Genomic DNA, 57,046 nt, shown 5'->3' on the forward strand with positions numbered 1-57,046 from the left:
ACATCTGGTGGCCTATCACGACTGGTGGCTGCGCAACCGCGACCACAACAGAAATGGCGTGCCTGAATATGGCGCAACCCGTGATAAAGCACATAACACACCTGACGGGAAAATGATCTTCACCGTGAAACGTGGAAACAAAGAGCAAAAGATGGTGGGTCTGGATAACTACAACCGTATATTGCGCAGCGGGAAGTATGACAGCATTGATATTCCAGCTCAGGTCGCAGCGTCGTGGGAGTCCGGGCGTGATGATGCAGCCGTATTTGGCTTTATCGACCCAGACCAGTTGCAACGTTATCTGGATAAAGGCGGCAAACGCGAGGACTGGCAGGTATTGTTTGCCGAAAACCGCGCGCCTGACGGCACACTACTGGGTTATTCGCTATTACAAGAGTCGGTGGATCAGGCCAGTTATATGTACAGCGACAGCACCTGGCTGGCAGAAATGGCGCAGATCCTCGGTAAACCGGAAGATGCGCAGCGGTTTAACCAACACGCTAAAAAACTGGCCGACTACATCAACACTTGTATGTTTGATGATGCTACCGGCTTCTATTACGACATCCGTATCGAAGATAAACCGTTGGCAAATGGCTGTGCAGGCAAACCGATTGTTGCGCGAGGCAAAGGACCTGAGGGTTGGTCGCCACTGTTCAATGGCGCGGCGACCCAGGCACATGCTGATGCCGTGGTGAAAGTCATGAAAGACCCGAAAGAGTTTAATACTTACGTGCCGCTAGGCACCGCAGCGCTGACCAATCCGGCATTTGGAGCGGATATTTATTGGCGCGGGCGCGTGTGGGTAGATCAGTTCTACTTTGGGCTGAAAGGAATGGAGCGTTATGGTTACCGTACTGACGCCGTGGAAATGGCCAACCGGTTCTTGGCCCATGCAAATGGCCTGATGACCGATGGCCCAATCCGTGAAAACTACAATCCACTTAATGGTGAGCAACAAGGTGCACCGAATTTCTCCTGGAGTGCTGCGCATCTTTATATGTTGTACAACGATTTTTTTACTCAGAAGCAGTAAAGCAAAACGGCCTCCAAATTGAGGCCGTTTTATACGTCATCTAATAATTAACGTCGAACCATGCGGTAAATAATCAGGACAATAATGGCACCTGCTACTGCGACAAGGAAGCTTGGCAGGTTAAAGCCTGTCACGCTGCCTCCAATATGAAGAAATGTTGCAACCCAACCACCCACAACAGCACCGATGATCCCTAAAATACAGGTCACGATAAAACCGCCGCCATCTTTACCAGGCATAATTAGTTTTGCGATAACACCTGCTATCAAACCGAAAATAATCCAGGCCAGAATACCCATGTTGAACGTCCTCTTCATTATTGTGTGTGGTAACAAGTCAGAATCCACATCAATTTGGCAGTGGGTTCTGTCTGTCGGTACGCTAAGTATAATCAAGTGTTAGAAAAATGTGACCAACATCACCAGGCTATTGAATTATCGAGCTTAAAACCTTGAGATTTATCTTAAGTTTTTTATTTTTCTGCCGATAAACCTGCTTAACGCCTTCTAAAACACAACATGGACCTGGCCTTGAGTAACTATAACGAGCAGTTTCTGAAACAAAGTCCACTGGCAGTATTAGGTGTGTTACGTGATCTGCATAAAAACCAGGTGCCTATTCGTCTTAGTTGGCCATCAGGGCAATTTATCAGCAAGATCCTTGAGGTCACTGCTACGGGTTTGATTATGGATTTTGGAAGCCAGGCCCAGGAAAATCTGGCCGCGCAAAAGGCACCAAATATTCAATTCACAGCAGAAACCGAAGGAGCGAAGGTTGAATTTATTTTGCCAAAAATACAGGCCATAAATTACCTGAACTTACCCGCTTTTCACGCCCCACTCCCCCCGTCGTTGTGGTTTGTGCAGCGTCGTGAATATTTCCGAATCACAGCCCCGCTTCAGCCTTACTATCACTGCAATACGGCGCTACCGGACGGCTCCCCATTCGAGTTCAGACTTTGTGATTTGTCGTTAGGTGGCATGGGTGCGTTGCTTGACGGACCACTGCCGGAAGGATTGAAAATCGGAATGCGCTTTTCACAAGTTGAGATGGATTTGGTGCAATGGGGTAAGTTTCACTTTGATATGCAGTTGATAACGCTCTCGGAACGAAAAGTTATCGACAGCAAAAATCAGACGATAAGTACCCCTCGCCTGAGTTTCCGCTTCCTGAATGTTAACCCAGCAGTTGAGCGTGAATTGCAGCGAATTATTTTCTCACTGGAACGCTCAGCGCGTGAGAAGGCTGGCAAGGTTAAATAATTTTGGGGTGAATTAACCCCAGTCACTTACTTGAGTAAATGACTGGGGTTTGTGAGTGTAACCAACACACCTGCCGCTTGAAACATGGTGAGTTACATGGCGTTCAGCGCGCGCGACACCTTATACAAATAGCGCGGTGCCTGAGGTGCCGGGTGGTTCTTAGCGATATAGTCGTAAAACTCATCTGGGCTTAGGTCATTGATCTCATCAATAGCCTTTTTGCGATCGGACGAAAACGTCCTTAACAACGCACCAGCACCGTTGGCGTAAGCCGCCAGTAATGCATATTGCATGGTTTGCGGATCTTCAATACCGGCCAGTGTGCCGTGCTCCAGGATGCTCAAATATGCCGTACCAATCGAGATATTACGCGCCGGGTCTTTTAACTCGCTGGTTGACGGCTCGCCGCCCCAACCCAGATGGCGATACACATCTCTGCCCGCTGTTGAGGCTTTAATCTGCATCAAGCCTACAGCGTTGGATTTACTGACAAGCGTGGGGTTACCACCTGATTCCACAGCAATGATAGCCGTAACGACTCGCGGGCTAACGCCCCACTCTTTTCCTGCCTGTTCGGTTATCGGCATCCATGTTAATGCGCGTTGTACCGGTTTTGTTGGATCCCACTCAGGTTGTTTTGTGGTGTGACTTGAACATCCAGCTAAAAACAGAACCAATACAATCAGCCATCTTATATTCACGCATCTATCCTTTTATGACTTACCAATATTCATCACCGCCAGACGGGTGACAACCACCGTTGATAGCGGCATGATAACCAATTCACTTTCTGCAAGGAAATGCCATGTCCACGATTCGTTTGATTGCCCCTTCAGGTTTTTGTGTAAATCAGGCTGCGGCTGCACGCGGGATTGAACGCCTGAAAGCCTCTGGTCATCGGGTAGAAAATCAATCTGTGGTGACACGCCGCTTCCAGCGTTTTGCTGGAACTGACGAGCAACGCTTGGCTGATATTCAGGATTTATCCGTACTGCCAGCAGAGTGCGATATCGTTCTGGCGGTACGTGGTGGCTACGGGGCGACGCGTCTGCTTGAAAATATTGACTATTCACGCCTGGGCCATGCGTTTCGTGAACATACGCCGATTATTTGCGGACACAGCGATTTTACAGCTATCCAGTTAGCCCTGCTTTCTCAAACGGGTGCGATTACTTTTAGCGGGCCTATGCTTGCCGGTAATTTTGGCGCAGAAGAGTTAAACAGCTTTACCTGGCAGCATTTCTGGCAAGCCATTACCGAACCGAAATTCACCCTTAATTGGCAAAGCCCAACGCCTGCCTGTTCAGCAAAAGGCACACTGTGGGGGGGTAATCTCGCCATGCTGGTATCGATGATGGGTTCACCGTGGTTAACGGCAATTGATGGTGGCATTTTGGTGGTTGAAGATATTAATGAGCACCCTTTCCGCGTCGAGCGCTTATTGCTACAACTTCACCACGCCGGGATTTTAGCGCGCCAAAAAGCGCTAATTCTTGGTAGCTTCAACGGTGCAACGTTAAGCGATTATGACGAAGGCTATGATTTCAATGAAATGTGCCAGATGTTGCAGCAAAGACTGTCTATTCCCGTGTTGTGCGGCTTGCCATTCGGTCATGAACCGGAAACCGTCACACTGCCATTGGGAGCTTACGGAGAACTGCATCACGATGGGCAAACTGCCAACCTGACAATCAGTGGTCATCCAGTATTGAAGTAAAAAAGTAAAATAACGCGCTCAGATAGCACGATGAATCAATGATTTCCGTGTTAAAATTTGTCACACGAATAGATACAAGCGCAAAGGAGAAAGATAATTTTGGACGCAGGGGCGATAGTCAGTCTGTTTATTTTAGGTTCCGTACTGGTAACTTGTAGCATCTTATTGAGTTCCTTTTCCTCGCGTCTTGGTATCCCCATCCTGGTTATATTCCTCGCTATTGGCATGTTAGCGGGGATTGATGGTGTTGGTGGTATTCCTTTTGATAATTATCCTTTCGCTTATCTGGTCAGTAACCTTGCGCTGGCGGTGATTCTGCTTGATGGCGGGATGCGTACCCAGGCCAGCTCGTTTCGAGTCGCACTCGGCCCCGCGCTTTCACTCGCCACCGTTGGCGTTCTTATCACGTCAGGCTTAACTGGCATGGCCGCCGCCTGGCTGTTTAACCTCAATTTGATTGAAGGTTTGCTGATTGGCGCTATCGTCGGCTCAACCGATGCCGCAGCAGTGTTCTCATTACTGGGCGGTAAAGGGCTGAACGAACGTGTTGGCGCAACGCTTGAAATTGAGTCTGGCAGTAACGACCCGATGGCTGTGTTTCTGACCATCACGCTCATTGAGATGATTCAACAGGGGCAAAGCGGCCTGAGCTGGATGTTCCTGGTGGACATCATCCAGCAGTTTGGCCTGGGGATTTTGCTTGGCCTAGGCGGCGGTTATCTGCTGCTGCAAATGATCAATCGTATTACGCTGCCACAAGGCTTATACCCATTGCTGGCGTTAAGCGGCGGGATTATGGTGTTTGGTATCACTACCGCGTTAAACGGTAGCGGTATTCTGGCGGTTTATCTTTGTGGTTTCTTGCTGGGCAATCGCCCTATTCGCAGCCGCTTTGGTATTCTACAAAACTTTGACGGGCTGGCGTGGTTTGCACAAATCGGCATGTTCCTGGTACTAGGATTGCTGGTTAATCCATCCGACTTGCTGCCGATTGCTATTCCTGCACTGCTTCTGTCTATCTGGATGATTTTCTTTGCTCGTCCACTGTCTGTCTTTTTGGGACTGCTGCCGTTCCGTGGCTTTAATCTACGCGAGCGTGTGTTTATCAGTTGGGTCGGATTACGCGGTGCAGTACCGATTATCCTCGCCGTTTTCCCGATGATGGCCGGGCTTGAGCACGCCCGCCTGTTCTTCAATGTTGCGTTCTTCGTGGTACTGGTATCGCTGTTATTACAAGGCACATCTCTGAGCTGGGCGGCAAAAAAAGCCAAGGTTGTGGTGCCGCCAGTAGGCTGGCCAGTTTCTCGCGTGGGGTTGGATATTCATCCGGAAAACCCGTGGGAGCAGTTTGTTTATCAGCTTAGCGAAGATAAATGGTGTATCGGTGCCGCCCTGCGCGACCTGAAAATGCCGAAAGACACGCGGATTGCCGCTCTGTTCCGCGACAATGTTTTGCTTAACCCCAGCGACCGAACGCGTTTGCAAGTCGGTGACGTGCTGTGTGTGATTGGACGTGAACGTGATTTACCCGCGCTCGGTAAAATGTTCAGCCAATCGCCGCCTGTGTCGCTCGATCAGCGTTTCTTTGGTGATTTTATTCTCGAAGCCAATGCACAGTTTGCAGATGTCGCCACTATTTACGGACTTGAGCTGGATGACAGCGTGAATACGCATCAAACACTAGGTGAATTTGTGGTTAGCATGTTAGGCGGTGCGCCGGTTGTCGGAGACCAGATAGAATTCGCTGGTATGATCTGGACCGTCGCCGAGAAAGAAGATAACCAGGTGCTTAAAATCGGTGTACGCGTCGAGAGCGAAGAAGCTGAGTAATTTTAAATAAAGACCGGCGGGAAACCATCCGGTCTTTATTATTACGTCTAGCGCGTCACAACCGGCACTCTGGACGCCAGTGCACACATCAATTCGTAACCCACCGTACCAGCTGCATGGGCCACATCATCAATTTTCACCTCGTTCCCCCACAGCTCAACTGGGCTCCCGATCCCCGCTTGCGGGCATGGCGAGAGATCAACGGCGAGCATATCCATGGAGATAGCCCCCACAGTGTGCGTCAGTACGCCATCCACACGAACTGGCGTGCCGTCCGGAGCATGACGCGGGTAACCATCAGCATAGCCACAGGCGACAATCCCAATGCGTTGTTCGGCATTGGCGCGATAACGGCTACCGTAGCCCACCGTATCACCCGGTTTAAGGTTCTGTACGCCAATAATTTCGCTTTGCAGGCTCATTACCGGCTGTAAACCACTAGTAGCAACATCGCACCACTGGCCAGTCGGAGAGGCACCGTACAGCACAATTCCCGGGCGAACCCAGTCGAAATGTGCTTCCGGATGCCATAACGTTGCCGCCGAGTTAGCAAGTGAACGCGGACAATCCAGCCCTTCCGCCGCTTGCTCCACTCGTTTCATCGGCTCAACAATGCCATCCGTTTGTTCGGCATCAGCAAAGTGCGCCATCAGCGTTAACTGCCCAACGTTAGTGATAACCCGCAGTTGCTGCCAGATGGAATGCACACGCTCGGAGCTGAAACCCAGGCGGTTCATTCCACTGTTCATCTTCAAATAAACGTCCAGTGGCGCCTTGAGTTTGGCATTCGCTAAGGCCTTCACCTGCCAGTTGCTGTGCAGACTGGTGGTTAGACGATATTGGTCAAACAACGGTAATTCATCAGCGTGGAAGAAACCTTCGAGCATCAAAATCGGCCCCTTCCAACCGCGTTCACGCAGCAAGATGGCCTCTTCAATATTCAACATGGCAAAACCATCGGTTTCACGTAGTGACGACCAGATACGCTCCAGGCCATGGCCGTATGCATTCGCTTTAACAACTGACCAGACACGCGAATGGGGTGCAGCCTGACGAACGACGTTTAAATTATTACGCAGCGCGCTGAGATTAAGCGTTGCAACAACAGGACGGGACATTGTCCTCTCCTTGTTTGAAATTAGTTATGAGCGTTATGAAGACGCTGTGAACCTGTCGGCCTGAAATCGGGGGAGTAACGTGCAACCGAGAGATCGTCAAAGGGAATCGCTGGCGTTCTTCCTGAAATTAAATCGCTCAACATCTGGCCTGAACCACAGGCCATCGTCCAGCCAAGCGTGCCATGCCCCGTATTAAGCCACAGGTTTTTGAACGCCGTGCGGCCTACAATTGGTGTGCCGTCCGGCGTCATTGGACGTAAGCCAGTCCAGAATGTTGCCTGTTCAACATGCCCACCGCGTGGATAAAGGTCGCGAACCACCATTTCCAGCGTTTCACGACGCGGCCGCAGTAATTCTGTATTAAAGCCGACAATTTCTGCCATCCCGCCGACACGAATGCGTTGATCAAAGCGCGTGATAGCAATTTTGTATGTCTCATCGAGAATAGTCGAAACAGGTGCGCCTTGCTCGTCGGCGATAGGGATGGTCAGCGAATAGCCTTTGAGAGGATAGACAGGAATATCAACGATATTTTTCAGTAACCCGGTCGAATATGAACCGAAGGCAACCACATAAGCATCGGCCTTCACCACTTCTTTACCGCACTGAACGCCATAAATATTTTGGCCTTCATAGAGCAAACGGTCGACAGATGTATTGAAACGGAACTGAACGCCCGCCTCGGCAGCCATTCGCGCCAGATTTTGCGTAAACAGCTGGCAATCACCAGTTTCATCATTGGGTAAACGTAAGCCGCCCGTCAGTTTATGAGCGACTTCAGCCAGTGCAGGTTCGACTTCCGCTAAACGGCTGGCTTCGAGTAATTGGTATGGCACGCCAGCATCTTCGAGTACCGCGATATCTTTGGCGGCATTTTCATATTGCTGCGCGGTACGGAACAATTGCAGTGTCCCGCCCTGGCGACCTTCATATTGGATGTTGGTGGTGTGACGCAGTTCTTTCAGGCAATCACGGCTGTATTCTGCCAATCGCACCATGCGACCTTTATTTTCCATATAATGACGCATGTCGCAGTTACGCAGCATTTGCAACATCCACTTCAACTGGAATTGTGTCCCATCAAGGCTAATGGCCAGCGGTGCGTGGCGCTGGAACATCCATTTTATGGCTTTGAGCGGAACACCGGGCGCCGCCCAGGGTGCCGCATAACCCGGTGAGATTTGCCCGGCATTTGCCGCACTGGTTTCCATTGCCGGCCCAGCTTCCCTGTCGATAACCGTGACATCATGCCCTGCCTGGCGTAAATACCATGCACTGCTGACACCTACAACGCCACTTCCCAGCACCACAACACGCATAACCATCCCACCATTTAGCTAAAAGAATAATCTTCTGATTACAAATTGATAACTCAGATGAAAATGTTATTCAACATATGGCTTTGTTATAGTGACTTTCCTCACATCCTGACCTGATATAGCGGGACTGTGATAATTAGGATCTCCTACGCGTGAAGATATTATCGCCAGCATATTATGCTGCTTACATTGAAAAAACCGGGGCATTGAAATCAGTAAATCGCGTGGAAAATATTTTGCTGGCAGCAGCTAACTTTCAGGAGTTGTCTATTCTTGAAAGTGAGGCTTTCCATTCAGAGAGAGCCGCGAACAAGTAAGGGGCGCGCTGATGGCTATTAATACTGATTCCGCCATAAAGAATTCGAAACGTCTGAGTGATGGACCTGACTGGACATTCGAGCTGCTTGATGTCTATCTCGCAGAGATAGACCGTGTTGCCAAACTCTATCGACTGGACACTTATCCTCATCAAATTGAAGTGATTACTTCCGAGCAGATGATGGACGCCTACTCAAGCGTCGGGATGCCGATTAACTATCCTCACTGGTCATTTGGTAAAAAGTTTATTGAGACGGAGCGACTTTATAAGCATGGGCAACAAGGACTGGCCTACGAAATAGTAATTAATTCCAACCCGTGTATTGCGTATCTGATGGAAGAAAACACTATCACGATGCAGGCTCTGGTTATCGCCCATGCCTGTTATGGGCATAATTCCTTCTTTAAAAATAACTATTTGTTCCGCAGTTGGACTGATGCCAGCTCGATTATTGATTACCTGATTTTCGCCCGGAAATACATTACCGAGTGCGAAGAGCGTTATGGTGTAGACGAAGTGGAACGTCTGCTCGACTCGTGCCACGCCCTGATGAACTATGGCGTTGACCGCTATAAGCGTCCGCAAAAAATTTCGTTGCAAGAAGAGAAAGCCCGGCAAAAAAGTCGTGAGGAGTATCTGCAAAGCCAGGTGAATACGCTATGGCGTACATTGCCACGCCGTGAAGAAGAGAAAACGGTTGCTGAGGCGCGTCGTTACCCTTCTGAACCGCAAGAAAATTTGCTCTATTTTATGGAGAAAAATGCGCCGTTGTTAGAACCCTGGCAGCGTGAGATTTTGCGCATTGTACGTAAAGTCAGCCAATATTTTTATCCGCAAAAACAGACCCAAGTGATGAACGAAGGTTGGGCGACATTCTGGCACTACACCATCCTTAATCATCTGTACGATGAAGGAAAAGTGACAGACCGCTTTATGCTGGAGTTCTTGCATAGCCACACCAATGTGGTGTTCCAGCCACCGTACAACAGCCCGTGGTACAACGGAATCAACCCGTATGCACTCGGGTTTGCGATGTTCCAGGATATCAAACGTATTTGCCAGTCGCCAACCGAAGAAGACCGCTACTGGTTCCCGGATATCGCAGGGAAAGACTGGCTGGAGACACTGCATTTTGCGATGCGTGACTTCAAAGATGAGAGTTTTATCAGCCAGTTCCTGTCGCCGAAGCTGATGCGTGACTTCCGCTTATTTACCGTGCTGGATGACGACCGCAATAACTATCTGGAAATTGCCGCGATTCACAATGAAGAGGGCTATCGGAAGATACGTGCAGAGCTTTCTGCGCAATACAATCTGAGTAATCTGGAGCCAAACATTCAAGTCTGGAATGTCGATTTACGTGGCGATCGCTCGCTAACATTGCGTTATATCCCGCATAATCGCGCGCCCCTGGATAAAGGCCGTCGTGAAGTCCTTAAACATGTGCATCGTCTGTGGGGCTTTGACGTAGCACTTGAGCAGCAAAATGATGATGGTAGCGTTGAATTACTGGAACGTTGCCCGCCAAGGCTGAACAGTCTGTAGGCATAAAAAAACGCTTCCTTCGGGAAGCGTTTTTCGTTTTGCAACGGGTAATAAAAATGCCAGATTAACGGCTATGCATCGCCAAATCGCCCGGTAAATTTTTCTGCATCCGATGCCAGATTTCACCACTCTCGCGCCCGTAGGTACGAACGGTATCAAACACCTGATCATGCAACCCTTGTTGGCAAATTTCTGCCAGTCGGTGATAAAAACCTAACGCCAGGCTGCGCGCTTCCGGACTAGAGAAATAATGACGTCCGATGCGGGTATACAATCCTTTCATTCCATTGAGGATTAACCCGTAAATCGGATTGCCAGAAGCAAAAGCCAGACCGCGGAAAATGCTGTAATCCAGCTTAGCAAATGCATCAGCGTGGTCTTCAACACTGTTCGCTGTAGCCAGAACTTCTTGCGCCTGGTCCGGGTGCTGACGAACAGCCGTACGAATAAAGATCGTAGCGATGTTAGTTCGCACCGACAGCAAGTTGTCAATCAATTGCGGCACGCTATCGTGATCGAGGCGCGCTAGTGTTTCCAGAATGTTTAAACCGGAGGTTTCCCAGAAGTTATTTACTTTGGTCGGTTTGCCATGCTGAATCGTTAACCAACCATCACGCGCCAGACGCTGAAGCACCTCGCGCAAAGTGGTTCGGGTCACGCCAATGAGCTCGGATAATTCGCGTTCAGCCGGAAGAATTGTTCCAGGTGCGAAGCGGTTATTCCAGATACTCTCGATAATGTATTCTTCCGCGAAACCCGCTGGGCTCTGCGCCTTAATGACCATAGTATGCTTTCCATTACACAGGTTTTGCTAAAGAGACTCATCATACCAGATGCCATGCGGCGCAGGTAGCGGCGACAAGTATCAAATATGGAATCGTGGTTTAATTTTGCATGAAATCACACAACCAAAGATTTTCCGATGCTTTGATTGATATAATATGCACGAGTCACCTGAAAACCACTTAATGGAGAATGAAAATTCAACGATGGAAATGTCTACCGGACGTGCGCTTTTTCGCAACTTTTTAGGTCAATCACCGAGTTGGTATAAACTGACTTTGCTGACTTTTTTAGTGATAAACCCATTAGTTTTTTGGTTTGTAAGCCCGTTTATCGCAGGCTGGATGTTGGTGGCAGAGTTTATTTTTACTCTCGCCATGGCTTTGAAGTGTTATCCGTTACTGCCAGGCGGCCTACTGGCCATTGAGGCGGTGTTCGTCGGTATGACGACCCCCGATCATGTGCGTGAAGAAATTGCCGGAAATCTAGAAGTACTGCTGTTACTGATCTTTATGGTGGCGGGTATCTACTTCATGAAACAACTTCTGCTGCTAGTCTTTACCAAGCTCCTGCTGGGTATTCGCTCGAAGATTTTACTGTCACTCTCTTTCTGTCTCGCAGCCGCATTTTTGTCAGCGTTTCTGGATGCCCTTACTGTCGTCGCGGTAGTGATTAGCGTAGCAGTAGGCTTTTACGATATCTATCACCGCGTCGCGTCTACAGGCGAACTTGAAGATGATATTCAGGATGACACGAATTTTGATTCAGACAATCGCGGTACGCTTGAACAATTTCGCGCTTTTTTACGTAGCCTAATGATGCATGCGGGTGTCGGTACTGCACTTGGCGGCGTGATGACGATGGTCGGTGAACCACAAAACCTGATCATTGCGAAAAATGCCGGTTGGCATTTTGGCGATTTCTTCCTGCGTATGGCTCCCGTTACTATTCCGGTGCTGATTTGTGGATTACTCACCTGCATGTTGCTGGAATCCACTAAGATCCTTGGTTACGGTGAAAAACTGCCTGAGAAAGTACGTGGCATTTTGCAAGACTACGATACCAAAAGTGCCCAAAAGCGAACCCGACAGGATCGCGTTAAGCTGGTAGTTCAGGCGTTAATCGGTGCCTGGCTAGTGGTAGCACTAGCGCTGCATTTGGCCGAGGTTGGGTTAATCGGTCTGTCGGTTATTATCTTCGCTACCGCTCTGTGCGGGGTGACTGATGAGCATCAGATTGGTAAAGCATTTACCGAAGCTCTGCCATTCACCGCCCTGCTGACTGTATTTTTTGCAGTTGTTGCTGTAATTATCGACCAGCATCTGTTTACACCAGTCATTCAGTTTGTACTGCAAGCCGAACCCCATTCACAGTTGGCATTGTTCTATTTGTTCAACGGTATTTTATCGTCAATTTCCGATAACGTGTTTGTCGGCACCGTTTACATTAACGAAGCGAAAACTGCGCTCACCAATGGGATTATCGATCTCAAACAATTTGAGTTGCTGGCAGTGGCGATTAACACCGGAACCAACCTGCCGTCTGTTGCTACACCTAATGGCCAGGCTGCGTTCTTATTCTTACTCACCTCAGCACTCGCGCCTCTGATTCGTTTGTCTTATGGCCGTATGGTTCTGATGGCATTGCCGTATACATTTGTACTGACTCTCGTCGGCTTGTTGGGCGTTGAATATACTCTCGTCCCAGCGACTGAATGGATGGTGCATTCAGGGTGGATTTCTTCACCCGTGATGAGTGTAATACCGCATTAAGTTAAATTAACGGGCAGCTTGCTGCTCGTTTGCTTTTTTGTCTGATAAACATCCGATTAGCGCGTTATTTTGATGTGCCTACTAGCGCAGAAATCGAATTCGTTTACACTGCCGACTATACGCATGTTGCAGGGAAACTGATTATGTTGCGATATTTAAACCAATGCTCTCGCGGGCGCGGTGCCTGGCTTCTTCTGGCAATCACTGCCTTTGCTCTGGAAATGGTAGCATTGTGGTTCCAGCACGTGATGATGCTGAAACCTTGTGTGATGTGTATTTATGAACGTTGTGCACTGTTTGGCGTTATGGGTGCAGGAATTGTCGGTGCAATTGCACCAAAAACACCGTTGCGTTACGCAGGAATTGCGTTGTGGCTTTATAGCGCCGGGAAAGGCCTGCAGTTGGCATGGGAACATACTATGCTTCAACTCCACCCATCACCTTTTGTGACCTGTGATTTTGCCGCACGTTTCCCAAGCTGGTTGCCGCTGGATAAGTGGCTTCCGCAAGTGTTTGTGGCAACCGGTGACTGTTCCGTACGCCAGTGGGAATTCCTGTCGTTGGACATGGTGCAATGGTTAGTTGGGGTATTTGCCGTGTTCCTGCTTATTGCCGTATTGGTGTTGATTGCTCAGCCTTTCAAACCCAAACGCCGTGATCTGTTCGGTCGTTTCTAACAGCACTTCGAGACAAAAGTAAAAGGCCGCTAACTTTCGTTAGCGGCCTTTTTGTTATTTGTGGTCACGACGATAAAGTTTCCACTCATCGATTCGTTCACCACCAGGCAGTATGCAGTCAGCACTTTCGCCTTGCGTTGTAGTGACTTTTACTGAATGCCCACCTTTTTCTTTGCAGTAAACTGCTGCAGGATTCGGCATGCCGATAACCTTCGGGGGTTCAGGTGCAGTAAGTTCACTACTTGCGCAACCACTTAGCATCAACACTCCGAGCAGTAACATTGTTTTTTTCATTATTCCTCCGGTCAGGAGGTGAATGTTAAAGCGTGAGAGCGGTGAAAGCAAAGATATGAGGCGTTAGCGGGCTGCTACGTTTACGTGATTTTGATGAATCGCATTCATCGAACGATGTAGGGCATGCATCCCTGATTTACAGAAGATACAAACAGCGCCATGGGGATTTGTTTCTCGGACATCGTATGGGGAGGTGCGATACTGTGAACCGCCGCATGACGGACACTTAAATGTTAAATACTGGATAAAAACCTACTCTTATTTATTATTGAAAGAACAACGTATCATAAAGATTTGTCTTTGTACGATTTATTTTCGTACTCTTTCATAATGCTGGTGGTTTAGTCTGCCCACTCAGGTTTGTTGAGGATAGGCTCCTGTTACTAACGGGGTTGTGATGAAGTGAGATGCAAGTGGGCATATAGCCATACGAATCGTATCCCTTCAGTGGTTTTGAATTGTTTCGCGCTAATTTTTTGCTCCCTATATACCCCATTCGTTTTTCGTAGATCCCCTGCTCTCCCCAGGAAATCATGTAGCTCTATACTTTCAGTTCAACTGGAGGTGCCTATGTGCGGACGTTTTACTCAAATTGAATCCCGTGATGACTATCTGGCTGCAATCAGCCGTCTGGCTTCAGTATGATGCTAATGCTCATTTTGACTAAACTATCCGCCATACCGTTACTTTCAGGGTTGTCACCTCTGTTGCCTCCGGATCCACACTCAGCACTTTTTGCAATAAGTCCAGTAGCACGTTCTGGTATGAATTAATCAGGCAAATGGGATTGATGTATAAAATTATGCTTAAGGATGGTCATAATGAGAGATGACGTGTTACATGTTGCCAGTATGGATGAAATTGTCAGGGAGTACCTTAGCCAACACCAGAGTGGCGATATATCGTATCAGCTGGCGCTTGAGTCTGCTGTCGTGGAACTTAGCCAAAAAAACAGAGAAATGAAAGCGCGCCTGATGGAATATTATCTGGTTCATAGCGCTAGAACTAGTTAAGGAGTCAGCATGAAGTGGAATAAACATCTGCCGATACGAAACCTTATCCTACTGGTTATAATAGCCTCAGCTATTATCTGGCTTTTTTTACCCTGATACCGAATATCCCCTTAACAAAGGGTAAAGGCCATCTGTTTAAGATGGCCTTATGGTGATTCGTAAAAGGTTCCTATGCAGCTGGCTTTTGTGATCACACTGGTTCGGCTGGGTCGATTTTTGTCAGCTCGTAGCGATAGATTCTGAAATTGGCCTGCCCCTAGGATTAGATAGAACGCTCAGTGAATAATATCGGATCCTTCACTCTCAGAATTGCCCTTTCTTCAGCCCGCTGCAAACTCAAAGAGCGTCAGATAACTCAGCGTGGAGTGTGGGCGACACTCGTTATAATCTTTACGCCATTCACTGATGATTTTCCTGGCATGGATGATATCGCTAAACCAATGTTCATTCAGGCATTCATCACGAAAGCGTCCGTTAAAATTCATTCTGTGTCGGCTTGCCGGGCTGGATAAGCCGCAGCTCCACGCCATGCTCATAAGCCCACTGGTCAAGCGCTCTGCAGGCACGACATTGCGGCAGAGTTCACGGGCAGAAACCCCGGCTTCAGCCTCGCGGAGAATACTGATGATCAGTTGGTTGGAAAAACGCTTCTTCATCGGGATGTCCTCGTGTGGCTTATGAAGTCATTACTAACATCGGGGTGTACTAATCAACGGGGAGCTGGTCACACACTCAGTGTGTCTATGCTAAAAATCGTATTGGCCATCGTCGTAAATCAGAATTTTATAAATTGCTATACTTTAATAGCCACACACTTACTGAGTGTTAGCCATGAAACTATCACGATCTTCTTCATGTATCGTCCTCGCGTTGCTTTGCATAGCTTCATCTTATGTAGCAGCAAACTCTCTGCATACGCAGGCCGAGAGAGAAAGTGAATTAAGCGCCTCCCTTGTGGTTGGCCATGGTGTGACAATGGGGAGACATGATGACTTTGGTTTTGAAGACCACCTGTTCAACCCCGGCAGGCCTGGAGCTGAGTTCTTTCAGGACAACCCAGCCCGACCAGGGTCTGGATTCATGCTAAATCAACCCATCCGCAGATGAGCTTTGTAGTGAAGAGCCGTTGTGAAAGTGGCTCTCGGAGAGTGAAATACTCCTGTTCAATGATTTTTGAACCATACTTACCACAGACATATTCACTTTCTGGTTTATCCAAAATAGGAGATATGTATGCAGTTAGTTGGTGATAGGTCTTTTGTGTCTTCCCGGGATTTAGATTTTCTTGCATTCAGCTTTGCCCGGATGCGCTCTCTGGGTAGATATCTTTGCACGGATGCAATAACAGGAAATATGGACGAAGATTGCAGAGCGAGGTTCCTGCGGCATTATGCGAATTGCTATGAACAGCTACAGGAAAACACAAAAAAAATGTAATCATTAGCCGGGTGGCGACAGCTACCCGGCCCCGCCGTTTACAACAGCGCTTTGTACCAGGCTTGCCAGCGATAGATGTTGAGCCGCAATTCCCTTACGCACTCAGCAGTTTCTTTGTCGGCTATTAGCTCGCCGTCAGAGTCTGCGGCCGCATTACTTATTCGGCACGGTGGCGTCATCAAATCCTGCGATATTATTGGCAACGAGCACATTGATGTGATCAACATGAGAACGCCGGCCCATACCCCAAGAGCAGGTGATAATCGTGGTCTGAAGCGGGAACGCTAATACTGCTTCACTTTTGCCCCCATATGCAGGCCGTATGCTCGGCTTCGCGCCGTGTCATCAGGCCTTTACACTGCACACCGCCAGCGAACGTCCAGCGCCGACGTTATAAGTGAATGAGTAGAAGGTGGCGCGGGTCGGCTCAAGAACAGGAACTTTAATCAGCGGGTCAATCGCAGCGGCTAGCTTCTTCAGGCCATCTGCATTACCCAGCATCACACCAGCCAGTGAGATAGCGCTGGCACCGCCAACAATGGCAGCAGCCAACTTATTTCTCATTGCCGGATTCATTCTCGCTCCGGTCGTTTCGGTTATCTTCGCGGATACAGAAATAGAGATTGGTTAAATAGATCAGCACAGCCACGACTATACCGACCAGCACGCCGATGGCATTCCACTACTCCTGGCTATATGCATTAAGTTGCCGTACAGGATGTTCCCGGCAGAAGCGCCATAATCGGCACCTGTCGTTATCTTTTCCATACGGTAAATACTCTCGCCTCTCCTGATTGCAGATGCGGGGTAATGGGCATAAAAAAAACCGGCTAATGCCGAGGCTATGCATAAAGGATTTCCGGTCTTTCCAGGTCAATTAAGGAGCCTCACTCAGGGCATCCAGGTGAGTAAGATTCGTGCTTATTTATTCGGTTCGAACAGCAATCTCGTTGTCTCGGGGTCAACAGCTCCGCTGCGCTTTCCATCCACGCCGTAATAACGATCTTTGCGGCATAGCTTTTCCTTTACATCACAGAAAATGCCATTAGCGAAAGTGAATTCACTGTGGTCAAAATCCCCCTGAGACATCAGTTGCTGGCTTCTTTTTTTGTCTAAATATTTTTCGGTAAGCAATGCCGAAATACCACTCTTATCAGCGCAAACATATTTATCACACACAACACCAGGCGCGGGAGATTGTAGTTTCTGTTTTGCTTTGGCCGCATGGGCGGTAGTTGTAACAAAAGCCAAGGATAACATTAGTACAATCAGTGAATTATTCATTGTTACCTTCATTTGATCGGAATTTTTAGCGGTCAGTCGGTATCGAACCCCGTACCTACAACACTGAAGGTCGCTTGCTCTTCATGTCGAGCAGATGGTTTACAACGTTTACGGAAAATGGATGAGTGATAACAAGGGCGATCAGGTGAGCATTCTGACGCTAATTTTAATGCAGATGTCCCACACATAACCCAGGTAATATCTCAGCAAAACAAAAAAACCTTTCAAATCAACGAATCAATCGGCCCACTCAGGTTTATTGAGGATATGATCCTGCCAGTCACGTACTTCTGACTCTTTCACCGCAATATGGCGTACAGAAATACGTTCGCCGTGCATTGCTGCTTTCGAACCAGTAAGCAAAGGGTGCCATGTTGGCAAGTCTTTGCCTTCGGCTAACAGGCGATAAGCACATGTGTGCGGCAGCCATTCAAAGGTCGGAAGGTTATCACGAGTCAGCTTGATACAATCTGGCTCGTACTCAAAACGGCGCGTGTAGTTTTTGCACTGACAGGTTTTGATGTTTAATTGCTTACAGGCGACGTTGGTGAAATAGATTTCATCCGTGTCTTCGTCCATCAATTTATGCAGACAGCACTGACCGCAACCATCGCAAAGAGACTCCCACTCCGCATCACTCATTTCGTCAAGAGTTTTGCACTGCCAGAACGGCGCTGTTGTCATGATGGTGTCCGGTAATAAAAAAACAAGCGCACCTTATAAACAGTCTGAGCCGCAGATGCAAGTTTTGCCGCCAGCTGGCGGCAAATAGATTATAGAACGCGAGTGGTCAAACTGCGATTGGCGACGCTCACTTCCAGCTCATCACCACTTACTAAAGGCCCCACACCTTCCGGTGTTCCGGTGAGGATGACATCACCCGCTCGGAGGGTAAAGAATCGACTCATATAGGCAATCAGCGGAACAATTTTGTGGATCATATCGGACGTGCTGCCTTGCTGGCGCACTTCACCGTTGATCTTCAATGCAATCGGGGAGTTTTGCGGGTCGCCACTAAATTCATTAACAGGGATAAAGCCGGAAATTGGACAAGAATTATCAAACCCTTTAGCTTTTTCCCACGGCTGGCCTGCTTTTTTAAGTTTGCCTTGTAAATCACGCAGCGTGAGATCAAGCGCCACACCATAACCGACGATGGCTTTGGTCACATGTTCTTCCGTTGCCTGTCTCAGCGTCGAACCAATCAGAATCGCGAGTTCTACCTCATGATGAACCGAACCAAATTCCTGTGGCAAAACCAGTGGCTTGCGAATATCACACAACGCGCTTTCTGGTTTGATGAATAACACTGGTTCATCGGGCGTCGCACTACCCATTTCTTTGATATGTTTTGCGTAGTTGCTACCTACGCACACTACTTTGCTGACCGGAAAATCCAGCAGCGCACCCTGCCAATTATGATGCTGATACATGCCTTTCCTCTGCGTCGTTGTGTTAATTACATTGTGTTTGCTGTATTTGATACTAGAGAAAAAATTCCCGGCTGAACACAAGCGAGTGTGCGTTATTGTGCGATAGCGTCCGCCATCGCACCGATGCTAATCGCAAAGTAGTAAGAACGGTTCCAGTGCATGATAGTACGGAAGTTATTAAAGACGAGGAATGAACGCCCAAGGTTATCATCCGGGGTAATAATCCAGGATTTTTGAGTAGAGGCAGGCTGTTGGGTTCCTGCTTTAAATGTGACCCCCAATTTTTGCCACTGACTAACCGTTCTGCCCTGCTCTGTTTTAGTGCCAGCAAGCATGCTGTCGAAACCTTCAGGTAAGACAATTTCTGTGCCCCAACGACCATCTGCTTTCCAGCCTTCGGTTTCCAGGTAGTTGGCTGTTGATGCAAAAACATCGCTGGTGTCCTTCCAGATATCGATTTTCCCATCACCGTCACCATCTGCGCCGTAGCGCAGATATGAACTCGGCATAAACTGATTTTGCCCCATCGCACCCGCCCACGAGCCTTTCAATTCATCCTTGGTAATATGGCCCTGGTCGAGGATCTGCAAGGACGCCATCAGTTCTTTAGTGAAAAACGCTTCACGACGACCTTCAAAAGCCAGTGTCGACAGCGCTGAAATGATGTCTTCTTTACCCTGAATTTCACCAAAATGACTTTCCATTGCCCACAATGCAACAATGTACTGGCTTTGCACGCCGGTACGTTGGCTTATCGCATTTAATTCATTTTGATGTTGTTGATACTGGATACGTGCTTGTTCAATCTTCTGCGGGGTAATGACGCGAGCAAGATATTCATCAAGCATGATTTTTTTTTCGAGTTGGTTTTGGTCAGATTTTATGACCCGATCAACAAAATGGACGTTGGCGAATGCGCTATTGATGGTGCTATCACTTATCCCTTGAAGTCTGGCTTGTGCTTTGAGGGTTTCGATATAAGCGGGAAATTCATTAGGGTCGCGCCCTTGCTGTGCGAGTGTTGTTGCCGCAGACTGCGAAGCTTTAGGTGGGTTAACAATGGATTGCGTCTGTGCCCCCAAGGGCGAAGCTGTATAACTGCCAAGCATTAAGGCGATGACGGTTAAACAAATTGCTGGAGTATTCATCATTTTCCCCGCGGTTATTTGTTCTAATTACCATCGCCCTTTATGCCCAGGAAAGATTGAGTAGTAGTCTGAAATTTATTTTTTCGGACTATTATCGAGATGCATTTTTAACAAACTTTCAGGCGGCGGCGGTAATTGTAAATAATAGCCGACATCTTTGAGAGCTTGTTTTACTTTATCAAAATCAGCATTAGCCAGTTTTTTACTCCCATCAAGCGGCAATATCATCGCCAATTGAGGTGTACCAAAACCTTTCATCAATTCTTCAGGTACGCGAGAGAAATCGTCTTTTTTTTCGACATAAAGATAAGTCTGGTCACGTTTGCTACTTCTGTAGATCACACAAAACATTTTTTTTACTCTATTTTCGCCAGATGGTGGCTTGCCTGAATATACTGGTGACTATAACATGCCAGATGTACTTCGGAATATCGTCCCACACGGGTGGGGATTAAAACTGAATTGAGTAAGGCCAGGATGTCAAACACGCCAATCGAGTTAAAAGGCAGCAGTTTTACCTTATCAGTGCTTCATTTACATGATGCACAACCCGAGGTGATTCTCCAGGCCCTTCAGGACAAAGTATCCCAGGCACCAGCTTTTCTGAAAAATGCCCCCGTGGTGGTGAATGTTGCCAGCCTCGATGGTTCAGTTAACTGGAAGAAAGTCCAGCAAGCGGTGGTTTCTTCCGGTTTGCGAGTAGTCGGTATAAGCGGTTGTAAAGACGAAGCGTTAAAGAAAGAAATTGAGCGCGCCGGATTACCCCTACTGACTGAAGGGAAAGAAAAAAATTCACGTACTAAGGCCGCATCTGTTGAGGCCGTAGCTCCTGTCGAACCTATTGTTAACCCGATCACAAAAACGCGATTGATTGATACCCCGGTTCGTTCCGGCCAGCGCATTTATGCACCAAACTGTGATTTGATTATCACCAATCACGTCAGTGCCGGTGCAGAACTTATCGCTGATGGTAATATTCATGTTTACGGCATGATGCGTGGCCGTGCTCTGGCGGGTGCCAGTGGCGATCGTGATGCACAAATATTCTGTACAAATCTTGCTGCTGAGCTGGTCTCAATAGCGGGTGAATACTGGCTGAGTGAACAAATACCAGCCGATTATTATGGGAAAGCGGCACGCTTGAGTTTGGCCAGTGGTGCTCTCTCCGTTCAATCTTTGAATTAAGCCCTTTTAACAAGGAATTCCTTTATGGCACGCATTATTGTTGTTACATCGGGTAAAGGGGGCGTCGGTAAGACCACGTCCAGCGCGGCCATCGCTACGGGTTTGGCCCAGAAGGGAAGAAAAACCGTCGTTATCGATTTTGATATTGGCCTGCGTAATCTCGATTTGATCATGGGTTGCGAGCGTCGTGTAGTTTATGACTTCGTTAACGTTATTCAAGGCGATGCCACGCTAAACCAGGCGTTGATCAGAGATAAACGCACCGAGCAGCTATATATTCTCCCGGCATCACAAACTCGCGATAAAGACGCCCTCACCCGCGAAGGCGTGGCTAAAGTACTCGAAGACCTGAAAAATATGGACTTCGAATTTATCGTTTGTGATTCCCCTGCGGGGATCGAAACAGGCGCATTAATGGCGCTCTATTTTGCTGATGAAGCGGTAATTACTACCAACCCTGAAGTTTCATCAGTACGAGATTCGGACCGAATTCTGGGTATTCTTTCTTCTAAATCTCGCCGTGCAGAAAACGGTGAAGCACCGATTAAAGAACACCTGCTGTTAACTCGCTACAATCCAGGCCGTGTAAATCGCGGCGACATGCTAAGCATGGAAGATGTGCTGGAAATCCTGCGCATTCCATTGGTCGGGGTTATTCCTGAAGATCAATCTGTTCTGCGCGCTTCAAACCAGGGTGAGCCGGTCATTCTTGATCAGGAGGCTGACGCAGGTAAAGCTTACGCAGATACCGTTGAGCGCCTGCTTGGCGAAGATCGCCCTTTCCGCTTCATTGAAGAAGAGAAGAAAGGCTTCCTCAAACGCCTTTTCGGAGGATAAGTTATGGCATTACTAGACTTTTTTCTCTCACGGAAAAAGAACACCGCCAACATTGCAAAAGAACGTCTGCAAATAATCGTGGCAGAACGTCGCCGTGGCGATAGTGAACCGCATTATTTACCGCAGCTAAAACGCGATATTCTTGAAGTGATTTGCAAATACGTAAAAATCGATCCAGAGATGTTAACCGTCGTTCTCGATCAAAAAGATGACGATATTTCTGTTCTGGAACTTAACGTAACGTTGCCAGAAACTCAGGAAGCAACAACTAAATCCGCGTAGTTTTGTTTCGCGGAATAAACCCCCAGGATTTATCCAGGGGGTTTATTAATTTTTGCGTACTGGTAACTATGTAATGCAGATAATTCTTAAAGGCTAATGAACCTATTCCATTATCACTCCACACATCCCTGTAATTATTCCCAGTAACCCTTAACGAATATTAATAGTCTGCCAACAACGTTTTTAAAGCTTCACCCATTACACGACCGCGCCAGCCACTGATTAATTCCGGTTGCATCGCTTGCGGTTTTAATTGCCAGTGCCAGTTCAATAACTGGTTAATTTGACGACGGGATGCAAGTAGTTCAGCGCTTAATCCACAGGTTTCACTCACCTGCTGGACCAACGCTTTTATCGCTTTAAATACGCGGCGATAACCGGGCATATCCACCAGATTGCTCAACGGTTCAGGCAATTCATCGTCTGACAACGTCTGGGCTTCAGCGACCATGGCCAGCAGTGCTTTGCCATGGAAACGAATTTCACTGCCGTTCAGGCCCAGATGGTCGAGTTCACCCAAAGAACCAGGCATGTAACGAGCAACCTGCCACAAATGTTCTTCACGCACCACGAAATTGACCGCCATATCACGCTCACGAGCCTTACGCAGACGCCATGAGGCCAGTTTCTTCAGGCAAGCCAATTGACGTGGCTTTAATTGCCATGCGTTGCTGACCTCACGCCACGCTTCTTCAGGGTCCAATACATCCTGACGGCGTGCGGCCATCAAGTTGCATTCATCCAGAGCGGCATCCATCCAACCCGCGGCTTGCGTCTCTTCCATTAACTTATGCGCAATTGGCAGCAGGTAAAGCACGTCTGCGGCAGCATATTCACACTGGCGTTCAGTCAGTGGACGCGCCAGCCAATCGGTACGAGATTCGCTTTTATCCAGTGCAATGCCGGTAAAGGACTCAACGATGGTTGCAAAACCGCAAGAAAGCGCTCGTCCGCTGAAAGCGGCCAGAATCTGCGTATCGATAAACGGATTAGGTTGCATGCCAAAGGCATTAAGGAACACTTCCAGGTCTTCGCTGCCTGCGTGCAGGAACTTAATCACCGCTGTATCTTGCAGCAGCATTTTAAACGGCGACCAGTCTGAAATTGCCAACGGGTCGATAAGCGAAATTGTTTCGCCGTCGTACAACTGAATCAAACCCAGTTGCGGGTAGTAAGTCCTTGTGCGGACAAATTCAGTATCCAGCGCGATAGCCGGAAAGTGACGGGCCGCTTCGCACACATTGGCAAGCGCTTCGTCGGTGATAATCATTTGGTAAGTCAAATTCAGTTCTCTTAGGTTTGCGCCCATAAAAAACGCCGGCAGAACCGGCGTTAGGGTGACTGACTCGGAGCTCAGGCGTTATTGTTGCCTTTACTGACCGATTCGTCACGAAGTTCTCGTCGTAATATTTTGCCCACGTTCGATTTTGGCAATTCTTCGCGGAACTCTACAATCTTAGGTACTTTATAGCCAGTAAGGTGGCGGCGACAAAAAATGACCAACGCTTCATCAGTCAGTGACGCATCTTTCTTCACGACGAAGATTTTAACCGCTTCACCAGATGCACCATTCGGAACACCCACTGCCGCGACTTCAAGCACACCACTGTGTTGCATCACAACGTCTTCAATCTCGTTCGGATAGACGTTGAAGCCAGAAACCAGAATCATATCTTTCTTACGATCTACGATGCGCATGAAGCCTTCTTCATCCATAACCGCAATGTCACCAGTACGTAGCCAACCGTCTTGAAGAATTTCATCCGTTGCGTCAGGGCGCTGCCAGTAGCCCAGCATCACCTGTGGGCCTTTCACACACAGCTCGCCAGGTTCACCAGGAGGGACTTCTTCACCTTCGTCATCAATCAATTTCACTTCAGTGGAAGGTACAGGCAACCCAATGCTACCACTGTGGTAATTCATATCGTGCGGATTGGCGCTGACTAATGGTGCACACTCAGTCAGGCCGTAGCCTTCGAGTAAGAAACGCCCTGTCAGTTTTTCCCAACGTTCAGCAACCACTTGTTGTACTGGCATCCCGCCACCAGCGGAAAGGTGCAGGCTGGAGAAGTCGAGTTGCTGGAACTCTTTGTTATTAAGCAGTGCATTGAACAGCGTGTTAACACCGGTCATGGCGGTAAATGGATATTTAGCCAACTCTTTGACCAGACCCGGAATATCACGTGGGTTGGTGATAAGCAGGTTTTGCCCGCCAATCTCAATAAACAGCAGGCAGTTCATGGTCAACGCGAAGATATGGTAAAGCGGTAACGCCGTCACCACGAGCTCTTTGCGTTCAAACAACAGCGGACTGTAGGCGGCCCGCACTTGCTCAAGGTTCGCCAGCATATTGCGATGTGTCAGCATCGCCCCTTTAGCAACACCTGTCGTCCCGCCGGTATATTGCAAGAATGCGAGATCGGCATTGATGATTTCTGGTTTGATGTATTGAAGGCGATAGCCTTGTTGCAGAGCACTACGAAATGAAATGGCATCCGGCAGGTGGTATTTCGGTACCAGGCGCTTAATGTATTTAACAACGAAATTAACCAACGTACCTTTTGCCGCTGAAAGCTGGTCGCCCATTCGAGTCAAAATAACGTGTTTTACCTGGGTTTTATCAACCACTTTTTCCAGGGTGTGCGCAAAGTTTGAAACAATGATTATGGCGCTAGCGCCGCTGTCATTAAGTTGATGCTCGAGTTCACGCGGCGTATACAACGGGTTGACATTCACTACCACCATGCCCGCACGCAAAATACCAAACAACGCAATGGGATACTGCAACAGGTTCGGCATCATCAGCGCAACGCGGTCGCCCTTTTGCAGGCCAAGACCTTGTTGCAGGTACGCAGCAAACGCACGGCTCCGCTCTTCCAGCTTACGAAACGTCATCACTTCGCCCATGTTCATGAACGCAGCTTGATCTGCATAGCGTGCCGCTGCTTGCTCAAACATATCAACCAGGGACTGATAACGGTCAGGATTTATCTCAGCCGCAACATCGGCTGGGTAGCGGTTAAGCCAAACCTTCTTCAAGGATCCACCTCTGAATTTATTATTCGTCGTCATCACAACCCCAATATATAAACACGCCGTTAACATAATATTAACTCAGCGTACCAGTTTATTAATTAGACTGATTTAAGGTTGCGAAGCACATCACTAATTATTTTTATTCAATTCTGAAAATGAAGAGACAGCGGGCATGCCGCTGTCTCTATTTTACAGTAAAACAAGCAGTTACTCAGTTACAATGGTCTGCACTTGTGCTGGACCTGGATTGTACCAACCGCCACCCCATCCTCCGCCGTAGCCGTAACGACCGCGGTAAGGATACGGCCCGCCCCAGAACCACGGGTCTATCGGCTGTGGTGGCATGACGACTTGTTGTACGACACGCCAACGTTTGTAGCCATTCGCCTGCATCACCATAAATTTGTATGGAGTCTCACCAATTTTGCCGTCGACCACGCCAGTGATTGGCCCAACAACCGTAATCAATTGCCCGCGAAAATCGACCGGGTCAAGGAAACCATTTACATCAGCGTAGATGCGCCCTCTTGATGGCTCACCCAATTGAGGACGTGCGCCTTCGTCAAGGTTAACCGTGGCGATTTCCAGACGAGTTCTGCCTTGCATGTTATCAATGTTCACCACTCGCCCGCCGAAACGCGCTTCTTGCCCGATATAGAGCTGCGGTGCATTCATCACCCGCACTAAATCCTGTTGAGGCGTAGCACTGGTGCCTTTGATGGCATCCGGTATGCTGACGCAACCGCTGAGCAAAATGACTGCCGCAGTTGCCATTAATCGGCTAACAATCCTGACGTTTATACCAGCCATATCCTTTCTCCTTAACTCAGTTTCGCTTCACGAAAACGTTGAGTGTTACTCTCTGCCAGGAAGTTTCTTCCATGTTACTTCGTTACGCAGATAGACCGGCTCAGCGTGCTCTACCGCCACAGTGCGACCGGCATTCAATGCCTGAATCGCCAGGGGTAGCATATCTTCAGCCGCAGGAAGTGAAACGCCACCATCACAGATGAGTAGTTCACTCTCCTGAGCCATATCAGGCCAGGCTTGCCAACCAGTGCCGACGTAAGCCCACTCGCCCTGAAGTTGTTTCAACCTTTCAGTAACCGCTTCTGGTTTCAACACGGCTTCTGTTTCTTCACCGTGCCAAACACCTTGTTCATCACGCTGATATTCAGCCCAATAAACCTCACCCATGCGTGCATCGATTGCGGCCAACACACGCGTCGCACCTGTCATACGCCATGCTCCCTGAGCCATGGTGGCAAGAGTGGAAACGCCAATCATTGGTAACTCAGCACCCAGCGCCAACCCTTGCGCGATACCAATGCCAATGCGCACACCGGTAAAACTGCCAGGACCACGCCCATATGCCAACGCATTCAATTGGTTAAGCGCTATACCACCTTCATCCAGGATATCGCGTACCAATGGCAGAATGCGTTGCGTGTGTTCACGTGGGCAGAGTTCGAAATGGGCACAGGACGACCCTTCGTTATACAGGGCAACCGAACAAGCTTCTGTCGCGGTATCGATGGCTAAAATTCGCATGTTTTGCCAACCTCTGGCGGGAAAATAGGGTCAAAAATCGGCGCGTATCTTAACATAGTCTGGCACAAATTACTGCGCCGGACGGATGCTTAGGAATTCAACTGCCCGATTTATATCCCGTGTACGCGGTGCCGGAGGCAAACTATTGAGGAACACAGCGCCATATGGACGCATCACCAGGCGGTTATCACAAATCACCAGTACTCCGCGATCGTCAATGTCGCGGATTAAGCGGCCAACCCCCTGTTTTAAAGTGATAACCGCATCAGGCAATTGGACATCCTCGAAGGGATCGCCACCACGCAGGCGGCAATCTTCCATACGGGCTTTTAGTAATGGATCGTCTGGCGAGGTGAACGGTAGTTTGTCGATAATCACCAATGATAACGCATCGCCACGCACATCCACCCCTTCCCAAAAACTACTGGTCGCCACAAGCAGTGCATTACCCGCATCAACAAATTGCTGTAACAGTTGGCCTTTACTGGTTTCACCTTGCAACAATACCGGTAATGTCATGCTGGCGCGGAATTGCTCCGCCAAATCACGCATCATTGAATGGGAGGTGCACAGCATGAAGCAACGACCATTGTTAGCTTCAATCAGTGGTTTGAGCATTTTTGCCAGATGCCTGCCCGCAGCCGGTTGATTGGGTGTTGGCAAGCCTCGCGGCACGCACAACAACGCCTGGCTGGCATAATCAAATGGGCTAGCTAACAACAGCGTTTCGGCATTGGCAATTCCCAGACGCTCAGTGAAATGGCTGAGTTGGTCGTTTACCGAAAGCGTTGCCGAGGTAAAAATCCAGGTTCCCGCTTTCTGGCTGATCACTTCCTGGAATTTATCGGCAACCGAGAGCGGCGTTAACGCCAATGTGAAGTTACGCGAGTTGCATTCATACCAGTAACTGTAACCCGGCGTATCAACCTCTTTCAGGCGTTTAATTCGTGCACGCAAAATCACCGCCCGGTCAAAGGCGGCATCTAATAAAGCAGAACGCCCGAGAGACATTTTTGCCACGTCGTAACACAACTCAAGTGCGTCATCGAGCAACAAGAGCGCACGTTGAATAGACGGTTCGGCCAGTAATTCACGCAGATTGCCGCGATAGCCGGGGTCGCCCATTTGCAAGCGGAAGTCCTGGGTACTTTGCGCCAGTCGGTCAGCACTTTTTTGTAACTGCTGGGCATCACGGACTTCTGTGCGATAAGCGATAGAAATATCTTTCGCAATATCGAGTAACTGGCGGCTGGACACTGACTGGCCGAAATACTGGCTCGCGATGTCTGGAATTTGGTGGGCTTCATCGAAAATCATGACTTCGGCTTCAGGAATCAACTCACCAAAGCCACCCTCTTTCACCACCATATCGGCCAAAAAGAGATGGTGGTTAACCACCACCACGTCAGAATCCATCGCTTTTTTACGTGCTTTCACCACGAAACAATCTTTGTAGAGCGGGCAATCCTGGCCAAGACAGTTATCGTTGGTGCTGGTCACCATCGGCCAGACAGTGGAATCTTCAGCAACACTTGCACAGGTGCTAATATCGCCATCCACTGTTTCAATCGCCCAACCACGGAGTTTTACGATATCGCTGAGCGTCTGAACTTGTAAGTCACCACCCGCCAGAGCCTGTTGCTCCAGCCTTTCCAGGCACAAATAGTTTGAACGCCCTTTTAGCAGAGCCAGACGCCCTTTGAAGTCGAGCGCCCGAGCAACCGTAGGTAAATCCCGGGAAAAAAGCTGGTCCTGCAGTGCTTTTGATCCAGTGGAGATAATAACTTTTTTGCCTGAACGCAGAGCCGGAGCCAGGTAAGCGTAGGTTTTACCGGTACCGGTACCCGCTTCCACCACCAACTCACGCCCGGAAACGATAGCTTTGGCGACGGCTTCGGCCATTTGCCGTTGCGGTTCACGCGGTTTAAAACCTGTTATCGCCATGGCGAGTTGGCCGTCTGCTGCGAAATCGTCTATCACATTACCCCCTGGATTAGCCCGCGATTATGTCAGCCCCGGCAATGTTAATCCAGCAAGCCAGTGGAAGCCGTCTGCGGATTGTGGCAGGCTGTGGCGCAATATGAACCAGCTGATAAGGAAACAGTGATGAGTATTGTGCGTATAAAACCGGAAGCACGTTGGTCTGATGCGGTTATCCATAACAACACCCTGTACTACACCGGTGTGCCAGAAAACCTGGATGCGGATGCCTATGAGCAAACCGCGAATACCCTTGCGCAAATCGACACTGTGCTGCAAGAGCAAGGTAGCGATAAGAGTAAGATCCTCGATGCGACGATTTTCTTGCCCGAAAGTGCAGATTTTGCGGCGATGAACAAGGCCTGGGATGAGTGGGTTGTCGCGGGTCATGCGCCGGTACGTTGTACCGTGCAGGCAAAATTGATGAACCCGCGCTACAAAGTAGAAATTAAGATTATCGCAGCAGTGTGAAACGACGCGGGCGCAAGCTCGCGTTATTCGTCGTCGTTTTCTTCGTATCTATCCACATATCTTTCTGTGCCATCATCATTTTCTTCGTCAGCTTCAGCGTTGCCTTCATCGTCATCTTCAAAGCGGACGGCAACCATTTCGCCGGTATGATTGGCTCGAATTTCTGCGGCGACCATGGCTATCGCCTCACCGCTGTTCATGCCGTTCATCATCAGCTCTTGAATACGCTCAACTGCTTTCTGCTGTTGCTCATGGGATAATGCGGGTAATCCTGAAATCATTTTCGACTCCTGTTACATTGCCTGGGATAATTATTTCACGCTGCTTTCACGGTTTCCAGAGGGTTCCTCGTAATAGCAGGATGATCTGTCTCTTTTTTAGTTGTGGTTTATGACGTTGCAAACTCTAACTTTTCGTACTCGCCCATGGCATCCAGATGCTGTTCAACACACTTTCAAAGCGTTAGCGCAGAAACCGTGGGCAATGCTGCTGCATTCCGGCTTCGCTGACCATCCCCATAATCGCTTTGATATTCTGGTTGCCAAGCCGCGCGCAACTTTAGTGACTCGTGGTGCTGAAACGACAATTTGCACAGAAGGCGTAAGCACCACTCATCACGGCTCGCCACTGCAACTTTTGCAGCAAACGCTAGACAGTTTCGGTTACCAGCCCGCAGCACACCCGGAGTTACCTTTCTTAGGAGGTGCTCTGGGTTTATTTGGTTATGACCTGGGCCGGCATTTTGAGAAATTACCTGAACATGCTCAGGCTGATCTCACCACACCGGATATGGCGATTGGCATCTATGACTGGGCTCTAATTGCCGACCATCAAAATAAGCAGTTGACGTTACTCAGTTGGGGGGACATTGACGCCCACCAACATTTCCTTGAAACACTGACGCCTGACAGCCCGCGCCAGCCGTTCCACCTGACCGGTGCCTGGCGGTCGAATATGACCCGCGAGCAGTATGGACTTAAATTCCGTCAGGTACAGGATTATCTCAAAAGTGGTGATTGCTATCAGGTAAACCTTGCGCAGCGTTTTGAGGCTAGCTACGAAGGTGATGAATGGGAGGCATTCGAGCGTTTGAGTGCAGCAAATCGTGCACCGTTCAGTGCGTTTATTCGATTGCCAGAAAGTGTGATCCTGAGTTTGTCGCCAGAGCGTTTCATTTTACTGGAAGGCAAAAGCATCCAGACGCGGCCAATTAAGGGCACTTTGCCACGCCTTGAAGATCCAGTTGCCGACGCGCAGCAGGCAGAAAAGCTGGCAAATTCGCCGAAGGATCGCGCAGAAAACCTGATGATTGTGGACTTGCTGCGTAACGATATTGGACGTGTCGCCATTCCCGGTAGCGTAAAAGTCCCTGAGTTATTTATCGTTGAGCCGTTCCCTGCGGTTCATCATCTGGTGAGTACGATCACCGCGCAACTACCTCAGAATCTAAAGGCAACAGATTTACTACGTGCGTGCTTCCCTGGTGGGTCTATCACTGGCGCACCAAAAGTACGGGCGATGGAAGTTATTGAAGAATTAGAGCCCCAGCGTCGTAATGCCTGGTGCGGGAGCATCGGCTATTTGAGCTTCTGCGGCAACATGGATACCAGCATCACCATCAGGACTCTTACAGCTGAAGGTGGAAAATTATATTGCTCAGCAGGAGGAGGTATTGTGGCTGATAGTGTTGAATCTGCGGAATATCAGGAAACTTTTGATAAAGTTAACCGTATCCTCCCTCAATTAGAGAGTTGATGAGATGTCTGGTTTGTCACTGACCATGAATGATTTTTTATCACGTTTTCAACTGTTGCAACCGCCTGTAACCCACCAGAGTGGTAATAAACGCCAGGCTGCGGTGCTGATCCCCATTGTCCGCCGCCCACAGCCTGGGCTGTTGCTGACACAACGTTCATCCATGATGCGTAAACATGCCGGGCAAGTAGCATTCCCCGGCGGCGCGGTTGATGAGAGTGATGAATCCTTAATTGCAGCAGCGCTTCGTGAAGCCTGGGAAGAAGTCGCTATTTCGCCTGACAGTGTAGAAGTGATTGGTACTCTGCCACCGGTTGACAGTGTCACGGGATTTAAGGTCACACCTGTGGTCGGCATCATTCCCCCTAATTTGCCTTACCGCGCAAGCGAAGATGAAGTGGCAGCGGTTTTTGAAATGCCATTAATGGAAGCGCTGACGCTTGGTCGCTACCATCCTCTGGATATCCATCGCCGCGGTAACGCCCATCGCGTGTGGCTATCCTGGTATCAGCATTACTTTGTCTGGGGAATGACCGCCGGAATTATCCGGGAGTTAGCTTTACAGATAGGTGTGGAACCCTGATCACTCTTTAATTCTGCAAATACGGCTATATTTAGCAGAGTGTCTCGCTGTGTTTGAGTGGCTTTTTAGTCATTATTACTACAGCTAAGGTTAACCATTAGTTTAATTCATGTGAATAGTTTACTACAGTGAGCAATAAATTTTTAAACTAGTCAGCTGCTATTTTACAGCAGCAAATTTTATTTAGCCGGTGTCCTGAAAGGAGTTTTAGTGTGATTAGCATATTCGACATGTTCAAAGTCGGCATTGGGCCATCCAGTTCCCATACCGTCGGTCCGATGAAGGCCGGTAAGTTGTTTGTCGATGATCTGGTCGAAAAAGGATTACTGGAAGACACGACACGTATTGCTGTCGATGTTTACGGTTCCCTGTCGTTGACAGGTAAAGGGCACCATACTGACATCGCAATTATCATGGGTCTTGCGGGTAACGAACCTGCCACCGTTGATATTGATTCCATCCCGGCGTTTATCCGTGATGTAGAAACCCGCAGCCGTTTGTGGCTGGCGCAGGGTCGACACGAAGTCGATTTCCCGAAAGATTCCGGCATGTGTTTCCGTAACGACAATCTGTCGCTACATGAAAACGGCATGACTATCCACGCGTTCAGCGGCGATCAAGAAATCTATACCAAAACCTATTATTCCATCGGCGGTGGTTTTATCGTTGATGAAGAACATTTCGGCAAAGAAGCCACTGACGAAGTTGTAGTGCCTTATTCGTTCAATTCTGCGCAAGAAATGCTTCAGCACTGCAAAGAGACGGGCATGTCTTTGTCCGGCGTGATCATGCAGAACGAACTGGCATTGCACAGCCGTAAAGAAATTGAAGAGTATTTTGCAAATGTCTGGCAAACCATGCGCGCTTGTATCGACCGCGGCGTAAACACCGAGGGCGTGCTGCCTGGTCCATTGCGTGTTCCGCGTCGTGCTTCTGCGTTACGCCGCATGCTCGTTTCCAGCGATAAACTGTCCAATGACCCAATGATCGTTGTTGATTGGGTGAACATGTTTGCGCTGGCGGTTAACGAAGAAAATGCCGCCGGTGGACGAGTTGTTACCGCACCAACCAACGGTGCCTGCGGTATCGTACCGGCAGTGCTTGCGTATTATGACCACTTTATCGAATCGGTTAGCCCGGACACGTATATCCGTTACTTCCTCGCATCCGGTGCTATTGGTGCGCTGTATAAGATGAATGCGTCTATTTCTGGTGCAGAAGTCGGCTGTCAGGGTGAAGTGGGTGTGGCTTGCTCTATGGCCGCCGCAGGCCTTGCTGAGATCCTCGGCGCAAGCCCAGAGCAAGTTTGTGTTGCCGCTGAAATCGGTATGGAGCATAACCTTGGTTTGACCTGTGACCCAGTTGCCGGACAGGTTCAGGTGCCGTGTATCGAACGTAACGCCATTGCTTCCGTAAAAGCCATCAACGCCACCCGTATGGCGATGCGTCGTACCAGCGAACCACGTGTCTCCCTCGATAAGGTTATTGAAACCATGTACGAGACAGGCAAAGACATGAACTCCAAATACCGTGAGACGTCACGCGGTGGTTTGGCAATTAAAGTGCAGTGTGACTAATCCCCTTCTGGCCCTCTGAAAAGAGGGCCAACTTCTATCATGGGTACTTCTGACATTCCTGTCGCAGCGCTAATAAACATTGCCGCGCTGTCGCTGTCAAATCAGACTTCTGCGACCAGATAACGCAATATTGTGCCGATGGCAACTCGACCCACAGCATCCACTGTAGCGAAGACTTCTCGTCCGATAAGCAGAATGTTCCCGATTGCTTTATTTTCATCGGTAGCAAAAAACCGGATAAAGGTGCGGTGCGGAATGTCCACAATCCTCATTTTCTGCTTGATGATGAAGCAATGAAGGCCGGTTTCAAAACCCACCTAAGTTTAATAAACCAACTGTTTGATTAGACATTCACAACAATAACAAGCGTCATATATGCGACGCTTGTGCGAAAGAAAGAATTAGCTTTCATGTAAAAGTATGATTTTCCCATCATGTGTCCAATCCCCCACTACACTTGGAATGTTCTGTGTGCCGATTTCGGTCACGGTTCTAAACAGGGTGATCGCTGATGCAGACGCAGACGGCACAACGCATATTACGGAGTTATCGTCGCAGGCGTTTAATTGTCTGCATTGGGTTAGCTATTCTGGCATTGTTCCTGACACTTAGTGCGCGCTTCGTGGCTGAACGAAAAGTCAATGAACAGCATATGCTGTCATTTAATCAGCGCGTTATCAGTACGCTGGAAAGTATTCTTATTCCCCTGGGAGATACGAATAAAGACATTACTCCTTTGGTAGGAATGTCCTGTCAGACCGCACAAGTAAAGATGCTTGAGCATGCTGCACGCTTGCAAACGGTGCGTTCCATCGGGTTAATTAAAGATGGTATTCTTTACTGCTCAAGTATTTTTGGCCCGCAGGCGGTCCCTATTAACTTGCTTCAACCGCGATTACCCTCAGCTCTCCCACTGCTATACCTTTCGATAGACCATACGTTACTGAAAGGGACGCCGATCCTGCTGTCCTGGACGCCTGCAGAAAACAGCAGCCGTGATGGCGTCATACAAACTATCAATATTGAGTTGCTGACAGGATTAATACTAGAACCAGAACGCCCATGGGTATCGCGTGCTGTGTTGAATGTTGCGGATTCACACCTTGAGTATGGCAAAGGGTTGCTGCAAAGAATTACCGTTGCAGAGGGAGAGGTTAGCCATGAAATGGCTTCCGAAAGGTTCGCATTTTCCGTCACCACCATTGGGCCACCACCGGGTCTTTTAGCATTAAGCAACCTGCCGACTCAACTGCCGCTGGCTTTAATTCTCAGTATGTTGATTGGCTATATCGCTTGGCTTGCCACCGCAAATCGTATGAGTTTTTCATGGGAAATTAACGTTGGACTTGCCTTGCATGAGTTCGAAGTCTTTTGCCAGCCTCTGCTTAGTGCACGCAATCTTCAATGTGTGGGAGTAGAGTTGCTATTGCGTTGGAATAATCCACGCCAGGGCTGGATACCCCCTGACGTATTTATTCCTCTTGCGGAACAGCAAAATCTGATAGCCCCATTGACCCGCTTCGTGCTCGAAGAAACGGTACGTCATATCGATATTTTTCCAAAAACGCGCGATTTCCACATTGGCATAAACGTGGCAGCTAGCCATTTCCATGAAGGTGTGATTATCGCCGATCTGCGGCGCTACTGGTTACCGGCTAAAGCCGTCCAGAAACTCACTCTGGAATTAACTGAACGAGATGCCTTGCCCGATGTTGATCATCGTGTCGTTCGTGATCTGCATCGTATGGGCGTGAATTTGGCAATTGATGATTTCGGTACCGGGCAGAGTTCGTTAGCTTATCTGGAAACACTGAATCCAGATGTGCTGAAAATAGATAAATCGTTTACTGCGGCGATTGGGACGGATGCGGTGAATTCGACGATAACCGATATTATTATTGCTTTGGCACAGCGGCTGGGAATTCAGTTAGTGGCGGAAGGTGTTGAAACGCCGCAGCAGGCAGAGTATTTGCGTAGCCACGGCGTGAATGTACTGCAAGGTTATTTATATGCGCGGCCAATGCCATTGAGCGAGTTTCCTCGCTGGCTCAGGGGGAACAATACCCCCCCTCCTCGACGTAAGGGACATCCTGTTCCAGTCATCCCGCTACGCTAACTTACTCTTCTTCATCTTCATGCTCAGAGCGTTCTTTTACCACACGAACCAGATCCACGCGGTAATTGTTGGCTTCAACAATCTGAATGCGAAGCGGAGCCAGTTCTATCACGTCACCTGCTTTCGGGATCTGGCCATTCACCGAGATAACCAAACCGGCAATCGAGGCGATATCTTCATCGTCGTTAACCAGCGTATTGATATCCAGGTGTTGCTGAATCGCATGCAGGTCGGTTGAACCTTTAACCAGCCAGCCATCGCCATCACGCACAATTTCTGGCGTTTCGTCAGCATCCGGGAATTCGCCAGCTATCGCTTCCAGGACGTCCAGTGGCGTGACCAACCCCTGCACCACACCAAACTCATTGTTCACGATAACGAAGCTACCGCGAGCACGACGCAGCACGCCCAATAAGTTGATCGGATCAAGCGTTTCCGGAACCACGATAGCCGGTGACTGAGCGGCTATCCCTGCCACATCTCCACCATTTTCCAGTGCCACCAGCAGCTCTTTCGCCCGCACAATACCGATGATTTCATCAAGCTCACCACGGCAAACCGGGAACAGACTGTGCGGTGACTCAAGCAATTGTTCACGGATTTCAGCCGTTGTTTTATCGGCGTCAACCCATGAAATTTCACCTCGTGGCGTCATGATGCTGCGCAACGAACGAGATGCCAGAGTCAGCACACCGTTAATCATATAGCGCTCTTCTTCAGCAAAAGATTCCGCTTCAATTGGCGTGATCGTCTTGTTGTCTTCATTTTGCGTACGCTGTTGGCGTTTGCCATTCATCAAGCGCAGAATCGCGTCAGCCGTACGGGCTCGAAGGGGTACATTAGACTGATGGCGAATAAAGTTACGGCGCGCAACCTGGTTGAAAAATTCGATAATAATCGAGAAGCCAATCGCGGCGTACAGGTAGCCTTTAGGAATATGGAAACCGAAGCCTTCTGCCACCAGGCTCAGACCAATCATCAACAAGAAACTCAGGCACAGCACCACGACCGTCGGGTGTTGGTTAACAAAATTCGTTAATGGTTTTGACGCCATCAGCATCACACCCATCGCAATGACTACGGCAGCCATCATTACTGGCAAGTGGTTCACCATCCCAACAGCAGTAATCACCGCATCCAGTGAGAACACCGCATCCAGCACGACAATCTGCAACACCACAACCCAGAAGCTGGCGTAACCTTTCCCATGCCCGTCATCATGCTGGCGATTTTCCAGCCGCTCATGTAGCTCTGTTGTTGCTTTAAACAGCAAGAACAAACCACCGAAAAGCATGATGAGGTCACGTCCGGAGAACATAAAGTTGGCGATGCTAAACAGAGGTTGGGTGAGCGTCACCATCCATGAAATTAATGACAGCAAACCTAGTCTCATCACCAAAGCCAGGGATAAACCGATAAGCCGGGCTTTATCTCTTTGTTTCGGCGGAAGTTTATCTGCAAGAATGGCGATAAAGACCAGGTTATCAATACCCAGCACTATTTCCAGCACGATAAGCGTCAGTAAACCCACCCAGATCTGGGGATCCATTAAGAGTTCCATGACAAGCTCCTGCTTTGGAAATAACTAAGCGGCGTCCTGCATAACGTGGACGCAAAAGGTTGAGTTGAGGTATTTACGGGGCGTGAAACGCCAATGTGAAGGACTGAACATTCAGACCTGAAATTGAAATGACGTCGGTGACGGTCCATACGGTGGGCTACAGCCCTTTACTCCTTAGCAATTAAACGAGAAGTAAACAATATCAGAGCAAAATACCCTTTTGCAAAGATTTACCTGATTTTGCAATTTTACTGTCATTGACCAAGTCTATAATTTGAACCGCAATTCAGAATGTTTGTAACAAAGCTAAATTACGGATCTTCATCACATAAAATATTTTTTTCACTGTCTAAAATAAATCCGTCTCAAGTTGCACATCTTCACTCATACCGTTATCTGAATCGATTCGCTTTATGAAACGGATAATCTACAAAACACCCATTTAAGGGTGTGGTTATGACCAACACAGGAGGTAGCAAGTGACTATTGCTATTGTCATAGGCACGCATGGCTGGGCAGCAGAACAATTGCTGAAAACCGCAGAGATGCTATTAGGCGAACAGGAAAATGTTGGCTGGATAGATTTCGTTCCCGGTGAAAACGCCGAAACTCTGATCGAGAAGTACAACGCTCAACTGGCAAACCTGAAAACCGACAAAGGTGTGCTGTTTCTCGTCGATACCTGGGGCGGAAGCCCGTTCAATGCGGCCAGCCGTATTGTCGTCGATAAAGAGCATTACGAAGTCGTCGCCGGGGTCAACATTCCGATGCTGGTAGAAACGTTGATGGCTCGGGATGATAATCCTTCATTTGATGAGTTGGTTGCTCTGGCCGTGGAAACAGGCCGTGAAGGGGTGAAAGCCCTTAAAGCGAAACCTGTTGAAAAAGCGGCCCCGGTTGCAGCAGTCGCTGTACCTAAAGCTTCTGCACCCGCAAAACCAATGGGCCCAAATGATTACATGAATATTGGTCTGGCACGTATTGACGACCGTTTAATTCATGGCCAGGTGGCAACCCGCTGGACTAAAGAAACTAACGTTACCCGCATCATCGTCGTCAGTGACGAAGTAGCGGCTGATACCGTGCGTAAAACGCTGCTGACTCAGGTTGCTCCTCCAGGCGTTACTGCGCATGTTGTAGACGTAGCCAAAATGATCCGCGTTTATAACAACCCGAAATATGCAGGCGACCGTGTGATGCTGCTTTTCACTAACCCAACTGACGTTGAGCGTGTTGTGGAAGGTGGTGTGAATATTAAGTCAGTCAATATCGGTGGTATGGCGTTCCGCCAGGGTAAAACCCAGGTCAACAATGCTATCTCTGTCGATGAAAAAGATATTGAAGCCTTTAAGAAACTGAACGAGCGTGGCATTGAGCTGGAAGCCCGTAAAGTTTCAACCGATCAAAAATTGAAAATGATGGATCTGATCGCGAAGGTGAAAAGCTAATTACCGATGTGATTTGCTTGATTCAACGTTTTGCTCAGTTTTCACACTTAAGTCATACGTCATAGGAGAAGTACAATGGAGATTACCACTCTTCAGATTGTGCTGGTGTTTATCGTAGCCTGTATTGCCGGTATGGAGTCGGTGCTCGATGAATTCCAGTTCCACCGTCCGCTGGTCGCCTGTACCTTAATTGGTCTGGTACTAGGTGACATGAAAACCGGTATTATTATCGGTGGTACGCTGGAAATGATCGCTCTGGGTTGGATGAACATTGGTGCGGCAGTTGCGCCCGATGCGGCCCTTGCGTCAATTATCTCAACCATTCTGGTTATAGCCGGACATCAGGGCATCGGTTCTGGTATCGCTCTGGCAATCCCGTTGGCAGCAGCAGGCCAGGTACTGACAATTATCGTTCGTACTATTACTGTGGGCTTCCAGCACGCAGCAGATAAAGCCGCCGAAAACGGGAATTTATCAGCACTATCCTGGATCCATGTTTCCTCTCTGTTCTTGCAAGCAATGCGTATCGCAATTCCTGCCGTTATCGTCGCAATTTCCGTCGGTACCAGTGAAGTGCAGAACCTGCTGAGCGCCATTCCTGAAGTGGTAACCAGCGGTCTGAACATCGCCGGTGGCATGATTGTTGTAGTGGGTTATGCGATGGTCATCAACATGATGCGCGCAGGCTACCTGATGCCTTTCTTCTATCTGGGCTTCGTTACCGCAGCATTTACCAACTTCAACCTGGTTGCGTTGGGCGTAATTGGTGCAGTGATGGCAATTCTGTACATCCAACTCAGTCCTAAATACAACCGTTCCGCAGCCCCAGCGCAGGTTGCTGGTTCTAACGATCTCGATAACGAATTAGATTAATAGGTGAGCGAAATGGTTGATACCACCAAAACAACGACTACTGAGAAGAAACTCACCCCAAGTGATATTCGTAGCGTGTTCCTGCGTTCGAACCTCTTCCAGGGTTCCTGGAACTTCGAACGTATGCAAGCGCTGGGTTTCTGCTTCTCGATGATTCCGGCAATCAAACGCCTGTATCCTGAGAATAACGATGCCCGCAAACAAGCGATAAAACGTCACCTGGAATTCTTTAACACCCATCCGTATGTAGCAGCACCAGTACTGGGTGTAACGCTTGCGATGGAAGAACAACGTGCTAACGGTGCAGAGATTGACGATGGTGCCATTAACGGTATCAAAGTTGGTTTGATGGGGCCGCTGGCGGGTGTAGGTGACCCAATCTTCTGGGGTACTGTTCGTCCAGTATTCGCAGCTCTGGGGGCAGGTATTGCAATGAGCGGTAGCCTGCTGGGTCCGCTACTGTTCTTCATCTTGTTCAACGCGGTACGTTTGCTGACTCGTTATTACGGTGTCGCTTACGGTTACCGTAAAGGGATCGATATCGTTAAGGATATGGGCGGCGGCTTCTTGCAAAAACTGACAGAGGGGGCGTCAATTCTTGGCCTGTTTGTCATGGGGGCGCTGGTTAACAAGTGGACACACGTTAATATACCGCTGGTCGTGTCGAAAATAACCGACCAAACCGGTGCAGTTAAAGTGACCACAGTTCAAACGATCCTCGATCAGTTGATGCCAGGCCTTGTACCATTGCTGTTAACGTTTGCTTGTATGTGGCTGCTGCGTAAGAAAGTCAACGCGCTGTGGATAATCATGGGCTTCTTCGTTATTGGTATTGTCGGTTATGCTATCGGCCTACTGGGTCTGTAATTAACTTTGTGAGTTCAACCGGGGGCCTGCCCCCGGTTTTTTATTATGTAAGGGAGGTGTCATGACGTTAACAGACGTGGTCTTGCTGGTATTTATTGTGCTTTTGCTTGCCTGGGCGGTTTACGATGAATTCATCATGGATAAGCTCAAGGGAAAAACCCTGCTTAAAATCACCCTGCTGCGCCGCAATCGCATCGACAGCACCATCTTTGTGGGTCTGGTCGTGATCCTCATCTATAACAACGTGGCCAATCACGGAACCCCTATCACCACCTGGTTATTAACTGCTCTGGCCTTGATTGCTATTTATATTTCGTGGATTCGACAGCCTAAATTATTATTCAAAACAGATGGCTTCTTCTTTGCAAACGTATGGATTTTATACTCTCGAATTAAAGAGATGAATTTATCTGAAGACGGTGTTTTGGTCATGCAATTAGAACAACGGCGTTTGCTTATCCGCGTAAAAAATATTGATGACCTGGAAAAAATATACAAACTAATGGTTAATAATCAATAAATTATAGATATAGCAAAGTCTATATTTTGATATTTTTTGTACAACCACTAAATATAGCCACTGCTATTTCGCACAGTTAATGTGCTCTTGTATTAACGTTTCATTTACCTTATAAAGCAAATGAAAATCGTTATCACTTGAGTGTCAAGAATAATAGCCCTCAATTATTGTTTTATCTTTGAAAAACATGTTAAGGTTGCGTCCGTCGTTGGGGAGTAGCCGATTTTCGCCATTGCGAAAATGTACATGTCAACATACTCGTTCCTTATTCTATCAAGAATAAAACGTGGCATGTACGACTCAAGCACTGAGTAGGCGAGACCATAGGCACGTAACCATCATTTAAGTTGGGGATGGCGGCGTGTATATGGATATTCCCAACTGAGGCGTTTGCATGAATCTCTCCGCTACTATTATTCTCGCTTTCGGCATGTCGATGGATGCTTTTGCTGCATCAATCGGGAAAGGTGCCTCACTCCACAAACCTAAGTTTTCTGAAGCGTTACGAACTGGCCTTATCTTTGGTGTCATCGAAACACTCACCCCGCTTATTGGTTGGTGTCTGGGTCTTTTGGCAAGTCAGGTTGTGCTGGAATGGAACCATTGGGTCGCCTTTATCCTGCTCGTTTTTCTTGGTATCAGGATGGTATATGAAGGTGTTCGCGGTAACGATGCAGAAGAAGCACCAAAGCTTCAACGTCACGGATTTTGGTTGCTAGTGACCACCGCAATAGCCACAAGCCTTGATGCAATGGCTGTTGGTGTTGGCCTGGCGTTCCTACAAGTCAATATTATCGAAACTGCATTGGCGATTGGCTGTGCGACAATGATCATGTCCACACTGGGTATCATGTTGGGCCGTTTTATTGGCCCATTGCTCGGAAAGCGCGCCGAAATTCTCGGCGGCGTGGTCCTAATTGGGATTGGTTGTCAGATTCTTTACAGCCATTTCAGTACATTACGCTAAAGATTCGCGTCGCCAAACGCGAATCACAAAATCTGTTTCACAATTGAATGCCGTTTCAGCCGTTAAGGTTTCCCAGACTTCGGGACGTGCACGCCATGCAAGCGGCGTCATTTGAAGTAGAGCAACGGCTTCATTCCCTTGTAAAGTCATTGGCCAGCCAATTTGTTGTGTTTGTTCGGCAACAAATCCTGGTAGTGACTCAGATTCAGTACTGTGTAGCACCACGGTGTCATAGATTAAACCTTTAAGCTGCATCAAATGACGCGGGCCTGGTGTTGCGGTAATAACCACACCATCCGGTTTTACAACACGTGCTAATTCTTCGGCTTTGCAGGGTGCGAAAATACGGACCACGGCATCGAGACTATTGTCGTCAAACGGTAAACGATGGCTTGATGCCACGCAGAACTGCACCTGCGGATAACGTTTTGCCGCATAGCGAATCGCTACTTTCGCGACATCTAATCCCCAGGTTGTTCCATTTTGTGTTGCAGCGACCTGCGCAAAACCCGCAGTGTAATACCCTTCCCCACAGCCAATATCCAGCAAAGTCACAGGTGCAGCCTGTTCTAATATCTGGCAAATCGCTTCGCGTAGTGGCTGGTAGTGCCCGGCATCCAGAAATGCTCTGCGCGCCTGCATCATTTCGCTGCTGTCACCTGGATCTTTTGAACGTTTGTGCTGAACAGGCAGCAAATTCACGTAGCCCTCTTTTGCCTTATCGAATTGATGGCCTTGCGGACAAACAAAACTCTTCCCTTCGGGAGCAAGCGGTGAATGACAAAGCGGGCAAAGATAGGACATGAGAACTCCAGTAAATCATAAAGGGCGCAAGTGTACCGCTAAACACCTTGGTTCGAAAAGCAACTAACCGGCAGAGTCATTGCCCTGCGGTTTAATTAATACCGTTAAATTTGTATCTCCTGGCGGTAAGCCATCAGGTTCAATATTTTCCAGGCGTAGAACGTCACTCATAATCTGGCTAAATACCGGTGCAGAAACCGCACCGCCGTAGTAAGCCCCATTTTCAGGATCGTTTATTACTACCACCAACGCAAAACGTGGATTACTGGCTGGAGCCACTCCGGCGGTATAAGCAATGTATTTATCGATGTATTTCCCATCATCGCCAATTTTTTTTGCGGTCCCCGTTTTCACCGCGACACGATAACCACGCACTGCTGCTTTAATGCCTCCGCCGCCAGGCAGAGCCACACTTTCCATCATATGTTCAACCTGATGAGCAATGGTTTCTGACATAACTCGTTGCCCAACAACAGGCGGATCGACACGAGTTATCGAAAGTGGTCTGGCAATACCAAAGCTGCCGATGGTTGCGTAAACATGTGCAAGTTGTAGCGGTGTGACCATCAAACCGTACCCAAAGGAGAATGTTGCCCGATCCAGTTCGCCCCAGAACTTACGATGTGGTAATAGCCCACTACTTTCCCCTGTCAGACCCAGCCCAGTAGGCATACCAAAACCAAAGTTTTTATATGTATCCAGCAGCTTCTGAATAGGCATTGCCAGCGAAAGACGTGAAACGCCGGTATCACTCGATTTTTGCAATATACCCGTCAATGTAAGTTGCGGGTAGTAGCCCACATCACGGATGCGATGACCATCAAGCATGTAGGGGTGTGTATCCACCACACTATCTGGCTGAACGATACCCTGCTGCAATGCAGTCATTACAACCATCGGTTTAACAGTTGAACCCGGTTCAAACGTGTCACTTATTGCCCTATTTCGGAAATCGTCCAGAGTGGCGCCATCCCGGTTATTCGGGTTAAAGGTTGGACAACTCGCCATCGCTAATACTTCGCCAGTATTCACATCAAGAATAACGGCAGCGGCGGACTCGGCTTTATTCCATGAAACAGCATTGCTCAGCGCATCTTCAGTCACCGTTTGCAAACGTTCATCAATGCTCAGCATCAGATTATGAGCAGGATTTGCCGGGTTCTCAGTGATATTTTCGATAACGTGACCATGCCGGTCTTTACGTACTAATCTCTCACCAGTTTTGCCCGTAAGTTGGCGATTGAAACTCTTTTCAACACCTTCAATTCCCTGGTCATCAATATTGGTAAAGCCAAGCAAATTCGCAGCGATGTGCCCCGCTGGATAAAATCGACGTGATTCATCACGCAATGAAATTCCCGGCAGTTTTAGGCTTTCAATATACTGTGCTTGTTGTGGGTCAAGCTGACGGGCGAGATAGATAAATCGGTCACTTGGGTTGCGGCGAATACGTGAAGCAATGTCATCGAGCGGCATATGTAGCGTTGTCGCAAGTGCCTGCCAGCGGCTAGTAACTTGCACGCCGCCCTTTTCCATTACCGTTTTAGGGTCAGCCCAAATGGCTTTTACCGGCACACTGACTGCCAAAGGTCGGCCATTGCGATCTTCTATCATGCCGCGGGGAACCACTATGGGTTCTTCACGTAACGAACGCATGTCTTCCTGCTTAACAAGATTATCTGGCGAGATGATTTGCAGCCACGCAACGCGCCCTAGCAAGAATACCAGGCACATAAATATAGCGAAGCAAAGCAGAGCAAAACGCCACTGAATAAAGTTACCCACGATACCAGGGGCGATTTTTCTCACGTTCAATCCTCATCAGCAACTAAGCAATTGAAAGTTTAAACATAATGAGGAAATTAACCAGACAGGAACAGTGCTACAAGATGCGCTGCTTTGCTACAAAACATAACTGCAAGCGGTTTACAGAAACATCTGGAAAAATATTTGATAAGATTTCTTTATGAAAAAGCCCCGCTACATGAGCAGGGCTTTTATCAGAATTTGGCGTTATTCGCGCCAGGTCTAATTCAAACGAATTAGATAGCAGTTACATTAACTGCTGCAGGGCCTTTCTGGCCGTCCTGGATTTCGAACTCAACGTTCTGGCCTTCAGCCAGAGTTTTGAAGCCGTTACCCTGGATTGCAGAGAAGTGTACGAACACATCTTTGCTGCCGTCAGCAGGAGTAATGAAACCAAAACCTTTAGACTCGTTGAACCACTTAACTTGACCTTTAATCTTTGCCATTTTGCAAAATTCCTTAGATTGTTTTCTTCGCCCGCAGGCGCAGGCATTACTTAGCTAAAACAGAGACATTACTGCATGAGGCACTAATATAAGGCTCGGCAGAGAAGCGGTATTCAACGACAACGTGTTTACTCAGGACTTCTTTACTGAAAATGCCACACATAAACAGAACTGTACCTCGTTTAACCCAAAGTGTTATCACATACAACGCAATCAATGGCAAGCCATTTTTCGGTATGTATCGATCTGTCGCACAAATTCTGAAACGCATATTGTTCATGAAAATGAAATGCACAAAATGTGCATAAAATTAACACTGAACAAACAGAATTCCATGTATGCAAATGGCGACCGCAGACAACATTTTTACCATAGCCTAAAGATATCTTTTCGTCCAGGCGAAGCGCAAAAAAATCGACAAAATAGTCATTATGCTTATGATTTTTTTAGCATAGCTATTCAAAAAATGAGCAATGCAGTACAGCCAAAGAAAGAGTTAAATAGATAAATGAAATAGCGAATAATTGCAGAATGAATAAAGCTTGAGCAGTCAGCTATTTATATTGCACCAAAATAATGAAAGTTTAATGACACGCTGCGCCATAGTGATGCAATAAAAATGTTTCGCTTTATAAGCCGTATAATATAAATGCCTTAGGCTATCAATATATCGCTTTAAAAAATTCGGATGTTATTTAAACTTCGACTTTAGATAAGGGCAAACTTTGACCAATGCGTAGCGGTACAAAAAGACCACTCTCTTCTCCTGCATCTTTTAAGGCTGCAAACAACTCTTGCGGCGGCATATCCAAGGACTCGTCAGCAAGTTCAAACACTCCCCAATGTATTGGAACCGTGAATGGTTTGCCCAACTGTTGCCAAAGCATAACAGCCTGTTGCGGATCCATGTGATGGCTGCTCATAAACCAACGCGGGGAATATGCACCTATCGGTATCAGTGCCACATCAAGTGGACCTCGGCGTAAAGCAATATCCGCGAGCCCTGATGTATATCCTGTGTCACCACTGAACCAAATACGCAAATTATCGCTTTCAATAATCCACCCACACCACAAACTTCGATTGCGATCCCAGAACGAACGCATGCTCCAGTGCTGTGCAGGTACTGCGGTAAATGTCATTTCCTGCCAGCTAAAACTCTGCCACCAGTCAAGTTCTGTCACATGACGAATGCCACGGCGGGTAAACCAGCGCTTTAAACCTAGTGGAACGAAGAAATGGGTATCAGGAAAACGGTGGGCAATCTGACGGACTGTAGAACTGTCCAGATGATCATAATGATTGTGTGAAATCAGAACTGCATCGAGTTGATGCAATTCATTGATACGAAGCGGTGTGGGTGTTTTGCGTTCAGGGCCTGCAATGGTTAAAGGCGAAGCACGCCGGGAAAAGACAGGGTCAGTCAGTAAATATCGGCCATTAATTCGCAACAATGCTGTTGCATGGCCTAGCCACCAAAGACGATCATCCCGGCCATTAAGCTCGGCTTTCTGCCACCACTGCTCAGTGAAAGCAGCATAACCCGCAGTTGGTGGATGAGGCAATCCCTGTGCTTTTCGCTCTTTACGCCACCGTTCAACATCACCCGGTTTTCGTAAGTTTGATTCCAGATTACGAAAGCCGTCTATTTGATGATGAAATTTTTGGGGATCAAACCAAGGATTTTTCCACCGCATGGGCACTCCAACAACACAACCGCGTGTTTAAGGATTAACGTTCAGCCACCAGACGAATAAAATCGTCTTCTTCCACATCATCTTCCTTAATCTCTATAGGTTGTTCTTCCTTTACTACTTCTGGTTCATTTGCTTCACATAAGCGGCGCAACAGGGCATTTTGTCGCTTTTGTTGATCCAGCAACTCTTCGAGTAACTCAATCTGCTCGTTGGTACGGCTGCTCGCACGGTTTACAAAAAACCAAATAACCAGGCCGATAACCAGTACCACCAGGGCAACGGTCAGGGACACAATATTCAACGCACCAATACTTAATTCGTTCATCTTACCACCTCAGTAAAACCAGCATTCTACACCTGCTGTACCTTAAGGTAATCACTATCTGGATAAAAACACACTACCAGGGAATAAATTTGTTAATCGTGCAGATGCCACTAAAAAATTGTACATCCTGATCGCACATCACGTTGACCATTTGCGTCCATAGCAGCAGGCAAACAATAAAGACTGCAACCAAAATGAGCCATCTGTACTTTTTCACTACTTTCTCCCCCCGCCACCATTAAATGTAAAGTCTGACATAGACAGCCTAAACCACAGCTAACCCCAACACATATTATTTAAGAATCATCATATTGATACTGCAGGCTTATCCGCTACGCTTAGAATCTTGATGATTGTATAAAAAGAGGGTTAGATGCGTATTTTGATTCGCTCTATTATTGTAATAGCGCTGTTGTGGATCAGCATGCTCCTCTCTGGGTATGGCGTTCTGATTGGAAGTCGTGAAAATGCTGCAGGTCTGGGGCTTCAATGCAAATACCTGACTGCACGAAATGTCATCACTGCACAATTCATTCATACTGAAAGTGGAATTATTGGGCTTAGTGATTGCCCTGTATTGCGTAAAAGTGGTGATGTTATCGATAATGGGCAATAAGAAAAACGCCGCTATTGAGCGGCGTTTGAGTTTTCATCAGAATGGATATTCGTGATAACCCATTTGTTCAGAAATAGTACGAGCGGCATCGTGGAGCATCGCCACATATTCATGAAGACGGTCTTCAGAAAAACGCAATGTTGGAAATGAAATACTTAAACCAGCAATCACTACACCAAAGCGGTCGAATACCGGTACACCAATACAGCGTAAACCTTCTTCTTGTTCCTGATTATCTTCGCCATATCCTTGCTCGCGAACAGTATCCAGGACTTTCAGTAACTCATCGGTGCTGGTAATAGTACGTTCCGTACTGCGGGTGTATTCCACATCAGCCAGAATTTCACGGACTTCATCGCGATCGCGCCATGCAAGCAGGACTTTACCAATTGCAGTACTGTAAAGCGGATTGCGACGACCAATGCGCGAATACATACGCAAGTTGTACATCGAATCAATCTTGTGGATATAGACAATACTGTCTTCATCCAACGCACCCAAGTGGATAGTTTCTTTCGTAAGACGCGACAGTTCACGCATTTGAATGTCTGCACTACGAATCAAATCGACGTTTTGTAATGCACGCGCGCCAAGTTCAAAGAGCTTAAGCGTAAGCGAGTATTTTTCAGATTCACCTTCCTGGGCAACATAACCCAAGGATTTCATTGTCTGTAAAAAACGATAGACGGTGCTTTTTGACATCATTACGCGTTGCGATAATTCAGTAATACCAATTTCGCGTTCTTCGCCAAGAGCCTGTAAGATGCCAAAAACTTTCAGGACAGAAGAGACAGAATCAGGTTGTTTATCCAGATCTGCGATTGCCATTAAATCACCTCGATCGCATTTGTTTTATAAAAATCAGAACCGGTTTTTAGTATAAGTTGACTACCATGTCATCGCAATGAATCTATTCTATTTCGTTACAAATCTGCGACATATCCCTTAAATTTAGTGCTATTATTATTTCTCTTCGAATATATCACGCATTAAGTCAAACTTTTCCTATGGATAAAACTCTTGCAGATGGGCTGCCCTTGCCGCAGCGCTATGGTGCTATTTTAGCCATTGCGTTGGGTATTACCATGGCGGTACTCGATGGTGTCATCGCAAATGTAGCCCTTCCCACTATTGCTCACGATCTGAATGCCAGCCCGGCAGAATCCATCTGGATTGTTAATAGTTATCAAATTGCGATTATTGTTTCGTTACTCTCAATGTCCTTTTTAGGCGATATTTTCGGCTATCGTCGAGTTTATCAATGCGGCCTCGTTCTGTTTTGTATGACGTCACTTTTCTGCGCGCTATCTGACTCGCTAACAATGTTGACCTTTGCGCGCGTACTTCAGGGTTTTGGTGGTGCCGCATTAATGAGCGTTAATACCGCGCTCATCCGGCTTATTTATCCGCAAAAATTCCTGGGGCGAGGTATGGGAATTAACTCCTTTATTGTCGCAGTTTCATCAGCTGCAGGGCCAACGATTGCCGCTGCCATTCTTTCCGTCGCCTCCTGGAAATGGTTATTTTTGATTAACGTCCCGATTGGCATTCTTGCGTTATTTCTGGCATTGCGTTTTTTGCCGGCTAACCAACAAAAATCGCAGGGCCAGCGCTTTGATATCCCAAGTGCCATTATGAATGCCTTAACGTTCGGCTTATTGATATCAGCAATCAGTGGCTTTGCTCAGGGACAATCTGGTTGGCTTATCATCGCGGAGCTGATTGCATTGGTCGTGATTGGTTTCTTCTTTATTCGCCGCCAGTTGAAACTTCCTTTCCCATTGTTGCCAGTCGATTTACTGCGCATTCCCGTTTTCTCATTATCTATGGGGACCTCAGTTTGCTCCTTCGCCGCACAGATGTTGGCAATGGTATCACTCCCCTTCTTTCTGCAATCCACTTTGGGGCGCAGCGAAGTTGAAACCGGTCTGCTTCTCACACCCTGGCCCATCGCAACGATGATAATGGCTCCGATTGCTGGCCATTTAATTGAGCGAGTGCATGCCGGCTTGCTCGGTGGGATTGGGTTGGCTGTGATGGCTTGCGGGCTGTTTGCATTGGCTCTATTGCCGTATAACCCAACGGATATCGATATTATCTGGCGCATGATTTTATGTGGTGCGGGCTTTGGCTTGTTCCAGTCACCTAATAATCACACTATTATTTCTTCCGCTCCTCGTCACCGCAGCGGTGGTGCCAGCGGAATGCTAGGCACTGCGAGGTTGCTCGGTCAGAGTTGCGGTGCGGCGCTGGTGGCGTTGATGTTCAACCTCTTTGCGGTGCATGGAACGCACGCATCATTGTTACTGGCGGGAAGCTTCGCCACAATCGCGGCGATTGTCAGTAGTTTACGCATGTCTCAAACCACTGCCTCGCAGGTATAAAAAAAGCGTGCCATCGCTGGCACGCTTTTTTTCACTCTCTATACGACTACTTCAAATATTCGCCGTTACGCAATGCTTCAATACGTTTATCCAACGGTGGGTGTGTCATAAACAATTCGCTCATAGACTTTGCCTTACCGTTGATACAAAACGCCATCATGCTGCTGGCTTCTTGCGGTTCATAACTGGTTTTCAGGCGTTGCAGTGCGGCAATCATTTTTTCACGGCCGACCAATTTTGCTGAACCTGCATCCGCATGGAATTCACGGTGGCGTGAAAACCACATGGTGATGATGCTCGCCAGAATACCAAACACCAGTTCCAGGACGGTCGCAATCGCAAAATAGACAAACGGGTTACCGTTGTTGCTTTCACCTTCATCCCGGTTACCGGACAAGAACCCTGAGGCGATCTGAGCGATGATTCGGGAAATAAAGATAACGAAGGTGTTCACAACACCTTGAATCAGCGTCATGGTTACCATGTCACCATTTGCAATGTGGCTGATTTCATGCGCAATAACCGCTTCAGCTTCATCACGGCTCATGTTCTGCAACAAACCGGTACTGACAGCAACCAGCGATGCATTACGACGAGCGCCAGTGGCAAATGCGTTAATGTCTGGTGCATGGTAAATAGCCACTTGTGGCATAGCAATACCCGCCTGCTGTGACTGCTGACGCACAGTATCCAGCAGCCAACGTTCTGTTTCATTACGTGGTTGCTCAATTACTTCCCCGCCTACTGAACGCAATGCCATCCATTTGGACATCAGTAATGAGACGATTGAACCACCAAAGCCAAATAACACCGCCATGATCATCAGACCCTGTACGCTGCTTGACTGGATCCCCGTCAGGCTTAGCACAAGCCCGAAAACGACCATGACTGCAAGGTTGGTCAACAGGAAAAGCCCGATACGCATCATAATTTTCTTTTTACCTCGGTTAAAAATACGCATTCTGCGTTACCCCACATCGTAGGGGCAAGCTTGCTATTTTCAAGTATTCATCGTTGCCAAGTCGTTAATAATACATAACTTTACATTCCAGAAGAGATTGATTTACGCGGCGTGATAGAGGTAAAAAAAACAGGCACAAAATTTTGTGCCTGTTGGAGGAGTTACTTAGCAGGAGCCGGTTGCTCGACTGGTTTATCTTGCTGCATTTTTGCAAGGTCCAGCGCGATATGTACCGTCTCATCGAGATAAGGATCGGGTTCTTGATAATCCTTCGGCAAGTCGTCCAATTTCTTCAACGGCGCTTTACCTTCTCGCTTGTAACGATCGTTAATGCGAGCCAGACGCGTAGCATCGTCTTCCTGGTTTTCTTTCTCACGTTGAGCAAGATTCAGGGACACAATATTGCGCTTCTCTTTCAGGGCATTAAAACGAGCAATGTCCTTCATGATGTACTGGAATTCAGGATCAGCGGCGATTCTATCCTGATGCAGTTTAAGCAATTGCGGCTCAAATGCGGTGAGATCGCCTGACTTAACGTAAGTTGCAGCATTGATGCTATCCCAAGGGAGCGCATTATCTTCAAACTTCTCGCCAGTTTCCGTCTCTTCAGTACCAGTTGGCATCATCACATCTGGCGTTACACCTTTACGCTGAGTACTGCCGCCATTAATGCGGTAGAACTTCTGGATGGTGTATTGCACAGAACCTAATGCAGGCCATTCTGGACGCAACATCTGGTCGTAGATTCGGTTCAAAGAACGATACTGCTGAACAGTGCCTTTCCCGAAGGTAGGTTCACCAACAATCAGCGCTCGTCCATAGTCCTGCATTGCAGCAGCAAAGATTTCAGAAGCAGACGCACTGAAACGGTCAACCATTACGACCAGCGGGCCTTTGTAGTACACAACGCCATCGGTATCGCTATCTTCGCGTACTTTACCGTTGTTATCACGTACCTGAACAACTGGTCCGCCTGGGATAAACAGGCCAGAAAGTGAAACAGCTTCGGTTAATGCACCACCACCGTTAGAGCGTAAATCGATGATCACACTCTTAACGTTCTGCTTTTCCATCTTCTGCAACTGAACTTTAACGTCATCGGTTAAGCCAACGTAGAAACCTGGAATATCCAGCACGCCAACCTTGTCTTTGCCAATTGTTTTAATCGTCAGTTTGACCGCGCGGTCTTCAAGACGGATACGTTCACGCGTTAATGTGACCACTCGCGTTTTGGTGCCCTTGCCTGCAGGTAGGACTTCAAGACGAACCTTGCTACCTTTTGGCCCCTTGATGAGCGCAACCACATCATCAAGACGCCAGCCAATAACATCGATCATTGGCTTGCCGGTTTGACCAACACCAACAATACGGTCACCTACGGTGATCGCTTTGCTTTTTGCTGCTGGGCCACCCGCGACCATTGAATTGATAACTGTGTAGTCATCGTCCATTTGCAGTACGGCACCAATACCTTCCAGAGATAAACTCATTTCGGTATTGAACTGTTCCGTATTTCGCGGCGACAAATAGTTGGTATGCGGGTCGATTTCGTGGGCAAAAGCCGTCATCGCGAGGGAGAAAACATCTTCGCTGTTGGACTGCGCCAGACGACGAATCGCAAACTGATAACGCTTGGTCAGTGTTTCACGAATTTCCTGATCCGTTTTACCTGTCAGTTTCAGGCTAAGTTCATCGAACTTAACTTTGCTATCCCAAAGCGTATTCAATTCGGCGACGCTCGCAGGCCACGGTGATTTGCTGCGATCCAAATTGAACGTATCTTTGCCGGTGAAATCCATCGGCTTTTCCAGCACCTTCAGCGCGTATTGATAACGCTCAAAACGTCGCTTCTGGGCCAGATTGTAGAGATCGTAAAAAACGTCCAGTTTGCCGGTGCGCAATTCATCGCCAATTTGCTTCTTCCGCGACACAAATTGCTCAATGTCACTGGCAAGCAGGACGTTGTGGCTATAGTCGAGGAGGTTTAGATAGCGATCGAAAATTTTCGCGGAAAAATTTTCATCCAGGTCAAACTGACGGTAATGCGAGCGAGTGAAGCGTGAAGTTACACGCTCACTCACCGTTGAGTGCTGCGTCTCTTCCTTTAACTGCGGGATTTGAGAAGCACTCGTGATGTTTTCGACGGCCAGTGCGCTACCTGCAAGAAACAACAGACTAGCGACCGCCGTACGCTTAAAGAGTTTGTTCATGCCCGGGTCTGGCCTCCGTTTCAGAACTGCAAGTGTTCTGCGCGTACGATCATTGCCATACCAGAAGTCAGCTGTACACGGACGCCATCTTTGGTAATTTCCAGTACAGTGGCATCCATCGCGTTATTACCCGCTTTGACTTTGATTGCCTGACCCACCTGCAAAGCAGTAATGTCTGTAACCGGAGTGCGTTTTTCTTCTTCACGCGGAGCCTGAGGCGCCGGTTTTTCTGCACGTGGTTTACGTTCTGTAGTCTCAGGACGACGCGGAGCAGGACGTGGCTTGCGATCGCGACGAGGCTTATCAGTAACGGTTTCACCATTAGCCAATGCTGCTTCGCGTTTTTTCGCTTGCTGTTCTGCGCGCTGTGCCTGAACACGAGCTTTTGCTTCTTCAAGCTGCTTACGAGCATGCTCAACATGCTGCTCATCAAGTTCACCACAAGGGTTACCGTCGAGATCAACACGGATTGCGCCGACTTTGATACCGTACAGGTAACGCCAGCTTGAAGTATAAAGACGTAACGCGGAGCGAAGTTGAGTTTTACTGAGGCTCATCTCCCCTTCAACACGCGCGACTAAATCCTGGAAGATACCAATCTTCAGGGGGCGGGCTTCACCTTCAGCGCTAAAGCACTTTGGGAAACGCTCTGCCAAAAAGGCAATGACTTCTTTGCTACTATTCAACTTAGGTTGATTTTCCATGAAATTTCCTGATTACAACGGAGTTGCCAACAATCCGCAGGCATGAACAGGCGACATTATAATGACGCTATCAGCAAATGCCACGTTATCCGTTGTTTATCATGCTATCGAGTGAAGAATTTTTTAAAATCCGTGTCGGCAAGCACCAGCGAAAGCTGCGTTACCAGTTGAGATAAGCCGAGTTGGTCTTCAGGAGTAAAGCGCCCAAACTCAGTGCTATCAATGTCCAGAACCCCTATTACCTCGCCGTTTACTGTCAACGGCAGTACGATTTCAGAGTTACTGGCAGCGTCACACGCGATGTGACCATCAAAAGCATGCACATCCTCAACGCACTGAATGCTGTTGGTAGATACCGCTGTACCGCACACTCCTTTTCCTACCGGGATCCGGACACAAGCGATTTTGCCCTGGAATGGCCCAAGAACCAGAGAGTCGCCTTCTAATAGATAGAAGCCTGCCCAGTTAACACCTTCCAGACGTTCAAACAGCAATGCACTGGTATTGGAAAGCGTAGCCAGAAAACTTGTTTCACCTGCCATTAGCGCACTAAAATCGCGGTTTAAGTCCGCGTAAAATTGTTCTTTGTTCATTGATTAACCATAGTATGTTGTCTTACTCAACTGCATAGCATAGTAAAATAAGCACTAAATGCGTTATGCCACAAGGTGTATCATTCCATGAATTACTATACGCTTAACGAATATTTCATAATCCATTGAGATACCCCATGAGCCAACGGTATTCCCTGCTTACGATGAAACATGAAAATACACGCCATTAGCCATGCTGTACCGCAGGCACGTTATCAGCGTTGTCCCCAATGCGATACCCTTTTCTCGTTACCGTTGGTTAAATCATCGCAAAGCGCGTACTGCCCGCGCTGCGACGCAAAAATTTACCATGGGCGCGACTGGTCTCTAACGCGCCTGGCGGCGATGGCCGTCGCCATGTTGTTACTGATGCCCGTCGCGTTTTCAGAACCCTTAGTGCGCATCTATTTGCTGGGCACTCGCATCGATGCCAATCTCTTACAGGGGATTTGGCAGATGACCAGCCAGGGCGATCCCCTGACCGCCGCGATTGTGATGTTTTGCGCAGTCGGCGCACCCGCTACATTAGTTGCCGGTATCATTTATCTCTATTTTGGCAATATTCTTGGGATGAACTTGCGTCCAGTTCTGTTGATGCTTGAGAAACTTAAAGAATGGGTGATGCTGGATATTTATCTCGTTGGTATCGGTGTGGCCTGCATAAAGGTACGCGAGTTTGCGTATATCCAACCCGGTGTGGGTCTGGTGGCGTTTATCGCATTGGCAATATTGAGCCTGCTTACGCTGATTCATTTAAACATGGAACAGTTGTGGTCGCGTTTTTACCCGCAACGCCCACCTCGTGCATGGAGCCCTCAGCTTCGCGTGTGCCTGGGCTGCCATTTCACTGGCGTACCGGATAATCGCGGGCGCTGTCCACGCTGCCACGTACCGCTAAGAGAGCGTCGTCGCCATAGCCTGCAAAAATCCTGGGCGGCATTAATCGGTTCGTTAATCTTTTTACTTCCCGCGAACCTGCTTCCGATTTCGATACTTTACATCAATGGTTCACGCCAGGAAGATACCATCCTTTCGGGGATTATTTCCCTCGCCAACAGTAATGTCGCTGTGGCTGCAGTAGTATTTATTGCCAGTATCCTTGTGCCTTTCGTCAAGGTTATCGTGCTGATTTCATTACTACTAAGCATTCGTTTCAAATGCGAGAAAGGGCTTAGAACGCGCATTTTACTGCTACGCTTTATCACCTGGATTGGCCGCTGGTCGATTCTCGATCTCTTTGTTATTTCGCTTACGATGTCGCTGGTCAATCGCGATCAGTTACTGGCATTCACTATGGGACCGGCTGCGTTTTATTTTGGCGCGGCGGTTATTTTAACTATTCTTGCTGTCGAATGGCTGGATAGCCGACTACTTTGGGACGCACATGAGTCAGGAAATGCCCGCTTCACCGACTGAAGCGCGAATTAAAACAAAGCGTAGAATTTCGCCCTTTTGGTTACTGCCAATTATCGCGCTGATGATTGCCAGTTGGCTCATCTGGACGACATGGGAAGAGCGCGGAAACACAGCGACCATTGATTTTCTTTCAGCAGACGGCATTGTGGCCGGGCGCACCCCTGTACGTTATCAAGGCGTGGAAGTGGGCACTGTACAAAGCATCAGCCTGAGTAAAGATCTGCGCAAAATAGAAGTTAAAGTTAGTATCAAAAACGACATGAAAGACGCTTTGCGTGAAGACACACAGTTTTGGCTGGTCACACCGAAAGCTTCGCTTGCTGGCGTTTCAGGTCTGGATGCGTTAGTTGGCGGGAACTACATCGGTATGATGCCAGGGAAAGGCAAGTCGCAAGAACACTTTACCGCTCTGGATACCCAGCCAAAATACCGCCTGAATAATGGTGAGTTGATGATTCATCTCCACGCCCCTGACTTAGGTTCGCTCAACAGCGGTTCACTGGTTTATTACCGTAAAATCCCGGTTGGTCGGGTCTATGACTACACCATTAACAACAATACACAAGGCGTCACCATTGACGTGTTAGTTGACCGCCGTTTCACAAAACTGGTGAAGAAAGGAAGTCGCTTCTGGAATGTCTCTGGCGTGAAAGCCAATTTCAGTTTGTCAGGCGCGCAGGTTCAGTTAGAAAGCCTTGCGGCACTGGTTAATGGAGCCATTGCTTTTGACTCCCCGGAAAACTCCGCGGAGGCCGTAGCAGACGATGAATTCGGCCTATATGAAGACCTGGCGCACAGCCAGCGCGGCGTAATTATCGATCTCGACCTACCCAGCGGCAGCGGCTTAAATGCTGGGTCTACCGCATTGATGTATCAAGGGCTTGAAGTGGGTACGTTGACCAAGCTTGATCTCAATCCTGGTGGCACTGTCACTGGCCAAATGACGGTAGATCCGAGCGTGGTCAATTTGATGCGCAGTGGAACGCGCATTGAGTTACGCAGCCCTAAAATATCACTCAGCAATCCGAATATCAGCAGCCTGTTAACCGGGAGTACCTTCGAATTAGTCCCTGGCGAAGGCGATCCGCAAAACCACTTTATCGTCTTCCCAAGCGATAAAACACCGCTACAGCAACCGAATGTTCTGACACTAAATCTCACCGCACCGGAAAGCTACGGGATTGATGCTGGCCAGCCCATTATTTTGCATGGTGTGCAGGTGGGCCAGATTCTTGAGCGAACACTGTCAGCCAAAGGCGTTAGCTTCTCTGCGGCAATCGAACCCGAGTACCGCCATTTGGTTCAGGGTGACAGCAAATTTGTCGTTAACAGCCGTATTGATATGAAACTGGGTATTGATGGTTTAGAAGTCCTGGGCGCTAGCGCCAGTGAATGGGTGAACGGTGGCGTCAGGATAATTCCAGGCAATAAAGGCGAGATGAAAAAAAGCTATCCGCTGTATGCCAACCTTGAAAAAGCGGTAGAAAA

The 57,046-nt window shown here is 48.1% G+C and carries 58 protein-coding genes and 3 pseudogenes (2 of these 61 cut by a window edge); 26 read left to right on the top strand and 35 right to left on the bottom strand.

Annotated features, from left to right (window positions below; all coding sequences use genetic code 11):
- A protein-coding gene (ygjK, locus tag FH968_RS01485) for an alpha-glucosidase (RefSeq protein ID WP_139876616.1) crosses the window boundary here: on the top strand, positions 1–1,036 show its 3' portion. The gene continues 1,337 nt to the left of window position 1, outside the view; 1,036 of the gene's 2,373 nt are visible here — the last part of the coding sequence; its start codon lies off the left edge, out of view; the stop codon is at positions 1,034–1,036.
- Between the two features lie 47 nt (positions 1,037–1,083).
- Here ygjK and FH968_RS01490 read toward each other — a convergent pair whose 3' ends face one another.
- Positions 1,084–1,335, bottom strand: coding sequence for a GlsB/YeaQ/YmgE family stress response membrane protein (locus FH968_RS01490; RefSeq protein ID WP_139876617.1), 252 nt, complete (start codon positions 1,333–1,335; stop codon positions 1,084–1,086).
- 231 nt (positions 1,336–1,566) lie between these two features.
- Here FH968_RS01490 and FH968_RS01495 point away from each other — a divergent pair, with 231 nt between their 5' ends.
- Positions 1,567–2,298 (top strand): flagellar brake protein, encoded by a 732-nt coding sequence (locus FH968_RS01495; protein ID WP_139876618.1) that lies wholly within the window; start codon positions 1,567–1,569, stop codon positions 2,296–2,298.
- 92 nt (positions 2,299–2,390) lie between these two features.
- Here FH968_RS01495 and emtA read toward each other — a convergent pair whose 3' ends face one another.
- Positions 2,391–2,999 (bottom strand): membrane-bound lytic murein transglycosylase EmtA, encoded by a 609-nt coding sequence (emtA, locus tag FH968_RS01500; RefSeq protein WP_139876619.1) that lies wholly within the window; start codon positions 2,997–2,999, stop codon positions 2,391–2,393.
- A 104-nt stretch (positions 3,000–3,103) separates the two neighbouring features.
- Between emtA and ldcA the strand changes: the two genes are divergently transcribed.
- Together ldcA and FH968_RS01510 are read left to right on the top strand one after the other, a co-directional pair.
- Complete coding sequence (gene ldcA, locus FH968_RS01505) at positions 3,104–4,015, top strand: muramoyltetrapeptide carboxypeptidase (protein ID WP_139876620.1); 912 nt, start codon at positions 3,104–3,106, stop codon at positions 4,013–4,015.
- Between the two features lie 99 nt (positions 4,016–4,114).
- Complete coding sequence (locus tag FH968_RS01510) at positions 4,115–5,845, top strand: potassium/proton antiporter (RefSeq protein ID WP_139876621.1); 1,731 nt, start codon at positions 4,115–4,117, stop codon at positions 5,843–5,845.
- 47 nt (positions 5,846–5,892) lie between these two features.
- On the opposite strand, the gene dadX is transcribed toward FH968_RS01510, so the two are convergent.
- A complete protein-coding gene (dadX, locus tag FH968_RS01515; RefSeq protein ID WP_139876622.1) occupies positions 5,893–6,963 on the bottom strand; it encodes a catabolic alanine racemase DadX in 1,071 nt (356 codons plus the stop codon).
- 20 nt (positions 6,964–6,983) lie between these two features.
- Complete coding sequence (locus tag FH968_RS01520) at positions 6,984–8,282, bottom strand: D-amino acid dehydrogenase (RefSeq protein ID WP_139877227.1); 1,299 nt, start codon at positions 8,280–8,282, stop codon at positions 6,984–6,986.
- A gap of 328 nt (positions 8,283–8,610) precedes the next feature.
- Here FH968_RS01520 and FH968_RS01525 point away from each other — a divergent pair, with 328 nt between their 5' ends.
- Positions 8,611–10,146 (top strand): SpoVR family protein, encoded by a 1,536-nt coding sequence (locus tag FH968_RS01525; RefSeq protein ID WP_139876623.1) that lies wholly within the window; start codon positions 8,611–8,613, stop codon positions 10,144–10,146.
- A 64-nt stretch (positions 10,147–10,210) separates the two neighbouring features.
- Here FH968_RS01525 and fadR read toward each other — a convergent pair whose 3' ends face one another.
- On the bottom strand, positions 10,211–10,930 hold the full coding sequence (gene fadR / locus FH968_RS01530; protein WP_139876624.1) for a fatty acid metabolism transcriptional regulator FadR: 720 nt from the start codon (positions 10,928–10,930) through the stop codon (positions 10,211–10,213).
- A gap of 205 nt (positions 10,931–11,135) precedes the next feature.
- Here fadR and nhaB point away from each other — a divergent pair, with 205 nt between their 5' ends.
- Entirely contained in the window at positions 11,136–12,701 is a 1,566-nt protein-coding gene (nhaB, locus tag FH968_RS01535) for a sodium/proton antiporter NhaB (protein WP_139877229.1), read from the top strand.
- A 143-nt stretch (positions 12,702–12,844) separates the two neighbouring features.
- On the top strand, positions 12,845–13,378 hold the full coding sequence (dsbB, locus tag FH968_RS01540; RefSeq protein ID WP_139876625.1) for a disulfide bond formation protein DsbB: 534 nt from the start codon (positions 12,845–12,847) through the stop codon (positions 13,376–13,378).
- Between the two features lie 54 nt (positions 13,379–13,432).
- On the opposite strand, the gene FH968_RS01545 is transcribed toward dsbB, so the two are convergent.
- A complete protein-coding gene (locus FH968_RS01545) occupies positions 13,433–13,672 on the bottom strand; it encodes a DUF333 domain-containing protein (RefSeq protein ID WP_139876626.1) in 240 nt (79 codons plus the stop codon).
- A gap of 821 nt (positions 13,673–14,493) precedes the next feature.
- Here FH968_RS01545 and FH968_RS01555 point away from each other — a divergent pair.
- On the top strand, positions 14,494–14,685 hold the full coding sequence (locus tag FH968_RS01555; RefSeq protein ID WP_139876627.1) for a hypothetical protein: 192 nt from the start codon (positions 14,494–14,496) through the stop codon (positions 14,683–14,685).
- 320 nt (positions 14,686–15,005) lie between these two features.
- Here the strand turns inward: FH968_RS01555 and FH968_RS01560 are convergent.
- Positions 15,006–15,246, bottom strand: a pseudogene (locus tag FH968_RS01560) (transposase); the annotation flags it as partial.
- A gap of 672 nt (positions 15,247–15,918) precedes the next feature.
- On the opposite strand from FH968_RS01560, the gene FH968_RS01570 reads away from it, so the two are divergent.
- Positions 15,919–16,122 carry a hypothetical protein gene (locus FH968_RS01570; RefSeq protein ID WP_139876629.1) on the top strand — a complete coding sequence of 68 codons (204 nt, stop codon included), beginning with the start codon at positions 15,919–15,921 and terminating at the stop codon, positions 16,120–16,122.
- 38 nt (positions 16,123–16,160) lie between these two features.
- Here the strand turns inward: FH968_RS01570 and FH968_RS01575 are convergent, their stop codons facing one another.
- The 8 genes and pseudogenes from FH968_RS01575 to FH968_RS01610 form a co-directional block, all read right to left on the bottom strand.
- Entirely contained in the window at positions 16,161–16,349 is a 189-nt protein-coding gene (locus FH968_RS01575) for a hypothetical protein (RefSeq protein ID WP_139876630.1), read from the bottom strand.
- Positions 16,350–16,467: 118 nt separating this feature from the next.
- On the bottom strand, positions 16,468–16,698 hold the full coding sequence (locus FH968_RS01580) for a hypothetical protein (RefSeq protein WP_370451465.1): 231 nt from the start codon (positions 16,696–16,698) through the stop codon (positions 16,468–16,470).
- Positions 16,676–16,899 (bottom strand): annotated as a pseudogene (locus FH968_RS01585) (phage holin). Before FH968_RS01585 ends, FH968_RS01580 begins: the two are co-directional and overlap by 23 nt.
- Before the next feature lie 144 nt (positions 16,900–17,043).
- Positions 17,044–17,382: a YcgJ family protein gene (locus FH968_RS01590; protein ID WP_223271272.1), complete on the bottom strand. Its 339-nt coding sequence runs from the start codon at positions 17,380–17,382 to the stop codon at positions 17,044–17,046.
- 261 nt (positions 17,383–17,643) lie between these two features.
- Positions 17,644–18,090: a YcgN family cysteine cluster protein gene (locus FH968_RS01595; protein WP_139876632.1), complete on the bottom strand. Its 447-nt coding sequence runs from the start codon at positions 18,088–18,090 to the stop codon at positions 17,644–17,646.
- 89 nt (positions 18,091–18,179) lie between these two features.
- Positions 18,180–18,839: a fumarylacetoacetate hydrolase family protein gene (locus FH968_RS01600; protein ID WP_139876633.1), complete on the bottom strand. Its 660-nt coding sequence runs from the start codon at positions 18,837–18,839 to the stop codon at positions 18,180–18,182.
- A 92-nt stretch (positions 18,840–18,931) separates the two neighbouring features.
- Complete coding sequence (locus tag FH968_RS01605; protein WP_139876634.1) at positions 18,932–19,990, bottom strand: lytic transglycosylase domain-containing protein; 1,059 nt, start codon at positions 19,988–19,990, stop codon at positions 18,932–18,934.
- 72 nt (positions 19,991–20,062) lie between these two features.
- Positions 20,063–20,338 (bottom strand): YcgL domain-containing protein, encoded by a 276-nt coding sequence (locus FH968_RS01610; protein ID WP_139876635.1) that lies wholly within the window; start codon positions 20,336–20,338, stop codon positions 20,063–20,065.
- Positions 20,339–20,464: 126 nt separating this feature from the next.
- Between FH968_RS01610 and minC the strand changes: the two genes are divergently transcribed.
- The 3 genes from minC to minE are packed head-to-tail and all read left to right on the top strand — an operon-like array spanning position 20,465 to position 22,291.
- Positions 20,465–21,172 carry a septum site-determining protein MinC gene (gene minC, locus FH968_RS01615; RefSeq protein WP_139876636.1) on the top strand — a complete coding sequence of 236 codons (708 nt, stop codon included), beginning with the start codon at positions 20,465–20,467 and terminating at the stop codon, positions 21,170–21,172.
- Between the two features lie 24 nt (positions 21,173–21,196).
- Entirely contained in the window at positions 21,197–22,009 is an 813-nt protein-coding gene (gene minD, locus FH968_RS01620; RefSeq protein WP_034495914.1) for a septum site-determining protein MinD, read from the top strand.
- Between the two features lie 3 nt (positions 22,010–22,012).
- Positions 22,013–22,291 carry a cell division topological specificity factor MinE gene (gene minE, locus FH968_RS01625; protein ID WP_034455225.1) on the top strand — a complete coding sequence of 93 codons (279 nt, stop codon included), beginning with the start codon at positions 22,013–22,015 and terminating at the stop codon, positions 22,289–22,291.
- 160 nt (positions 22,292–22,451) lie between these two features.
- Here the strand turns inward: minE and rnd are convergent, their stop codons facing one another.
- From rnd to FH968_RS01650, 5 genes are all read right to left on the bottom strand, one after another.
- On the bottom strand, positions 22,452–23,573 hold the full coding sequence (gene rnd / locus FH968_RS01630) for a ribonuclease D (protein WP_189388971.1): 1,122 nt from the start codon (positions 23,571–23,573) through the stop codon (positions 22,452–22,454).
- A 71-nt stretch (positions 23,574–23,644) separates the two neighbouring features.
- Complete coding sequence (fadD, locus tag FH968_RS01635; RefSeq protein ID WP_139876637.1) at positions 23,645–25,330, bottom strand: long-chain-fatty-acid--CoA ligase FadD; 1,686 nt, start codon at positions 25,328–25,330, stop codon at positions 23,645–23,647.
- 204 nt (positions 25,331–25,534) lie between these two features.
- Complete coding sequence (locus FH968_RS01640) at positions 25,535–26,101, bottom strand: Slp family lipoprotein (RefSeq protein ID WP_370451462.1); 567 nt, start codon at positions 26,099–26,101, stop codon at positions 25,535–25,537.
- A gap of 81 nt (positions 26,102–26,182) precedes the next feature.
- Positions 26,183–26,878: a tRNA (adenosine(37)-N6)-threonylcarbamoyltransferase complex dimerization subunit type 1 TsaB gene (tsaB, locus tag FH968_RS01645; RefSeq protein ID WP_139876639.1), complete on the bottom strand. Its 696-nt coding sequence runs from the start codon at positions 26,876–26,878 to the stop codon at positions 26,183–26,185.
- A gap of 69 nt (positions 26,879–26,947) precedes the next feature.
- Complete coding sequence (locus FH968_RS01650; RefSeq protein WP_139876640.1) at positions 26,948–28,858, bottom strand: ATP-dependent DNA helicase; 1,911 nt, start codon at positions 28,856–28,858, stop codon at positions 26,948–26,950.
- A gap of 126 nt (positions 28,859–28,984) precedes the next feature.
- Between FH968_RS01650 and FH968_RS01655 the strand changes: the two genes are divergently transcribed.
- Entirely contained in the window at positions 28,985–29,329 is a 345-nt protein-coding gene (locus FH968_RS01655) for a RidA family protein (RefSeq protein WP_139876641.1), read from the top strand.
- A 104-nt stretch (positions 29,330–29,433) separates the two neighbouring features.
- On the opposite strand, the pseudogene FH968_RS01660 reads toward FH968_RS01655, so the two are convergent.
- Positions 29,434–29,610: pseudogene (locus FH968_RS01660) on the bottom strand (YoaH family protein); the annotation flags it as partial.
- Positions 29,611–29,719: 109 nt separating this feature from the next.
- Here FH968_RS01660 and pabB point away from each other — a divergent pair.
- From pabB to sdaA, 3 genes are all read left to right on the top strand, one after another.
- Positions 29,720–31,084 (top strand): aminodeoxychorismate synthase component 1, encoded by a 1,365-nt coding sequence (gene pabB / locus FH968_RS01665; protein ID WP_139876643.1) that lies wholly within the window; start codon positions 29,720–29,722, stop codon positions 31,082–31,084.
- Positions 31,085–31,088: 4 nt separating this feature from the next.
- Positions 31,089–31,667: a CoA pyrophosphatase gene (locus tag FH968_RS01670; RefSeq protein ID WP_139876644.1), complete on the top strand. Its 579-nt coding sequence runs from the start codon at positions 31,089–31,091 to the stop codon at positions 31,665–31,667.
- Positions 31,668–31,879: 212 nt separating this feature from the next.
- Positions 31,880–33,244: an L-serine ammonia-lyase gene (sdaA, locus tag FH968_RS01675; RefSeq protein ID WP_139876645.1), complete on the top strand. Its 1,365-nt coding sequence runs from the start codon at positions 31,880–31,882 to the stop codon at positions 33,242–33,244.
- A gap of 101 nt (positions 33,245–33,345) precedes the next feature.
- On the opposite strand, the gene FH968_RS23595 is transcribed toward sdaA, so the two are convergent.
- Positions 33,346–33,507, bottom strand: a complete 162-nt coding sequence (locus FH968_RS23595; RefSeq protein ID WP_189388952.1) for a hypothetical protein — start codon at positions 33,505–33,507, stop codon at positions 33,346–33,348.
- A gap of 248 nt (positions 33,508–33,755) precedes the next feature.
- Here FH968_RS23595 and FH968_RS01680 point away from each other — a divergent pair, with 248 nt between their 5' ends.
- The gene (locus FH968_RS01680) at positions 33,756–35,360 is read left to right on the top strand and encodes an EAL domain-containing protein (protein ID WP_139876646.1); all 1,605 of its coding nucleotides are present in this window, start codon (positions 33,756–33,758) and stop codon (positions 35,358–35,360) included.
- 1 nt (position 35,361) lies between these two features.
- Here the strand turns inward: FH968_RS01680 and yoaE are convergent, their stop codons facing one another.
- Positions 35,362–36,921 carry a CNNM family cation transport protein YoaE gene (yoaE, locus tag FH968_RS01685; protein WP_139876647.1) on the bottom strand — a complete coding sequence of 520 codons (1,560 nt, stop codon included), beginning with the start codon at positions 36,919–36,921 and terminating at the stop codon, positions 35,362–35,364.
- A gap of 479 nt (positions 36,922–37,400) precedes the next feature.
- Between yoaE and manX the strand changes: the two genes are divergently transcribed.
- From manX to mntP, 5 genes are all read left to right on the top strand, one after another.
- Positions 37,401–38,369 (top strand): PTS mannose transporter subunit IIAB, encoded by a 969-nt coding sequence (gene manX, locus FH968_RS01690; protein ID WP_139876648.1) that lies wholly within the window; start codon positions 37,401–37,403, stop codon positions 38,367–38,369.
- 75 nt (positions 38,370–38,444) lie between these two features.
- Positions 38,445–39,242, top strand: coding sequence for a PTS mannose/fructose/sorbose transporter subunit IIC (locus FH968_RS01695; RefSeq protein ID WP_139876649.1), 798 nt, complete (start codon positions 38,445–38,447; stop codon positions 39,240–39,242).
- A 12-nt stretch (positions 39,243–39,254) separates the two neighbouring features.
- Positions 39,255–40,109 carry a PTS mannose transporter subunit IID gene (locus FH968_RS01700; RefSeq protein ID WP_139876650.1) on the top strand — a complete coding sequence of 285 codons (855 nt, stop codon included), beginning with the start codon at positions 39,255–39,257 and terminating at the stop codon, positions 40,107–40,109.
- A gap of 61 nt (positions 40,110–40,170) precedes the next feature.
- A complete protein-coding gene (locus FH968_RS01705) occupies positions 40,171–40,629 on the top strand; it encodes a DUF986 family protein (RefSeq protein WP_139876651.1) in 459 nt (152 codons plus the stop codon).
- A 394-nt stretch (positions 40,630–41,023) separates the two neighbouring features.
- On the top strand, positions 41,024–41,596 hold the full coding sequence (gene mntP, locus FH968_RS01710) for a manganese efflux pump MntP (protein ID WP_139876652.1): 573 nt from the start codon (positions 41,024–41,026) through the stop codon (positions 41,594–41,596).
- On the opposite strand, the gene rlmA is transcribed toward mntP, so the two are convergent.
- The 7 genes from rlmA to mgrB all read right to left on the bottom strand — a co-directional run bounded on the left by rlmA (position 41,588) and on the right by mgrB (position 46,891).
- Positions 41,588–42,400: a 23S rRNA (guanine(745)-N(1))-methyltransferase gene (gene rlmA / locus FH968_RS01715; protein WP_139876653.1), complete on the bottom strand. Its 813-nt coding sequence runs from the start codon at positions 42,398–42,400 to the stop codon at positions 41,588–41,590. The two genes, mntP and rlmA, sit on opposite strands and share 9 nt — an antisense overlap.
- Positions 42,401–42,463: 63 nt before the next feature.
- A complete protein-coding gene (gene ftsI, locus FH968_RS01720; RefSeq protein ID WP_139876654.1) occupies positions 42,464–44,209 on the bottom strand; it encodes a peptidoglycan glycosyltransferase FtsI in 1,746 nt (581 codons plus the stop codon).
- Positions 44,210–44,442: 233 nt separating this feature from the next.
- Entirely contained in the window at positions 44,443–44,652 is a 210-nt protein-coding gene (gene cspE / locus FH968_RS01725) for a transcription antiterminator/RNA stability regulator CspE (RefSeq protein ID WP_001062678.1), read from the bottom strand.
- Between the two features lie 46 nt (positions 44,653–44,698).
- Positions 44,699–44,815, bottom strand: a complete 117-nt coding sequence (locus FH968_RS01730) for a DUF2627 domain-containing protein (RefSeq protein WP_139877237.1) — start codon at positions 44,813–44,815, stop codon at positions 44,699–44,701.
- A gap of 532 nt (positions 44,816–45,347) precedes the next feature.
- Positions 45,348–46,349 (bottom strand): MBL fold metallo-hydrolase, encoded by a 1,002-nt coding sequence (locus FH968_RS01735; protein ID WP_189388954.1) that lies wholly within the window; start codon positions 46,347–46,349, stop codon positions 45,348–45,350.
- A 34-nt stretch (positions 46,350–46,383) separates the two neighbouring features.
- The gene (locus FH968_RS01740; RefSeq protein WP_139876656.1) at positions 46,384–46,674 is read right to left on the bottom strand and encodes a YebO family protein; all 291 of its coding nucleotides are present in this window, start codon (positions 46,672–46,674) and stop codon (positions 46,384–46,386) included.
- Between the two features lie 73 nt (positions 46,675–46,747).
- Positions 46,748–46,891 carry a PhoP/PhoQ regulator MgrB gene (gene mgrB / locus FH968_RS01745; RefSeq protein WP_139876657.1) on the bottom strand — a complete coding sequence of 48 codons (144 nt, stop codon included), beginning with the start codon at positions 46,889–46,891 and terminating at the stop codon, positions 46,748–46,750.
- Between the two features lie 156 nt (positions 46,892–47,047).
- Between mgrB and FH968_RS01750 the strand changes: the two genes are divergently transcribed.
- Positions 47,048–47,290 carry a YobH family protein gene (locus FH968_RS01750; RefSeq protein ID WP_139876658.1) on the top strand — a complete coding sequence of 81 codons (243 nt, stop codon included), beginning with the start codon at positions 47,048–47,050 and terminating at the stop codon, positions 47,288–47,290.
- A gap of 36 nt (positions 47,291–47,326) precedes the next feature.
- Here the strand turns inward: FH968_RS01750 and kdgR are convergent, their stop codons facing one another.
- Positions 47,327–48,118: a DNA-binding transcriptional regulator KdgR gene (gene kdgR, locus FH968_RS01755; RefSeq protein ID WP_139876659.1), complete on the bottom strand. Its 792-nt coding sequence runs from the start codon at positions 48,116–48,118 to the stop codon at positions 47,327–47,329.
- Positions 48,119–48,297: 179 nt separating this feature from the next.
- Here kdgR and FH968_RS01760 point away from each other — a divergent pair, with 179 nt between their 5' ends.
- Complete coding sequence (locus FH968_RS01760; RefSeq protein ID WP_139876660.1) at positions 48,298–49,674, top strand: MFS transporter; 1,377 nt, start codon at positions 48,298–48,300, stop codon at positions 49,672–49,674.
- A gap of 46 nt (positions 49,675–49,720) precedes the next feature.
- Here FH968_RS01760 and htpX read toward each other — a convergent pair whose 3' ends face one another.
- The 4 genes from htpX to FH968_RS01780 form a co-directional block, all read right to left on the bottom strand.
- Entirely contained in the window at positions 49,721–50,602 is an 882-nt protein-coding gene (gene htpX, locus FH968_RS01765; RefSeq protein WP_139877239.1) for a protease HtpX, read from the bottom strand.
- Positions 50,603–50,796: 194 nt separating this feature from the next.
- Entirely contained in the window at positions 50,797–52,845 is a 2,049-nt protein-coding gene (gene prc, locus FH968_RS01770) for a carboxy terminal-processing peptidase (protein WP_139876661.1), read from the bottom strand.
- A gap of 20 nt (positions 52,846–52,865) precedes the next feature.
- On the bottom strand, positions 52,866–53,549 hold the full coding sequence (gene proQ / locus FH968_RS01775) for an RNA chaperone ProQ (protein WP_139876662.1): 684 nt from the start codon (positions 53,547–53,549) through the stop codon (positions 52,866–52,868).
- Between the two features lie 104 nt (positions 53,550–53,653).
- On the bottom strand, positions 53,654–54,142 hold the full coding sequence (locus FH968_RS01780; protein ID WP_139876663.1) for a GAF domain-containing protein: 489 nt from the start codon (positions 54,140–54,142) through the stop codon (positions 53,654–53,656).
- Between the two features lie 171 nt (positions 54,143–54,313).
- Between FH968_RS01780 and yebS the strand changes: the two genes are divergently transcribed.
- Positions 54,314–55,558 (top strand): membrane integrity lipid transport subunit YebS, encoded by a 1,245-nt coding sequence (yebS, locus tag FH968_RS01785; RefSeq protein ID WP_139876664.1) that lies wholly within the window; start codon positions 54,314–54,316, stop codon positions 55,556–55,558.
- Positions 55,527–57,046: the 5' portion of a PqiB family protein gene (locus tag FH968_RS01790; protein ID WP_139876665.1), read on the top strand. The gene runs 1,114 nt beyond the window's last position; the window shows 1,520 of its 2,634 coding nt (coding positions 1–1,520); its start codon is at positions 55,527–55,529; the stop codon falls past the right edge of the window. The genes yebS and FH968_RS01790 overlap by 32 nt, the downstream gene beginning before the upstream one ends.

The organism is Buttiauxella sp. B2 (genome assembly GCF_006376615.1).
Classification (GTDB): domain Bacteria; phylum Pseudomonadota; class Gammaproteobacteria; order Enterobacterales; family Enterobacteriaceae; genus Buttiauxella.

What these genes read in the sequence shown, in the direction of transcription:
- FH968_RS01490 (WP_139876617.1), bottom strand. Translation starts at nt 1,335, where the DNA reads ATGGGTATTCTGGCCTGGATTATTTTCGGTTTGATAGCAGGTGTTATC.
- FH968_RS01545 (WP_139876626.1), bottom strand. Translation starts at nt 13,672, where the DNA reads ATGAAAAAAACAATGTTACTGCTCGGAGTGTTGATGCTAAGTGGTTGC.
- FH968_RS01705 (WP_139876651.1), top strand. Translation starts at nt 40,171, where the DNA reads ATGACGTTAACAGACGTGGTCTTGCTGGTATTTATTGTGCTTTTGCTT.
- FH968_RS01730 (WP_139877237.1), bottom strand. Translation starts at nt 44,815, where the DNA reads ATGTGTGGCATTTTCAGTAAAGAAGTCCTGAGTAAACACGTTGTCGTT.
- FH968_RS01605 (WP_139876634.1), bottom strand. Translation starts at nt 19,990, where the DNA reads ATGATGAATACTCCAGCAATTTGTTTAACCGTCATCGCCTTAATGCTT.
- FH968_RS01700 (WP_139876650.1), top strand. Translation starts at nt 39,255, where the DNA reads ATGGTTGATACCACCAAAACAACGACTACTGAGAAGAAACTCACCCCA.
- FH968_RS01610 (WP_139876635.1), bottom strand. Translation starts at nt 20,338, where the DNA reads ATGTTTTGTGTGATCTACAGAAGTAGCAAACGTGACCAGACTTATCTT.
- FH968_RS01735 (WP_189388954.1), bottom strand. Translation starts at nt 46,349, where the DNA reads ATGCGGTGGAAAAATCCTTGGTTTGATCCCCAAAAATTTCATCATCAA.
- FH968_RS01750 (WP_139876658.1), top strand. Translation starts at nt 47,048, where the DNA reads ATGCGTATTTTGATTCGCTCTATTATTGTAATAGCGCTGTTGTGGATC.
- cspE (WP_001062678.1), bottom strand. Translation starts at nt 44,652, where the DNA reads ATGGCAAAGATTAAAGGTCAAGTTAAGTGGTTCAACGAGTCTAAAGGT.
- FH968_RS01595 (WP_139876632.1), bottom strand. Translation starts at nt 18,090, where the DNA reads ATGACAACAGCGCCGTTCTGGCAGTGCAAAACTCTTGACGAAATGAGT.
- yoaE (WP_139876647.1), bottom strand. Translation starts at nt 36,921, where the DNA reads ATGGAACTCTTAATGGATCCCCAGATCTGGGTGGGTTTACTGACGCTT.
- FH968_RS01590 (WP_223271272.1), bottom strand. Translation starts at nt 17,382, where the DNA reads ATGTTATCCTTGGCTTTTGTTACAACTACCGCCCATGCGGCCAAAGCA.
- minD (WP_034495914.1), top strand. Translation starts at nt 21,197, where the DNA reads ATGGCACGCATTATTGTTGTTACATCGGGTAAAGGGGGCGTCGGTAAG.
- FH968_RS01555 (WP_139876627.1), top strand. Translation starts at nt 14,494, where the DNA reads ATGAGAGATGACGTGTTACATGTTGCCAGTATGGATGAAATTGTCAGG.
- FH968_RS01575 (WP_139876630.1), bottom strand. Translation starts at nt 16,349, where the DNA reads ATGTTGATCACATCAATGTGCTCGTTGCCAATAATATCGCAGGATTTG.
- FH968_RS01525 (WP_139876623.1), top strand. Translation starts at nt 8,611, where the DNA reads ATGGCTATTAATACTGATTCCGCCATAAAGAATTCGAAACGTCTGAGT.
- dsbB (WP_139876625.1), top strand. Translation starts at nt 12,845, where the DNA reads ATGTTGCGATATTTAAACCAATGCTCTCGCGGGCGCGGTGCCTGGCTT.
- nhaB (WP_139877229.1), top strand. Translation starts at nt 11,136, where the DNA reads ATGGAAATGTCTACCGGACGTGCGCTTTTTCGCAACTTTTTAGGTCAA.
- proQ (WP_139876662.1), bottom strand. Translation starts at nt 53,549, where the DNA reads ATGGAAAATCAACCTAAGTTGAATAGTAGCAAAGAAGTCATTGCCTTT.
- htpX (WP_139877239.1), bottom strand. Translation starts at nt 50,602, where the DNA reads ATGATGCGTATCGGGCTTTTCCTGTTGACCAACCTTGCAGTCATGGTC.
- FH968_RS01640 (WP_370451462.1), bottom strand. Translation starts at nt 26,101, where the DNA reads ATGGCAACTGCGGCAGTCATTTTGCTCAGCGGTTGCGTCAGCATACCG.
- dadX (WP_139876622.1), bottom strand. Translation starts at nt 6,963, where the DNA reads ATGTCCCGTCCTGTTGTTGCAACGCTTAATCTCAGCGCGCTGCGTAAT.
- FH968_RS01520 (WP_139877227.1), bottom strand. Translation starts at nt 8,282, where the DNA reads ATGCGTGTTGTGGTGCTGGGAAGTGGCGTTGTAGGTGTCAGCAGTGCA.
- FH968_RS01780 (WP_139876663.1), bottom strand. Translation starts at nt 54,142, where the DNA reads ATGAACAAAGAACAATTTTACGCGGACTTAAACCGCGATTTTAGTGCG.
- minC (WP_139876636.1), top strand. Translation starts at nt 20,465, where the DNA reads ATGTCAAACACGCCAATCGAGTTAAAAGGCAGCAGTTTTACCTTATCA.
- fadR (WP_139876624.1), bottom strand. Translation starts at nt 10,930, where the DNA reads ATGGTCATTAAGGCGCAGAGCCCAGCGGGTTTCGCGGAAGAATACATT.
- prc (WP_139876661.1), bottom strand. Translation starts at nt 52,845, where the DNA reads ATGAACAAACTCTTTAAGCGTACGGCGGTCGCTAGTCTGTTGTTTCTT.
- FH968_RS01670 (WP_139876644.1), top strand. Translation starts at nt 31,089, where the DNA reads ATGTCTGGTTTGTCACTGACCATGAATGATTTTTTATCACGTTTTCAA.
- FH968_RS01740 (WP_139876656.1), bottom strand. Translation starts at nt 46,674, where the DNA reads ATGAACGAATTAAGTATTGGTGCGTTGAATATTGTGTCCCTGACCGTT.
- FH968_RS01580 (WP_370451465.1), bottom strand. Translation starts at nt 16,698, where the DNA reads ATGAATCCGGCAATGAGAAATAAGTTGGCTGCTGCCATTGTTGGCGGT.
- FH968_RS01570 (WP_139876629.1), top strand. Translation starts at nt 15,919, where the DNA reads ATGCAGTTAGTTGGTGATAGGTCTTTTGTGTCTTCCCGGGATTTAGAT.
- rlmA (WP_139876653.1), bottom strand. Translation starts at nt 42,400, where the DNA reads ATGTCCTATCTTTGCCCGCTTTGTCATTCACCGCTTGCTCCCGAAGGG.
- kdgR (WP_139876659.1), bottom strand. Translation starts at nt 48,118, where the DNA reads ATGGCAATCGCAGATCTGGATAAACAACCTGATTCTGTCTCTTCTGTC.
- FH968_RS01760 (WP_139876660.1), top strand. Translation starts at nt 48,298, where the DNA reads ATGGATAAAACTCTTGCAGATGGGCTGCCCTTGCCGCAGCGCTATGGT.
- pabB (WP_139876643.1), top strand. Translation starts at nt 29,720, where the DNA reads ATGACGTTGCAAACTCTAACTTTTCGTACTCGCCCATGGCATCCAGAT.
- FH968_RS01655 (WP_139876641.1), top strand. Translation starts at nt 28,985, where the DNA reads ATGAGTATTGTGCGTATAAAACCGGAAGCACGTTGGTCTGATGCGGTT.
- FH968_RS01695 (WP_139876649.1), top strand. Translation starts at nt 38,445, where the DNA reads ATGGAGATTACCACTCTTCAGATTGTGCTGGTGTTTATCGTAGCCTGT.
- ldcA (WP_139876620.1), top strand. Translation starts at nt 3,104, where the DNA reads ATGTCCACGATTCGTTTGATTGCCCCTTCAGGTTTTTGTGTAAATCAG.
- yebS (WP_139876664.1), top strand. Translation starts at nt 54,314, where the DNA reads ATGAAAATACACGCCATTAGCCATGCTGTACCGCAGGCACGTTATCAG.
- minE (WP_034455225.1), top strand. Translation starts at nt 22,013, where the DNA reads ATGGCATTACTAGACTTTTTTCTCTCACGGAAAAAGAACACCGCCAAC.
- tsaB (WP_139876639.1), bottom strand. Translation starts at nt 26,878, where the DNA reads ATGCGAATTTTAGCCATCGATACCGCGACAGAAGCTTGTTCGGTTGCC.
- mntP (WP_139876652.1), top strand. Translation starts at nt 41,024, where the DNA reads ATGAATCTCTCCGCTACTATTATTCTCGCTTTCGGCATGTCGATGGAT.
- FH968_RS01600 (WP_139876633.1), bottom strand. Translation starts at nt 18,839, where the DNA reads ATGTATCAGCATCATAATTGGCAGGGTGCGCTGCTGGATTTTCCGGTC.
- FH968_RS01680 (WP_139876646.1), top strand. Translation starts at nt 33,756, where the DNA reads ATGCAGACGCAGACGGCACAACGCATATTACGGAGTTATCGTCGCAGG.